We start from the raw sequence: 56,092 nt of genomic DNA on the forward strand, positions 1-56,092 counted from the left end.
TTTTCAGGCTGACGGCGAGCATTATACACCTTCTTCACAGGAAAAGTTAAGCCTCTCCGGTAAGTATCCGGAGATGTAAAATTACTGACACAAATAGTCAGCTATAAAAGGTGGCAGACAATGGCGTTCGGATCCTTCGACAACCAGATCACCCGTCGCGGCTACGTCACAAAGCAGATGGACCAGATCTGGTCGGAACGATCGACGGTTCAAAGCTGGTTCGATGTTGAGGCTGCCCTGGCGCGAGTCCAGAGCGCCATCGGGATGGTCCCGGCCGGAACCGGTGCCCAGATCACCGGCCAGGCCAAAGCCACCGACACCGTGTCGATGACGACATCCGCCAGTGAGTTCACTACGGAGCCGCCACCCTCGGCATGAGGTTCACCCGCTTAGCAGCCGACCTCGAGCGCTCCCGCGACGGCCTCACCGAGAAGGAATGCCATCCCCCGCATCCTGGCAGCCGTCGACAGAGCAGGACCGAACCTGCGATCTGCTATAGGAATATTCGGCCACATACCGGAACACATCACGGAATAATAAAAACCCCGAGTTCGTCAAACAGCCCCTGCATCGTCTCAACCCGGAAACGCTCGACCTCGTGATCCGCCGGGGCTAAAGCAGCCACCAATGATTCCAACAAGATGAGGTAGCAGGCCCTCGACCGAAACGCCGTCGAAGACTCCGAAGACACCAACAAGACGTGGTCAGCGTACCTGCGCATCGGAGTGGAAGAACGGTTCGTCAAAAGCACCGTCGTCATGTTGCGCTGGTGGAAGAGCCGCAAGACCGACTCAACCATCCGGGAATGCCGGTCAAACACAGATGCCAACAAGATAGCGTTGTCGGGAAGGTCAATGAGCTGATGGGCCATCCGATCAGTCGAATCCAACAAGATGACGTCACGCCGGTAATAGCGCACCAATAACCGGAAATAGTCAAGCAGAGCATGCCCAGTAGCAGCAGCGACAAGGCAGAGCGGACGGGAATCGTCGCGCAGCAACTCAACAACTCGGTCGAATGTTTCGCCATCCAAAGAGTTCAGACCAATATCAATGCTGCGTCGGGCAGCTTCCATCTTGGAACGCCACATGGCTCCCGGTTCATCAGTCATGGGGTCATTGGTTGTGCGATCACTAGGAAGGTCAAAGTTGGCGGCGACTTCCTCACGAAGGCTCCGCGAGAAGTCACGGAAGCTGGCATAGCCCAGCTTACGCACAAAGCGCGTCACCGACGCCGTTGAGGTCCCCGTCGCAGCACTGATCTCGTCCAAGTTCTCCAAGGCCACATGAGGAAAAGAATCTTCACAGTACTGAGCAATGATTGCATCGGTCGGCGTCATCGCTTGTAGCTCTCCCAACCGGGTATATAAGCTGCCAGGTGCCGAGCCCTTGGACTCAGCCATCTTCGCCTCCTCCATGGTAAAAACTCACAGCAACCACTGTGGCAGCCGTAGATATTACCCGGGCCTCACATGAGGATCAGGCTCGAGGTCATCATGACGATGAATCCGACAAGCATTGGAGGCGCGGTTAGCCTGACGACGGCAACCGGCAAGACACCCGCGGCTCCAGCCGCCGGACTAACCCCCGCCGCAGTGATGATGACCCCTTCGTCAACCCATCGTCATCGTGAAACGTAACTTGTGAAAATTAATATACGTCCTCGACATTGTCAGAAAAAATACTAACATTGCTCCAGTTGACAACGGTGCCCCTTGTGGCACTGACGTCCCCATGAACTCCATCCCCATGGGAGCCAATGGCAAGGAGCACTGATGCACTCAGCAACCGGGCTGCGACGATCCCGACCGGTAATACACGTCCTCATCTGTCTGTTGCTCATCCTGGCAGGAGCGGTTGGAGCAAGCCTCATCCAAACCGGAGGCGGCCACATCGCCGTCCAAGGGCTCAAAATCCCTGGCAAAGACGGAGCTGTAGCTAGTGCCGACCTCTTCCGACCCGACACGGCAACAGCAACGCACAAAGCCCCTCTCATCGTCGTGACACCAGGATTCCAGCGCACCAAGGAGACCCAGATCTCCTACTCCCTGGAACTCGCTCGCCGTGGATACGTCACCCTCGTCGTCGATCCGTACAACCAAGGCGAATCGACCTCTCAGCCTCCCCACAGCGACGACCCCAGCATCCAGCCAGCCATCGATTACGTGTCGCGTACCAACGCTCTCAACTATGTCGATAAGACCAAGATCGGCATCACCGGCCACTCCGCAGGTGGATCCCAAGTGCGCCACATAGCCGCAGAATACGGCACTAAGGAGGCCAAAGCCCTTAAGAAAGCTAAGGCTCCCGACTCCCCCGGAGGCACAACGGTTACGAAGGAGGAACGCGAAAAAGCCGAACAACTCAACCCCATCCGCTCTGTCTTCATCTCGGGCTGGTTACAGCAGCTAAACGCCAAGAAGCTCAAAAACATCCGATCCAATATCGGCATCGGCTACGCCCTCTACGACGAAGGCGGCTACCGCAATAAAACCCACAATGGCGATCTGCGTCACGCCCCAGAGGCCATTGCCGTCATCAACTCTGGCCTGCCAAAGTCACAGCACGTCAATCATGTGGTCGTCGGAAAAGGTTACGGGTCAGCTGCCGATCGAACCTACCGCGTGGCTTATAACGACCGGACGATTCACCCGTTCCAGCCGCTCACACCCAGCGCCATCGGGTCGATGATTCAGTTCTTCGACGACACCATCGGCGCCCCGCACCAGATGAGTACCTCCAACCAAACGTGGTGGCTTAAAGAACTCTTCAACGGCCTATCCCTCGTCGCAGCGCTGGTCATGCTCGTGCCCCTGACGAAACTGCTTCTGACAATTCCATGGTTCGCAGCGGCTCGTACCGACATCTCCCCCGCCCCACCGAAACCCAAAGGCAAAAGCGCGGTAATATTCTGGACTATCTTCGTCATCTCAGCAGCCGTTGCCTGCGTAACCTTCATCCCCTTATCGGTAGCTAGCCAGCACATCTTTTCGGCCGCAGCCAACAAACAAAACGGCTGGTTCTTTCCCGGACGAATGGTTAACGGGGTCGTGCTGTGGTCGCTCGTTAACGGCCTATTCGGTCTCGTCCTGCTGTGGATCAGCCACGCCATATCGAAGAAACACGGCGACGACGAGGCCAAAGACTGGGGAGTTCGGATGAACTGGGTCCAGACCGGGCGGACCCTCGCCCTAGCCCTGCTCGTCATCGTCATCTTCTACACAATCCTGGCAGCCATCTACGGCTTCTTCCACGTCGACTACCGACTTTTCGTGGTAGCTGCCCGCCCGCTAACAAAGCGCTGGTTCCTCATTGCACTGGCCTATGTGCCGGCCCTGTTCCTGTTCTTCTTGTCAAACTCGTTGCGGGTCAATACCTCAATGCGATTCAACAACCAACGTCGCTGGGTCAATTGGCTCATCATTGCCCTGGCCAATTCCATCGGCCTGGCAGCCATTTTCGTCATCCAGTACGTCACACTCTTCTCGACCGGGACGGTGTTCTGGACGACGACCTGGCTGTACGTCAACATGCTGCAATCCCTGCTACCCATGATGGTGGTATTGCCGCTGTTCAACCGTGCCTTCTACCATGTCACCGGGCGGGTGTGGCTCGGCCCGATCGTCACCACTACGATCTTCGCCCTGATGGCACTAGGTGGATCGGTGGCGTATATCCCCATGTTCTGATCGGGGCCACAATGCGCCCCGACGGGTCAGCCTCATGGTCCGAGGCGCACGTCACTCGGAGGGGACGTCCTCCTGTGGCGGTTGCCATGCCAACGGAAGAGGATGAGCCGGGTGAAGCGCCTCATCGTCCTGAGGAACCGACTTTACCCTTCCGATCTCACTTCCCCGGTACTCAAATCGACACGTGACAATGCCGTGACCCGACCCCCACACCCAGCCACGCCCATATTCATCGTGAATGAGGTCAACCCCAGGAGGCCAATTTCGCCCGTCAAAAGATCGACGTCGACCAAAGGGTCCCGGCTGGATGGGGGTGATCTCCTCGGTCACCTCGGGTTCGTCGAGCAGCCTCCCCTCATCATCAACGACGAAAAGTTCCTCCTGGGCCGACGTGGCGAAATTCGATACCCCGACGCCCAGCAGTCGCACTCCCTCGCGCAGATCAAGGGAATCCAGCATCCGCACCGCCAGCTGGGAGATCCTCTCAGGCGAGTCGGTGGCTCCAGTCAGAGTCACCGACCGCGACCAGACGGTGAAGTCGGCCATCTTCGCCTTAAGAGTGACAGTGCGAGCGAACTGCCCAGACTTCTTCAACCGGCCACACACCAAACCCGCATGACGCTCCACGATCTGACGGCACTCCTCGCGATGAGTGAGGTCATGCTCGAAGGTATCCTCCACTGAGATCGACTTAGCGATTCGGCTAGCCACTACCGGTCGGTCATCCCGTGCCCGTGACAAGGCGACGAGGCTCGCCCCGGAAGCATGGCCCAACTCATGGACCAACTCGGACTCCCGCGCAGCCCGGACGTCAGCGATAGTGCGAAGCCCCAATTTCTCCAACCGTTCCGCCGTAACCGGCCCGACTCCGGGGATAGCTCGAGCAGACAAAGGCGCGATGGTGTCAGCCTCGGTACCGGGAGCGATGAGGGCGATCTGATCAGTATGGCCACGTTGCGGCTTGGCCATCTCAGAGGCAACCTTGGCCATGAACTTGCTCGACCCGATACCCACCGAGCAACTCAATCCCTCGGTGCGCTCTGCTACCCGGGCACGCAATTCAACGGCAACTTGCTGCAAAGCGTCAAGGTTCTCGACGTCGACGTCACCGGCTTCTAGATCAACGAAGGCTTCGTCAAGACTCAGCGGCTCAACAAGCGGCGAGAGCTCCCGCAGCGTCGCCATGACAACCTTCGAGGACTCCCGGTAGGCCTCAAATCGTCCGGACAAAAAAGCGGCATTCGGGGCCAATCGACGCGCCTGAGACCCGGCCATCGCCGAGTGCACCCCAAATTTGCGGGCCTCATAAGAGGCCGTCGCGACCACTCCCCTGCCACCGACCCCACCAACAATGACAGCCTTACCAACGAGGGAGGGCTTATCCCGTTGCTCCACCGAGGCGAAGAAGGCGTCCATGTCCAGGTGGAGGATCGACGCCGTCGATCTCATGACCGGCGTCGGTACCCGACGAAATCGAAGCCGTCACGAGACTCACGACGAACCTCCACCCACACCTCAGGGTCAATGGCGGGGAAACGCGCCGCACCATTCGGATTCTGGTGGACTTCGGTGATGTCGAGCTCGTCGCACAACTCGAAAGTGTCGGCGTAGATCTGTCCACCTCCGGCAACAAAACAGATCTCCTCGCCTGCCTCACGCGCCATCTCGACGGCCTGACGCGGGCTGGTTGCGACGTCCACCCCCTCATGGGACCAGTGCGGGTCGCGGGTGCAGATGATGTGACGACGCCCAGGAAGCTTGCCGATCTGTTCAAAGGTACGACGCCCAAAGATCAATGTGTGACCCATCGTCACAGTCTTAAAACGACGGAAATCCTCACTAATGTGCCAGAGCATATCCTGCCCCGACCCGATGACGCCGTTATCAGCAACGGCGGCGATAGCGACGACCTTCATCAATCCTCCTGCGGCCTGGTGGAAACTTGATCCCGGCACCCGATCAGACCGCAATCGGAGCAGGCAGCGCCGGATACGGGTCATAACCAGTCAGGGTGATATCGGACAGCTCAAACCCGTCAATGTCACGGATACCCGGGTTGACGGTGAGCGTTGGCCGGTGCCGCGGCTTACGTTTCAACTGCTCATGAACCTGGTCGAGGTGATTGAGGTACACATGGGCATCACCCAAGGTGTGGACGAACCGCAACGGCTTGAGCCCGGTCACCGAGGCCACCAGATGGGTGAGCAGGGCATATGACGCGATATTGAACGGCACTCCGAGGAAGGTGTCACCGGAGCGCTGGTACAGCTGGCAGCTCAACCACGTCGGGGTTCCCCGATCATCCGGCGTGACGTAAAACTGGAACAAAGTGTGGCACGGCGGCAGGGCCATCTCCTTGATCTCGGCCACATTCCATGCCGAGACGATGTGACGACGCGACCACGGATTGGTGCGAATCTGCTCAACCACGTTGGCGATCTGATCAATTGTGCCATCGTCGTCGGGCCAAGAACGCCACTGATGCCCGTAGACCGGCCCTAAATCACCGTTCTCGTCGGCCCACTCGTCCCAAATGTGGATGTTATTATCATGCAGCCAGCCGACATTCGTATCCCCGCGCAGAAACCACAGCAACTCCCCGAACACGCTGCGGGTGTAAATCTTCTTCGTCGTTACCAGCGGGAATCCCTCGCGCAGATCAAAGACCATCTGGTGACCGAAGACGCTGACCGTCCCCGTTCCGGTACGGTCCTCGCGGCGCACGCCCTCGTCAAGGATCCGCCGCAACAAGTCGAGGTAGATCTGCATTCAGCGCCCCTCCAAATGGGCGACGACCGCCGGAACAATCGCGCGAACAGCTTGTCCTCGGTGGCTGATGGCGTCCTTGACCTCAGGAGTCATCTCAGCACTGGTGAGGTCACCGGGCTGGGCATCGGGAACAAACATCGGGTCATAACCAAACCCGTTTTTCCCGCGGGCCTCCGAGATGATCCGCCCCTCCATCGTCGCCACCTTGGTGATCTCGGTGCCGTCCGGGTCGACGAAAGCCATCGCACATACGAACCTACCGTGACGTCGCTCGTCCGGAAGGTCAAAAGTCTGATCAAGCAGCAGCTGAAGGTTGCGCTCATCATGAGCGTGAGGCCCCGACCAGCGTGCTGAACGGATACCGGGCATCCGGTTGAGGGCGTCAACCTCGAGTCCGGAGTCGTCAGCCAAAGCAGGCAAACCGGTTTCGTGGGCCGCAGCACGAGCCTTGATGAGGGCATTCTCCACAAAGGTTCTACCGGTCTCCTCCGGTGCCGGGGCATCGCTGACCTCCGACAAACCGACGATTTCGACCTCGGTGTCTGCTCCCTCGAAAGTGCGACGCAGCTCGACCAGCTTCTTAGCATTATTGGATGCCAGCACAATCCGGCTCATAACGTCACCCCCAAAGCCTCGGACTGGGCCTGCTTGAGGGTTGCGCAGCCGCCGGCGGCTAGATCGAGCAACTCATTGAGCAAGTTGCGGTTAAAGGGGGTGCCCTCGGCCGTTCCCTGGATCTCGACGAAATCTCCATTGCCGCTCATGACGACGTTCATGTCGGTATCGGCGCGCGAATCCTCCTCATAAGCGAGGTCGAGCATCGGGATGCCGTCGACCACACCAACCGAGATAGCCTGCACTGATCCGATGATGGGCTCGCTAACCAGTCCGCCACGCCCCCGCAGCCAGTTGACGGCGTCAATAAGGGCAACATAAGCGCCGGTAATGGAAGCGGTGCGGGTACCACCGTCGGCCTGCAGCACGTCGCAGTCGAGGATAATGGTGTTTTCTCCCAGCGCCTTGTCGTCAACGACGGCACGCAGGGAACGGCCTACCAGGCGGGAAATCTCATGAGTACGGCCTCCCACCTTGCCCTTGCGCGACTCGCGTCCAGACCGCTCATTGGTGGCACGCGGAAGCATCTCATACTCGGCGGTGACCCATCCCAGCCCGGATCCCTTACGCCAACGCGGTACACCCTCAGTGACCGAGGCATTACACAGCACAGTGGTGCGACCAAAGCTCACCAACACCGAACCCTCAGCCTGAGACAACCAGCCGCGTTCAATCCTGACGTCTCGCAACTGGTCCAGGCGGCGTCCGTCAATTCGAGAAGTCTCACTCACCTTGCCAAGGATAGTGGACCACACCGACACACAGCAGCTGTGACAACACCGTCGCGCAGGAGTTCAGTCTCGTACAACCGCGCGATCACCGAGGGAGTGCGCATCAGCATGCACCGACTGCACATCGTGGACGAATCCCTCCATCAGCCGTCGTCCCAGTTTCTCGAAACGCTCAGCATTCCCCGTAGTAAGGAAATAGCGGCTCGACTCGCGAGGATGGGAATGCAATAGCCCAGATTCGACCATCAAAGAGTACGACGCGCGGGCACACTGATGAGAGGAAGAAATGAGGGTGACGCCATCACCCAAGACATACGAAATGAGCCCAGCCAACAACGGATAGTGAGTGCACCCCAAGATGAGAGTGTCGCAACCAGCCTCCTGGATAGGCGCCAGATACTCCCGGGCAATAGCCTCAAGCTCCGGTCCGCTGGTGATCCCCTCCTCAACAAACGGGACGAATTTCGGGCAAGCCTGAGTCGTCAGAGTGATACCGGGCACCGCAGCCAATGCATCCTCATAGGACAGAGAGCGAGCTGTCGCCTCAGTACAAATAACGCCAATTCGCCCGTTACGGGTAGCAGCACTGGCCCGACGAGCAGCCGGCATGATGACATCAATAACCGGCACACCGTAACGCTCCCGGGCATCTCTTAACACCGCCGAGGATGCGGTATTACAGGCGATAAGCAGGGCTTTGACGCCGTGGGCGACAAGTCGGTCGAGGCATTGCAACGCATATCGTCGTACGTCAGCCATGGTCTTCTCACCGTAGGGAGCGCGGTCCGTGTCGCCCAGATAGACGATGTCTTCGTTCGGCATAAGGTCGACGACCGATCGAGCCACCGTCAGCCCTCCGAATCCGGAGTCGAAGATGCCGATCGGCGAGTCGACAACGTCGAAATCAGGTTCGGTCACAGCTCGACAGACTACCGCGCGATTTCCCCGAGCGACCACTCACGGGAAGTCACAGCACCCCTGCCTGGATGGTACACTCCCATAGGGTCATTAAGGTAAGGCTTTGCTATCATCTAACGATGCGCCGGGTCCCAACGGCAGCATGAAATCACTTCATTGGGGGGAGACAACATGACGAGGCATATGAATCGCAGCACCGCAGACAGCCAATGCGTCGTGCCACTCAGTTCACTGGCGGCAGGGCAGAACGCGACCATTGAAGACATCACCATCGAGTGTGCCGATTACGTCCGTCGCCGCCTTCACATGCTCGGTTTCGGCCACGGCCGCGCCGTCACCAAGATTCGTCAAGCGCCCTTCGGTGGCCCCATGGTGTTCCACGTCTGCGACGTCCAGATGTGCCTTCGCCGCGCCCAGGCAGACATGATCATGGTCCGCCCGGCACCCCAGACCGCGCCACAGCCGGTCGTCGAGTCGTGTGCCACCACTGCTCTCGCCTGATCAACCACCCTTCATCCTGCCCAATTCACGTAGAACCCACACCCATTCCGAGGTTTATTGATGCCCATACCCACCGCAGCACCCTGTCACACCGTTCCTACGACGGAACCGAGGACGGGTTCACCCAAACTGGCCCTGGTGGGCTCCCCCAACGGCGGCAAGACGTCGATCTTCAATCAACTCACTGGCCTGCATGCCAAGACCGGAAACTATCCCGGCGTTACCGTCTCCCGCAGTACCGGCGTCTGCCGGATCGGTAAAAATGAATACGGCATCGAGGACCTTCCCGGTACCTACTCCCTGACCCCCATCTCCCCCGATGAGGAAGTCGTCGTCCACGCCCTCGAAGGCACAATGAAGGGCATCCCTGCCCCCGACGGCGTTCTCGTCGTCGCCGACTCGACGGCACTGCGTCGATCCCTCCTGCTGCTCGCCGAAACCCTGGCACTCGGCCTGCCCACAGCCGTCATCGTCACCATGACCGACGAGTTACGCCGCCGAGGCGGCAGCCTCGACACCACCGCACTGTCCCAGGCCCTGGGCGTACCCGTGGTCTCGGTAGTCGCAAACCGCGGCATCGGCATCGGCGAACTGCGTCACCTCATCGCGGACTGGCAAACCTGGGACCGCCCCCCGGTACCGCCGCCCACTGCCACCGAAGAACTTGCCGGGTGGGTAGATTCCGTGCTGACCAGCGCTGGTTACCAAGACCCCCACCTCGACTCGCGCACAGAACGAATCGATAAGGTGCTACTCCACCCAGTGTGGGGAACGATCGTCTTCTTCGTCGTGATGTTCCTGTTCTTCCAGGCGCTGTTCACCTGGGCGGCACCGGCACAAGATGCCATCGACAACTTCTTCAGCTGGTTGGGAGGCTGGGTCGACGACAACGTCTCCAACCAGATCCTGGCCGGTCTGCTGGGAGACGGAATCATCGGCGGTGTCGGCTCCGTGCTGACCTTCGTCCCACAGATCCTGTTGATGTACCTGCTGTTGGCCCTGCTAGACGCAGTGGGTTACATGTCACGGGCGGCATTCCTCATGGATAAAGTCATGAGCCGTGCCGGGCTGGAGGGGCGGGCCTTTGTCGCCATGCTCTCGTCCTTCGCCTGCGCCATCCCCGGCGTGATGGCCACCCGCACCATTCCCTCGGCCAAAGACCGCATCGCGACGATGCTCGGCGTTCCGCTGGCCACTTGTTCGGCAAGACTGCCCGTCTACGTATTGCTGGTGGGAATGCTCATCCCCAACACCACGCAGATTGGGCCGTTCTCGGGCCGTGGCGTGGCAATGTTCCTGCTCTACCTGCTTGGTGCCGTCTCGGCAATGGCTGCGGCATGGGTCGTCAAGAAGATCACCGACCGTTCCGGCATCCTGCTGCCCTTCTACATGGAAATGCCGCCGTATCGCATCCCCACCCTGCGTTCGGTGGGCATCGCGATGTGGGAGCCCACCAAGGCCTTCCTTCATAAGGCTGGCACCATCATCATGCTGACGACCATCGTCATCTGGGCGCTGACGACCTTCCCGATGCGTTCCAACGCCGAACTCGCGAAGGCCGGCATCGACCCCAGCAACGACGTAGCCGTGGCGGCCTACACCATGGATCACTCAATCGCCGGAAGCATCGGCAAGGCCGTCGAGCCCGTCTTCGAGCCTCTCGGATTCGACTGGCGGATCGACGTCTCCCTCATCGGCTCCCTGGCCGCCCGTGAGGTCTCGGTGTCGACCTTGGGACAGATGGCCTCGGCTACCGATCCAGAGGATGACGTAGACGTCTCCCATCAACTCGACCATTGGACCTGGACCCATGGACCCAACAAGGGCAACAAGGTCTTCACCCCGGCCACCATCGTGGCACTCATCCTCTTCTTTGCCTACGCCCTGCAATGCATGTCGACCGTAGCGATCATGAAACGGGAGACCGGCGGATGGAAGTGGCCCGCCGTGGCCTTCGGGTATATGTTCGTGCTGGCTTGGGTCATGGCCTTCATCGGACGTCTCGTGACAGGTCTGCTGATGTGATGAAGCTCGCCTGTCATCCCTCCACCGCCGTTCATCCGGAGACGACCACCGACCCTGCCACCCTGCGCTGGGTGGTCTCCGGGATCACGCTGCCCTTCGCCGGGCTCTTGGTAAGCGCCCCCGGCCTCGACGAGTTCCTCAACCAGGTACGCGTCGAGGCGACGGTCGGCGCCGTCATGGCGACTGTTCTCGAGGGCACATGGGAACGCATCGGTGCCGGATTCCGGACTGCCTTAACCACAGCCTTGGAACGCACCGATGAATGGGTGGGCGGCCCTGACAGCAAGCCCCTCAACGAAGTCGAGACACTGCGCCGGTGCGCCGATGAACTCATCGGCGGGCCCGTCGGCGCGGTTGCCGCGATGCACGGAGGGTCAATCGAATTGGTCGACGTGTCGGTCGGTGACGAAGAGCGCAGAGTCGACGTCGCCATGAAGGGAGCATGCCGAGGTTGCCCGGCAGCCATCATGACCCTACATCAGCGCCTGGAACGTCAACTGAGTCTGCGATTGCGCGAGCCGGTCACCGTACGGGAAATCTGACACCTACTCCGACAGCTCCACCTCAACGAGCACCTCCACGACGAGGCCAAGCCACTCGTAGACGCACTCCTCCTCGGCACCCAATTCCTCCCGGGCCGCCCGAGCGACTTCGTCGGCAGTAACCTGGTCGATGATCCCTAGCCGGGCGGCCATCATGCCACGCAGCGCATTGACAGTACGAAGCCAACGTTGCGTCATCTCAGGGTTCATGGAAATACAGCCGGTTCGGTGCAACGTCTCCACATCAGCGCTTAAGGACTGAGCGTCTTCCCAGCGCGCCGCGACATCCTCGGCGTCATGGTCGACATGGAATTGCGCGTCAGCTGAATCGTCGTCGCGATAGGCGCTGGGCAGGATCGATCGACGCACCTCGTCGTCCTCCTGAAGTCCAGAAAACTGGCTCTCCCAAAAAGCGAACGGGCCCCCTCCGTCGTGGAATGGGCAGGAGCGGCACGCAAACGCGACAAGGCCTCCACGTAATATCCCAGGGCAGTCTCGATGCCGATAATTTCGACGTGTTCTAGATACCAGACCCAGCGATTTCGAGTGCCCTCGATCCTCATCCTTGGCCGCCCTTTTCGACCGAGGCCTGCAAACCGTAGCCGTGCATCGCATGCACGGCTACCTCCATCTCTATCTTTACTACCCTCGGCAACCGTCGCTCGACCCTGGTTATGTACCTGGATCATGAGTTGGGTGGCGCGTTCGCGCGGGTAACCGAAATATCTCATAAACACCATCGTCACGTAGTCCATGAGGTTCACCGGATCGTCCCAAACGACCGTCGTCCATGTCGATTCCTGGCCGACAAGGCGGTGTGTCATGGGTTCCGCGGTGGCTACAGACATGTGCTCATTCTGTCACCCAGGTGAGACACTCAAACTTCACCGACGCAAACATCCTCTAGAGCGCACCCCCTCTTAGACTGTGACCCATGTCGACCGCACTGTTCACCGACCACTACGAGCTAACCATGGTCGAAGCCGCCATGGCATCAGGGACTGCCAACCGCCGCTGTGTCTTTGAATTATTCCCCCGACGTCTGCCCGAAGGCCGCCGCTACGGCGTCGTAGCCGGTACCGGACGCGTCCTTGATGCTGTCGAGAACTTCCGATTCACCGACGAGGACGTCTCCTTCCTGGAACGCACCGGGGTAGTCGGCCCGCACATGGCCGAGTGGCTGTCACACTACCGATTTACCGGATCCATCCACGGTTACGCTGAAGGCGATCTCTACTTTCCTGGTTCCCCGCTGCTCACCGTCGAGGGCACTTTCGCCGAAGCCTGCGTGCTCGAGACCGTGCTGCTCAGCATCTACAACCACGACTCAGCTATCGCCTCCGCCGCATCCCGCATGGTCATGATGGGTGAAGGCCGCTCGATCATCGAAATGGGCTCGCGACGCACCCACGAAGAGTCCGCCGTCGCTGCCGCCCGTGCCGCGTGGATCGCCGGCTTCGGACCGACCTCTAACTTAGCCGCCGGGATCCGCTATGGCGTCCCCACCTCTGGTACCGCTGCCCACGCCTTTACCCTCCTCCATGACACCGAGGAAGAGGCTTTTCGCGCCCAGCTAGCCGCCTACGGTGAAAAGACAACCCTTCTCGTCGACACCTATGACATTGACAATGCGGTACGCACGGCCATCCGCCTCACCGAGGGACGCCTCGGCGCGGTCCGTATCGACTCCGGCGACCTGTCCATCGTCGCTCGTCAAGTCCGCAACTTGCTCGACGACCTCGGCGCCCCGAACACTCGCGTCATCGTCACTAGCGACCTTGACGAATGGCAAATCGCCGCCCTGCGCGGTGCCCCCGTCGATGGATTCGGCGTCGGAACCTCCCTGGTAACCGGTTCGGGAGCTCCAACCTGCTCCTTCGTCTATAAGCTAGTCGCCCGCGCCACCTCAGACAGCCCCGACGCCGAGTTGCTGCCGGTGGCCAAGAAGTCGTCCCACAAAAACACTGTGGGCGGGCGAAAGTATGCGGTGCGCCGCATTGGCTCAGGTGGGATCGCCACCGCAGAGGTCGTCGGGGTGGGCCAACCGCCAGCCGCCGACGCTGACGACCGTAACCTCATCGTCCCGCTCATCGTCAACGGGGAAGTTGTGGGCCGTGAACCGCTGGAGACGGCGCGTAAACGTCACCAGGCTGCCATCGCTGAACTGCCAATTTCCGGACGACGCATCTCGCGTGGCGACCAGGCCATCCCCACAGTCATGGTGAAGCAAGGCAACGACGGCGCTGACACCGTTCTTGGAGCATCCCTCTCCTGAGCACAACCCCAGGGGCACGGCCCAGAGCACGCCAGAAATACGACACGCGAGGTACCTCAGGGCCCGAAATCTGTCCAAAAGCCCCTTATGACGCGGTTTTGGGCTTGACTGAGAACCGACAACCGCTAATGTCAACTATGAGAGAACCGGCAACAAGCCCGAAATCGAACACAGTCCATTTGAGGAGACCCCATGACCAAGTCCGAGCTCATCAAGACCGTCGCCAAGCAGGCCTCGCTCACTGAGGCCCAGACCAACGAGGCCGTTAAGGCTCTTACCGACGTCATCACCGCCGCTCTAGCCAAGGGTGAGAAGGTGCAGCTTCCCGGTCTATTCACCGCTGAAACCGTTGAGCGTCCCGCTCGCAATGGCCGCAACCCTCGCACCGGCGAGTCCATGACCATCCCGGCTCACAAGGCCGTCAAGATCTCGGCCTCCAGCACTCTCAAGAAGGCCGTCGCTGACTGAGCGACCGCTCAGAGTTGTTGGATCTCAACATGTGGGGTCCGGTGCTTCACGGCACCGGACCCCAATTTTTCGTTATTACGCTCGCACCAGCTCACGCATGACGGTCACTTCTCGTTCATGACGTGAGACAGTCGCGCAGCCCGCTCGTCAGTAAATACCTCCTCCAGCCACATCGGGGAACCATCCGGATGGCTGAGAGGGACCCGCCAGTTTGGATATTCATTCGTGGTACCCGGCAAGTTTTGGGTGCGACGATCTCCCACTGCGTCAGTCAGGGTGGCATTGAGCACCTTTGACGGAGTGCGGGTAAGCATGCGATGCATCGCTAACACGATGTCCTCTTCGGAGGGGTCATCCCCCACCAACACGCCACGCTCACGCAGGATGGCGATCCAGGTGGCAGTCTGACGAGCCACCTCAGCGCGCTCGTGCTCGAGAGATTCCGTGAGTAGTCCCAGCTCATGACGCACCTCAACGTGATCACCAGCCAGATACCCAGTAGTGGGAGGTAGATCATGGGTAGCGACCGAACTCATGGCGTACTCGCGCCACTGCTCAGGAGGCAGCGGATTGCCATTCTCACCGTTCTCGAACCACAGGACCGAGGTGCCCATGATGCCGCGCTCACGCAGGTAGGCGCGCACCCACGGCTCTACCGTTCCCAGGTCCTCGCCCACGACAAGGGCGCCAGCCCGGTGCGCCTCCAGCGCCAAAATACCAACCATGGCTTCGTGGTCGTACCGTATGTAAGTACCCATACGCGGGCCGAGACCGACGGGAACCCACCACAGCCGGAACAGGCCGAGAATATGGTCGATGCGAATACCACCAGCGTGACGCAAAGCGGCGCGCACCATGTCGCGGAAAGGCCGATATGCCAGATCGGCGAGGATGTCGGGACGCATCGGAGGCTGTCCCCATTCCTGCCCAGCCTGATTAAAAGCATCAGGCGGTGACCCGACGCAAACGCCGTCAGCAAAGAGCTTCCCGAGCATCCACGCATCAGCTCCGGCACCGGAAACACCCACCGCCATATCGCACATGAGTCCCAGCGACATCCCGGCATCACGTCCGGCAGATTGAGCCGCCGAAAGCTGTTGGTCAGCAATCCACTGCAGCCACATGAAAAAGTCGACGCGTTCCTCGTGGGCTCGCACGAACTCTGAGACGGCACGGTTGCTGGGGCGTTGATACTCCTCGGGCCAGGTGCGCCAATCGTTGCCGTATACCTCCGTCAATGCACACCACGTCGCGAGATCTCCTAGACGAGTACCGCGCAGCCGGCGGAATGCCTGGTAGGACAATTCCCTCGATCCCTCCAGGCCAAGGGCATGGACGGCTTCTAGCACTGGCAGCTTAGCGTTCCAGGAACGATCTCGATCGATCGCCTCAACATCGGCCGCTGCTTGGGCCCGGGCCGAGCGTGCCTGGGAACGCTCATAGACGTCGAGGTCGGCATACTCCGGGATGATCTCGGGGCGCACATACAGCGGGTTCAGGAAGAGGCGGCTGCAAGGCAAATACGGCGACGGCTCGATAGGGGAAACAACCTGGCTGGCATGCAGCGGATTCACGAGCACGTAGTCAGCACCCTGAGTGGCCGCCCAGGTGGACAGGTCCGCCAGGTCGGAAAAATCGCCCATTCCCCAGGAGGCGCGGGAGCGAGTCGAATACAACTGCACGGCATGGCCCCAGACCCGAGACGAACCCATCGAACGAGGAAGGCCGAGCCAGTTCGGGGAGACAACAAGCGTAGAAGTCGCGCGATGGTCCGCAGTCGTCGCGACGATCGTGTGGTAGCCCAACGGTAGATCGCCAGGGATACCGAAGGTGGCCTCACCAATCCAACGATCGTCCACATGGCGATCGGGGTTCCAATTATCAACCTGCCAACACTCGCGGTGTTGCCCGTCCTCGCAAACGACGTGAACCTCCACCCACTCCCCTGCGTTAACGTGGACGTCAACCCGCCCCTCTTGGCCCTCACGTAGGACCACGATTCCGGGCAACACTCGACGCCACTTCCGGTTAGTCACCTCGTGGCACGCGCGTTCGGCACGTTCCGGAGTCGACGCGTCAATTCCCAAACCGTCAAGGACAGCAATAACAGTCGCCTCCCCGACCTCGGTGTACTGGCCCTTCCAGTCGTAATAATCACGAGCGATGCCGAAATGATCGGCCAGGGTCGTCAGGTGGGGATCTGTCAAGGACATGACGGCCTTTCGGCGCCCCAATCGTCGGGGCGAAAGTCAGGATCGGGCAGATTGTGCCAGGACGACGAATCGCCCCTACAACGACGAAATTTACTCGACGCCAGACTGGTGGGGCGGGCGAACCACCTGAGTGCCTGCCACTGCGTCATGAATGGTTTGACGGGAACGCTGCCACAATGGCATGAGGTAACTAAAAGGTGTCAACAGGACGATGGCTTGATTACCGATCTCGACGCAGGCCCACACGGTGGCCCTTATCAGAGCACGCCACCACACCAGACGACGATGTTCCTTGCCCTTATTCAGGGTGACGACTCGCAGCCCGCATATCAGCTGACCGACCGAACCCGCACAAGCTGCCAACATGATGAATTGGTAAATCGCCTGCGAAATGATCACCGCACCGACGAGGTTCGACAGGTCGCTGACGAATCCGGCCTTCATCAGGGATTGCATCGTGACGACGTCAGAGGGGCTAGCCCCAGCGTTGACTGCACGCATCGAGGTGGCGAGGAACGTCTGGTAACCGTCGACGATGCTCGCCACTGTCTCATGCATCGTCAGTCCGACGACGATCCACACCAGAACGGCGTCGATGATGGTCGACAACACTCGCCACCACCAGCCGGCTAGGGGGACTCCGTCAGCAGTCGATCCCCACCGACTCTGCGCCGGACTCTGTGACCTATCGGCATTCCCGCGACGCGAAACGGCTGCGTTAGGTCGTGGCGATGACGGAACCCGCGACACCGGAGCGAGCGTCTCGGGCACATGGCCGACACCAGGGTGCGGTTGAGGATCCGGCGGATTGCGCAGATTCCGGGTCCAACGCTCGCCGTCCCAATACCGCTCCTGTTCGCTTCCGGCAGGGTCGGGGTACCAGCCCATCGGGGGTGGAGTCGCATTCGTCATTAGTTCATTCTCCCACGAGGAAGCGGTCATGCCAGTTTCCGCCGTCGGCAAGGTCGTCGAGTGCCGCTATCAGCCCAGTCGGAGCTCAGCACCGTTCCACCATCCTTGCCCACTGATCCTCCAGTTTGGCCCAATTACGAGTCGCTATCCAGTCGGCAAGGGCCGTCGATTCCGTGCTCAAAGCGACTTTTGGAGCCTCTCGAAGGAGATGTGAGCCCGGGCACATCCCGGCCTGCACTGCTCGGGGCACAGCACCTGCCAGCAATCACATATCCCGTGACGAGGGACGCGACTACACGGTGTATGCGTGCCAAGATCCGTCTGTCGCACGACTGCGGGCGGCCACGTACACTGGTTGACCATGAGCACACAGGTGGCACCAAGTTCCAGCACCGCGGTCGAGGAAAAGACTCGTCCATCCTTCGATGACGGTGACGCCGAACGCTTCTCACACTATGTCCCCAAAGCGAAACTCACCGACGCGATGGTCAACGGGACCCCCGTCGTCGCCCTGTGCGGCAAGGTATGGGTACCCTCCCGCAACCCCGAGAAATTCCCTGTCTGCCCGGAGTGCAAGGAGATCTTCGAGTCGATGAACCGGTAAACACACCGATGAGGAACACAGACCTCAATCAGTGGCCAGCCAGGACAACGCCAGCTCATACCCCTTCAATCCCAGCCCGGCGATCGTCCCGGTGACATGCGCCGACACCACACTGTGGTGACGGAACTCCTCCCGGGCTGCGATGTTAGAGATATGGACCTCAATACAAGGCGCCACCAACTGGACGAGGGCATCGGCAATAGCGATGTTGTAGTGGCTCCAAGCCGCCGGATTAATGACGACCGGGGTCCGGTCATCAGCGGCCTGATGAATCCACCCCATCATCCGTTCCTCAGAATCGGTCTGACGCACCTCAACGTCCAGCCCCAGTTCGCGACCGTATTCGATCAGCCGGGCCGCTAAATCGTCATGGGTGGTCGTCCCATAAATCTGTGGCTCCCGTCGACCAAGCCGACCTAAATTCGGGCCGTTGAGAACCAAAATCTGCTTGCTCATGACTGATCCTCCGGTCTTTCCTCCCCGTCTTTAATGCGCTTATCCCCATAACGGATATCGGGCTCAAGGAATAGCGGACCAACCAACGGCTCAGCGGCGCGGACCGACGCCTCGGCGTTATCGATAATGCGCGCGACCTCGAAGGCGGAATCCGTCGGATCAACCGCGATCTTGGCGGCCAACAAGATCGTCTCAGGACCCAGGTGAACCGTCTTCATATAGATTACCGAGTCAACTCCGTCAGAATGTATCAAGGCGTCATAGACGGCCTTACGTGACTCCGGGGCAGCTGATTCCCCCTCCAACAGAGATTTCATCTCGCGCGAAAGCACCCCTGCGACAACGACCAGCAAAATACCGATACAAGCCGAGCCAATGCCGTCGAAAATCGGGTTATGGGTGAGCAGGGTGAGGCCAACACCCAAGAAAGCAAAAATCAAACCAAGAACGGCAGCAGAGTCCTCCAACATGACGACCGGAAGCTCCGGGGCCTTAGCCTTCCGGATGTACTGCAAAATCGTCATGCCTTCGCGGTCCTGGCTACTCTCCTTGAGAGCGGTACGCAGACTAGCTCCCTCTGCGCAAAGAGAAATCATGACGACTGCCAGCGGCACCCACCACCACTGGGAATCGAGGAGCTCATCGGGATGACCACCAAGAGTCGCGCCGATCTTGTGATAGGCCTCATACAGGGCAAACAGACCACCAAGGGTGAAGATGACGATAGCGACAATGAAACCAGACAAGTACCGCGCCGTCTCATAGCCGAAGGGGTGGTCCTCGTCAGCTTCCTTGTGGGACTCCTTGCCACCCATCATGAGAACGACCTGGTTGGCGGTATCAGCCACCGAATGGATAGCCTCGGCGAGCATCGACGAGGCCCCAGTAAGTGCCCATGCAATGGCCTTCGTTACCGCGATCGCAAGGTTGGCGGAGGCAGCTGCGATGATCGCTTTGCGGCCTCCCTGCGTCGGGTTGGCTGGCTCCTTGGCCCCGTTCGGCCGCTGGGCAGCGTGCGCTTGGCTCATGTCATCTCTTTCAGACGATCCAGCCCGAGAGCCACGTAGACAGCGGCGAAACTTCCCTGGAGTAGCAAGGCGACATAGCGGCTCATCGGCGAGGACTGCTCATCAATGCCGAGCGGCAAGGTGACGCTGCGCACCGTCACATCATGGGCGGCGCACAGCTGCTCAAGGTCGCGGCGGGCAGCGGCGTGCTCAGTCTCGGCGTCATCCATGACGACAAGGACAGGGCGACGCGTCTCACCGTCAAGGTCAGGATCAGCGAAGGGATCCCTCCTAGGAGCAGAATCAATGACAGGACGCAGCGCTGCGGAGTCGGCGGACAAGGCGATACGACCCGTGGCTCGCCTCATCCATTGTGCGAGGCGTCGCGATGCCCGCGCCGCAAGGACAGAACCACCCCACAAGAGGGGCTCTGCATCGGCTAACGCACACGCGAGATCCTTAGCCTCGTTGACGGCGAGGTCATGGTGGGGCGAAGCCGACTCGGCAACCATATCCGCAACCCGAGCAACCTGCCCGGGATCGACAACTGGTCCAAGACCCAGGTCGCTCAGCACCGACAGAGCCGCGACAGCGGCCGACATAGCATCCTCGGAGGCCATCTGAATACGGGCAGTGCCGTGGCTACCGGCAGCTTGCCAAGCCTCGGTCTCGCCACTGGACGCCAAGATGATGGCACTACCTCGACGTCGGGCCTCAGCTACCTGGGCCGCACACCGTCCATCGCTATCGAGGGCGACGACAAGATCAAGGGGGCCAACCCACGCTGGCAGCCGCAGGAAAGGCCACGCGACTAGCGGGACGGGACATATCGGCTCAAGGACAGACCGCACTAAACGAGCCTCGGGGCCGACAACGAGTACCCCCCGGGGCTGTCCCCACTCACCGACCGTTCGACGTACCTCGCCGAGATCCGCAGAGTCACGACGAATGCGCGCTCCCGTGCTAGCCAACTGACGCAGCACCCGCTCGGCGAGTGCGTCAAGAGGCGCGTCGAGACGCGAATCGTCGAAAGTCACTGCGGCCTCATCTCATGACGATGAGTGGGCTCAAAAGCTTCGGTGTCCTCGGCAGTGACCCCCTGACCAGTTTCTCGCTTACGCGCCGCGTCAAGGCGAAGGTCGGGAACGCCGTCGCGCACGAGAAAGGCTAGCCCACACGACGGAGAGGAACACACCAATTCCCCACTGTCGAAATCCAGGGCAAACCGGGAATGGCACGCCGGGCAAGCTGCCACTTCAAGGAATGCCGGAGAGAGGTCGAGTGCCTCAGGGGCCAGCGGTAAATCAGGCATACCGTCATCCTAGTGGCCTGTGACGTCACGGCTGGCGTCCGTGATGACGGATAGATGGCCACGCCGACCTAAAACGTGCACCGAAGCGGGGTCCGGCTCAGGCAGCACCTCGTCCTCGAGCATTCCCACCTCCCGCACCGCTGCCGCCAGCGCCATCAGATCATCGGCTGGTGGGTCTGGGGCTGGATTGTCGATACCGGGCAAGCGGATGACTTCCCACCCCACCGGCGCCGAGAGCGCTTCGGCGTGTTCGGCACACATGTCGTAGGCACCGGGTTCATGGCTAGGCCCCAAAGGCCCGACAACTGCAGTGCGCTCGGCATAGACGTAGGTCAGCGTCGCGACCGCTGGTCGGGAACATCCGGGGCGAATGCACTCTCTCACCCAGGGCACGGTACGCCACACACTGATAGTCACACAGTTGCCACGCGGACACCGCAGAGACCATCGGTGCCCCGGTACACCACACACCCGCTCTTCGTCGCACTACGTGCCCAACCGCAATACAGTGGCGGCATGTCCAAGCGTCGCAACCGTCATAGTCGTGGCCAGCGCGGGCCCGTCGTCTTGTCTCGCTCCTACGGCGGACGCATCGACCGCGTTGATCCCACCCACGCCGAGTTTTTCACGGCCTGTCTGACGCAGGCCGTTCAGCAAGTACACATGTCGTGCCCGGGGATCCTTGACAACGTTGTCGTCGGGGCTGAGGATGTCCCGACCATGCCAGACTGGACGGAGGGGCGGGTACCGCTGTCCTCTGCCGTCGACGGTAGCGAGCACTCCCCCGCCAAAATTGTCATCTATCGACGACCCCTCGAGTTAAGGACGGCCAGTAGGCGCGGATTAGCCATCCTCGTTCATCGCACTCTCGTCGAACAGCTCTCAGCGCTGACTGGCACCCCAGTAGAGACAATCGATCCCAGCATCGACGATTGAGGCCGTCAGCGCAGCTGAGGATCAACGTCAACACTGCGACCGTTCGTCATGGCCGCCACAGCCTCCAAGGGAAGAACGGCCAAACCGCTGGCAGATATGACCCCACCAATGAGCGGAGCCGACCCCACAATGTGCAAGTGGCCAGCTGCTGGAACCTTCCCCGACCAGGTGGACCCAGCCGGAACCGTGCCCTCGATCGCCGTCTTCTCCCCGTGAGTGCCTGTCAGTTCGCCTGAAAAGGTGACGGCCTCCCGACCCGGGTTCGATAGTTCAAGGGTCCCCGCTGTCCCTACAGTTTGCTCCAGGACCTTGCTCGACCCTCCCGGACTGACCAAGGCATTATCGGTGGTGCCAGGCTTACCCTGAACGAATAACCGAGCAATAACCGGATCATCAGCGGATAAACGTAGCCCGACACCTTCCCCTGCTAAAGCCTTAGACAGGTCTACTTGGACAGTGGATCGGGGGTCAATATCGATCTCGTCGGCACCGTCAGGGGTGAAGGGGCCACGCCCAGCCAGCGCTGTCACCGACACACTCAACCGTCTCGTGCCGGGATTCGAAATGATAAGGGTTGCAGTCGACACCTTGGCAGGGACAGCTGGCAAAAACAGCGTCTTGGCTGCCTGAGTCATCGCGCTCGTATCGTGGCCCTGACCTGCCCACATACGAGCACCAACGACGACTCGTCCCTCTCGGGCGTTAACAAGAGCGGTCACCGGGGTGGCGCCGTTATCCCACACCGACATCGGCAACACCTTGGTCTGTCCCGGAGAAACACGAATCCCTCGCATCCCGGCGGTAACAATTTCTCCCTTCGGCCCCAACATAGTGACGTCGACGGTGGCTGCCCGGATGTCCGAGTTGACCACCACAAGGTCCGAAGTGGAAGGGTTCGTGACACTGACCGCTCCTCCCGTGGCTGCGCCAATACACGGCACCCACGTCGTCATGCCACCTTCTGAAGATAGAGCCGAGCCAGAGGGCCGACGCTGCCCGGCCGTAGACCGGATATAACCTGCTGAAGTATCCACGTTGGTCATTACAGGAACCGACGCTTCAGACAGCTTCTCGACCGAAGTGCCGACTTGTAGGCTTCCACCCGAGGACCCGGCAGCGAGGCTGGCCTTCCCCTGGGAAGGAGGGCACACCAGGGTACGTCCTGAAGAGATGGGCTGAACCTTAGCGGCAGAACGCTGCATAGGCGGAATCACTGAAGTGGCCAACGACATTGCGATCGCCACGATGGCCAAGGTCACTGCCCACACCGGCCCCTTCCAGTAGCGTCCGGCCTTCTTATCGGGTTCCGTCAGCTCATCGCAGCTATCTTCGCCGGATGCCGGCACCTGAGCCATAGCGCGGGCAGCATGAGGCGTCGGCTGGTCGCTGACATTTTCAGAACCGGCCGCGCGACGCGCTGGGATCGCGCCCTCCTCCACGAATCGAACCTCAGGAATCTCCTCGGGCTCCTCGTCATCCGCGAGGGCGCGACGGGGACGATCGCTCATGACTCCTCCTGACGACGGCGTGGCTTACGCGACAGGGATCGGCGGGGGGCGGCGATGCGGTTGCGCTGAGCAGCCTGAGGCCCAGCAACCACCAACAAGATGAGAAGGGCAACCAGCTCGATGGCACCGGCCCACCTCTGGGTCGGCATCGACCAGGTCAGATCACCACGGGCCGAGCCAACCTGGTACGACTCTCCGATTCCGTGCCGCACCGCCGGACTCAGCCGCGTGCCCCCTACCTCGACCCTCCACCGATGATCACGGGGCTCGAGTATTGTCACGGTTCCTGATTCGGTTACCTTCCCGGCGACAGGAACTTGGCCGCTGCCACGACTACTAAGCAAGGCCCGTGAAGGATGCCCATCGACGGTCCAGACCGTCGTCGTGGGATCCGTATTCGCGGCAGCCAAACCTGAGGCATTACCCACCTGGGACACGACATCGGCCCCTGCACCACGAAGCCAGAGATGACCGATTCCCAGGTCAGACAGACGATCAGCCAGGTCGTCTGGGACAGCTCCGGTCGCCACCGCACGGGCAAGATCAGCAGCCGAGTCAGCAATGCGGCTGTCCGAAGAAATAGTCGGACGCTCACCGCTGCCCCAGCTCGGATTATTGGAGTCGACGAGGTTCCAGTGGGCGCTGCCGCTATGCACATTCACCATAAGAGTACGGGTGTGACGAGCCGAATCCTCGACTGCTGTGACATAGGCCGGGCGCGTGGCAGCAGTGGTGGACATCGGGCCGCGAGCGCCCCCCACAAGCCACCAGACGCCACTGGCGGCCACAGATATCGTCAACACCCACGGCAACCATCGGTTACCGATGCCAACAAGCAGCTGGCCAAGGGTCGGGGATTCGTCGGCGGGAAGATGATCCGCTTCGGCACGCTGCAACATGGCCGGCTGGCGGGCAGCTGCCACAAGTATGAGGAGCACCCCGGCGCCTACCAACTGCCACGGTTCGATAGCCGGATGCACCTGCACATTCCAGACGGTGACCAAGGTGCGCGACGCCACACCCGTGAGGACAAGGCACACCAGATAGACGATGGTGAGGGCCAGCACTCGACCGCGGGGATGACCGGTCAGGGATCCGATGGATGCCGAGCGATCGATGACTAGACGCCAGACCGCCCACAGCGCAGCAATCCACAACGGAGCCATCGCGATCACGGTAAACACGGTAGGAGCAGTACCGGGGACAATCGCGCGGCCTACTAGCAGCCATAGCCCGGCACGCGTCTCTACAGCCGGACTAAGCACAGGCTCAGCCCCGGTCGCCATGCGCCCAGGCTCGGTTATCAGCCGAGGAATCCACGGCGAAATGACCAGTAGCGGCCCTAATACAACTATGCTGCCGAGCAGCAGACGTCGAGGTCGGGTCATGAGGATGCCGACGGCCACCGCGACCGGGTATACCCACAATGCAGGAACAAGGCTGATAGCTAGGGCTGACCACAGAGCCAGGCCGCCTGCCGAGGAAACGCCCCCCACCTGGTGACTGCCAGTATCAGCACCGCGCAGCTCAACGACGTCAACAGTCTCGGGATTGACCAACCGCCACGTATGCAGGGCCATGTGGGGGAGAATCACCCCCAACGCCAATGCTGTCACCGAGCCTCGGGCTAGGCCGCCGGTGAGGACAGGAAGCATGCCCCAGAAGCTCGCGAGCAGCACCGTCGTCGTGCCAAGGCCAACCACCCGGCGGAACAATCGATGTGCCGACATCGCCGTGAGCAGCGGGGTTACGACGAGCAGGATACGGACCAGAACTTCCGGCTCCCCAATTGTCAACACCGAGCCGAAAGCTGGCCACGCCAACCAGGGGGCGTTCCCTCCAGACAATCCAGGAACAGCGGTCAACCAGCGATGCCACGCTCCAGCCAGACCACATGGCGCCGGCGCGAGCCAGGTCGACGTCGCTCTACCAGAGCCGTAGAGACCACGGCAGGCAACGATCCCGATTACCACCATAAGGCTGACCATGACGGTGTACGGATTGACGACAGAACGGTGGTCGCGGACGGTGAAGTCGTCGCCAGTGAGATCGTCGATCGTCGTTCCATCCTCATTGCGCCACGGGTGGATCCGATCAGACAGATCCCCGGCGTAACGGTCAACTGCCCGAGCCCAGACACTGCGTCGGCTGGGTAGGAGACGGTTGGTGTTCTCAAGGTCGTCAGGATCGCACTGCGCATGGAAGTCCTGCAGGCGCTGCGTCATCTCGCGGGTAACCGAGCGTGACCGCCACAACTGCAGGCCGGACCGCCACTCGTCGACCGCACGCGAGGGGGCCTTACCCACCATAAGGACGAGAAAACGCCACACGCTAGCCACCAGGAGAGCCAGACTCGTGCGGGTGGGATGACCGGTCCGGGCTGCAACCATTCGCATCCCCGCGAGACGGTCGGTGACATCCGGGCGGGGAGCCAAATGCGACTCTCGCTGCCACCCTCGGCCCGCCTGACGGTGATGAATAGTACAACTCGGCGCAGTGCGAACCACCATGCCCGCTTCATTGGCACGCCAGCCAAAATCCACGCCGTCACGGAAAAGGGGAAGCGCCGGGTCGAAACCACCCAGGCGCCGCCACACGTCCACCCGAACGAACATGCCAGCCGTCGAGCCACCCAAGATCGGACCCGGATCAGCCTGCTTCTGGTCAATATCTCCGCGATCGACGACCGGCAGAACACGAGCACCGCCGGTACTGACGCTCTGTCCTTGCTCATCAATAAACTCCGGGTAGTTATGCCGGGCCGGTTTAAGCAATGTGGGATACAAGACGTCAGGGTGAGGCTTGCGCGAAGCCTCCCGCAGCATGCACGTCAATGAGTCACGACGCACCTCAACGTCGTCGTGCAGGATCCAGATATGGGTGACACCGTCAGAAAGTCGATCGATCGCTAGGTTAATGCCCTCACCAGGGGTGGTGTCCGCGCTAGCCGTCACGCACTCGTCCAACAATCCTTCGTCCACAGCAGCCACGAGCAAGTCGGAAGAACCATCCGTAGAGCCGAGGTCGACGGCAATCTGCACTGCCGCGCGCTCTCCACTACGCCGCAATGCGTTGAGGGCTCGCGGCAACCAGCCGGCCGCCTGGTGAACGAGGAGAATCGCTGCGACCTGGTCGACTGTGATGTCGGGGTCTACCGGTTTGCGTTGCTCGTGTGCCCACGCCCAATCCTCCGGATCAATGCGCGTCGACGGGATGACAGGGATAGTCCAGTCGGTCAACCCCTCCGCAGTGCGGGGAGCATCACTGCGGTCACACTGGTGACTCTCGCCGGGTCCGGTCTCCGCAGAGTACTTCTCGTCACTCACCTAGCAGGCCACCTGTTCGTCGACGTCATGGAGCACGGGATGCACACCACGTCTGCGATCATCGCATATGCCGCATCGTGCAGACAGCCATCCCGGGCAGACAGGGCATTTTACCGGGCCGTGTCAATAACCGCGCTCCGACGTCAGGTCACGCCCGCTTGCGCAGCCGACGCCTCTCCATCTCGGACAATCCGCCCCAGATTCCGAACCTCTCGTCATTCGCAAGGGCGTACTCCAAGCACTCCTGGCGGACCTCACAGGACTCACAGATGCGCTTGGCCTCACGGGTGGATCCACCCTTTTCAGGGAAGAATGCCTCCGGATCAGTCTGGGCACATAATGCCTTGTCATGCCACTCTGGCTCGTCGTCACCGCCTCCGGCAAGCAAGGTTAAAATCTCGTCCATGGGGGAAGCTCCTCGAGATCAGACGCGGCGAGTTCCGCGCCGATACACAAACTACACGCGTGAGATTCACTGCGCGACTTTGTCGCGCGGAAAACCCGCAATAACCGGCGTGTCGCGCCAGCAAACGTGGTCGATTCGTGGCCTCAGCACAGACCGCACTCAGACAAGCTCCATGACTACGCCTGGCCGTCCGGCTCGTCGCGTGAAGGGCCCGACGCCTCCGTCGTCCAGCCGCCGCCTGCATCATTCTGATCCCACGATGATGCCCCCGCGCCACTCGCAGCATCCCCGGCCCTAGTCCACACTGCGCCGACCCCGGCTGGCCAACTAACTTCATCGCCGTGAGCCGGGCCCTCGGCTTCATCGGCGACGACGGAGCGGTCAGCAGACCCATCCTGGACGGCCTCAGGTTCTGCGGGGTCCTCATTGTCCTGGACTGAAGCTGCCTCGGGCCGCGTCAACACCAATAAGACCCAAGCAGCGAGGGCTTTAATGGCGATCGCCAAAAGATCACCAAATAGTCCCAAGGCAGCCCCAAAGGCCCCGCCGGGGCCGTGAATTGGTGACAATAGGGCGAGAACGAGGTCACATCCCGCTGCGACGGCAACAACACAGGCAGATACCTTGCCAAGCAATTCAGCATGCGGCGTCGCCGGATGGATAAACCGGCACACCAAAACTGCCGCCAGCAGCAACAAAATCATGCCAATTCCCAGCGAGCTTCCAGACAGGCTGCGAGCCATACCGAAGAGCCCACTGCGATCGTGAGTTAGCATCTTGACCACACGCACAACAAAAGCGACAAGGAAACCAACGCTGACAACGATGACTGTCCACGCAAGTGGCTCACGAATTTCTCGGGCGTTGCTCACGCGTATCGCGCTCCCACCCGGGCAGCAACCTCGGCCACCACAGCCTTAACCTGCTGCGATTGAGACATCGGCACCACCAGGGTGGCGCGATCAGTGCTCACGACGGCCATGTCATGCAAGCCTGCGACGGCTAAGACAGCGTCAGGACGGTCATTGATCAACAAGTTTCCGGCTGAGTCAACCGATACCGTCAAACCGCTCACGTTGTTGCCCATCCCATCACTAGGTAAGTGGGGGGCCAGCGCCTCGTAAGAGCCGACGTCGTACCACTGGATCTCCAACGGAATAGCTGCAACATGAACACCACATCCGCCGTGAGATGCCGGTTCCATGACCGCGATGTCGACCGAGACTTTCTCCATGCACGGGTAAACCTCAGCTAGTCGGGACGGATCCGCGACCAACTCGTCGACGTGATGACGGGTCTGGGGCTTGAGTTGAGATAAGCAGTCCAATAGGGTCGCAGCCCGCCACACAAACATGCCGGAATTCCACCAGTACTCACCGGAATCCAGATACTGACGAGCCACCTCAGCGCTGGGCTTCTCAACGAATTCCAGTACCTGGTGAGCACGCGAACCAGGCCTTAGCCGGCCACCCCGATGCAGGTATCCGAATCCGGTATTGGGCTCGGTGGGGACAACACCGAAAGTCACTAAAGCGGTGGGGTCAGTATTGGCGAGATCAAAACCGTGCTGGAGGGCGGCCCGAAAATCATCGACAGGACGAATAATGTGGTCAGCTGTGACGACAGCCATGACGCCATCGGGGTCGCGGTCGGCGATAATTCCCGCCGGCCATGCCACGGCGCTGAGGGAGTCACGCCCCACCGGCTCGCCCAGAATATTCTCGGCGGGAACTTCTGGCAACAGCTTGGCGACGGTATCGGCATACGAGGAACCCGTGCACACCAAAATGTTGGCGTCGGGCACCAGCCCAGCGACTCGTTCGTAGGCCATCCGAAGCAAACTGACCCCGTCAATAAGTTCCAATAATTGCTTGGGCTCTCCCTGGTGAGACAACGGCCACAGGCGAGTACCGGATCCTCCGGCCAGGATGAGGATGTGCTGCATGTCTACAGAGTATCCGGCCGCGACAACGCAACCGCGTTAGACGCACCACAGCGTCTTATCCTTCACAATGGGTGCCATGGTTTCCCTTACTCGGCCAACTCCAACCCGAAGCTCTGACCCCCTGACTGCCCTATGCCAGCGCAGTCAGAACGCAGGAGCATTGCCCCTACTGACGTGGTACCACGGCGCCGACCGCGGTGAGCTGTCAGCACGCACCTTGTTGACGTGGGTTACGAAGTCGGTTTACCTGCTCGATAGCGAGGGAGTCGAGCCCGGTGGTGTCTCCCGTCTTTCAGTATGCGGTGTGCGTCCCGGCCATTGGACAAGTTGCGTGTGGTTGCTGGCCTCGTGGTGGGCTGGACTACGAGTCGATCTGACTGGGCAAGAGGAAGCAGCACTAGAAGTCATTGGCCCGGACGTCGCCCCCGTCAACTCCCCCGATGTCCTCATCCAGTGCAGTCTTGCGCCCCTTGCTACTGCGTGCGAGACCCTGGTACCAGGGGCCATTGATAATGCCGATGTTCTTGCCGCCCCTGACGACCTTGTTGCAGCACGGCCTGCCGCCACCAATGCTGTGTAGCTCACAGGGCGCCAGGAATGGACCGGAGAACAACTTTTCAGCCTAGTGCCGCTAAGCCAACCAGTTTTGCTCTCTCCCGATCGGATTCGTCTCGGTGGCAGCGAACTCGTAGCCACCACCCTTACTAGTTGCCTCCTGGGTGGCGGGTCGTTAGTCCTCGTCGAGTCCACCGATGACCTGGCCACCATCGCAGCCCAGGAGGGTGCCGTCGACGTATGAGATCAGTCGTTTGCGCGATCACCTAAACCGACGAGAAATCCAGCTCCCCAGCTCATGTGCATAATCGCCAAGACGAGAGGCAGACGGGCTCGAACCCCGGGATCCAAGTCACGTTTCATGGCGGCCGACCCAACCCCGATGATGCTGGCATAGCCCAGCGGCGCCGCCCAGCCGATAAGCGGCCAGCGCTTCAGCGATGTGCCCTTAGCAGCATGAACGACCCCGATGAGACCGAGGATAGTTCCCGCCGTAATCCCCGTGACCGCGATAGGGGCAGCCACATATCGCAGACTCACCGAATCGCGATGGCGGCGCATGACCTCGCGACGCCACTGGCCAGTACGGAAAAACTGCTTCGCCAAGGCCTTGACGGTAGAGCGAGGCCGGTACGTCACTCGAAGATTGGGGCTGAACCACACCTCTCGTCCAGACTGACGCAATCGGTAGTTAAGCTCCCAGTCCTGAGCCCGGTCAAACTCCGGGCAGAAACCACCGACGGCTTCGAGATCAGCCTTGCGGAAAACGCCAAGAAAGACCGTTTCAGCCGGGCCCTCTGGCGCATCGCCCTGATGGAAAGCGCTGTTACCCAAACCCAACTTGGAGGTATAAGCCACCGCCACAGCCTGCTCGAAGGGAGTACGTCCCTTCGCGTCCATAATCCCACCGACATTGGCCGCGCCAATACGCTCCAACAATTCGACGGCGGTTGCGATGTATTCCGGGCCCAGCTCACCGTGAGCGTCGACGCGCACGATGATGTCGTACTGGGATACGGCCACACCAAGGTTCAGGGCCTTGGGAGTGGTCCCGTCGGGGTTGTCAATCACCCGAATGCGATCGTCTCGAACAGCCAGATCCTGAGCTATCTCAGCCGTGCGATCAGTGCTCGGGGCGATAGCGAGGATGATTTCCATCGGACCCGGGTAGCCCTGATTAAGGACTCCGGCAACCGACTCCTCGAGATATCTCTCCTCGTTCCTGACCGGTATGACAACACTGACCGGAGGCGCGAGGTATGACGACATGCAGGCTATTGTGCCAGGTCTGAATAGCCTTTTAATCCTTCGGCACACAGGACTCGCCCGATCAAGCCCGCGGATCTGAATGGACTTGCGACTACGGTGGAGTTCATGTCTTATCGAGGCACTGGGCGCAGGCCCCGCGACGAGCAATCTCGTCAGTCTGACCTGGACTGGCTATACGGGGTTGACGAAAACGACGCCACTCGTATCGATCCAGTGAACCCGCCGCGCGGCACGTCCGATAGGACGGGTCGTCCACGGACAGACCGGCGCCCCCAGCCCCGTCAAGGTGCACGTCGCTCCTCCTCCCAGCAATCCCCACAACCGCGACCCTCTCGGCGTCCTCCTGCTGAGCTGTACGGATCCGATGGCCAACGACGCCCACCGCGTCAGGCCCGACAGCGGCGGCAGGCCGCGAGTCACCCAGCGCCACGCGCACGTCGACGTCGGCATCCCTTCAAGGTCGTCATAGTGCTGTTGTTGGCATGGGTGGTGTGGCTCGTCGCGGTGCCGTCATATGCCCTAGGCCATACTGGAACGGTGGACGCCACTCCAGACGGACCACGAGGCGCAGATCACCCGGGCACCCTCGTACTGCTGGTCGGCACCGATGAGCGGCAGAATCTCACGCCCAGGCAACAGAAGCAATTGGGCACCGGCACCGAAGCCGGTCTGCGCACCGACACCATGCTGCTGCTCTACATGCCACCAGAAGGCAAGGATGTCCTCATCTCCCTGCCGCGAGATACGTTCCTGCGCATTCCCGGGCATCATCACAACAAGCTCAATGCTGCCTACTCGATGGGCGGAGCGAAGTTGCTCGTTCAGACAATTGAAAAGGCCACTAACCTGCGCATCAGCGGTTACGTCGAGATTGGATTCGGTGGGTTCGTCCAAATGGTCGACGCGGTCGGCGGGGTTCATGTAACCCTCAACAAGCCAATGGTCGACAAGGACTCTCACACGAACCTTCCTGCCGGCCCCCAGAACCTCGATGGGGTCCAGGCCCTCGGGTACGTGCGGATGCGTAAGGCCGACGCGGAAGGAGACCTAGGCCGCGTCAAAAGGCAGCAGCAGGTGGCCGCCCAGGTGGCCAAGAAGACCCTTAGCCCGTGGACCTTCATCAACCCGGTACGCTATTGGAAAGTGAATATGGCCGCGTCGAAAGCGGTAAAGCTCGGCACCGACACCTCAATCTTGACGGCCTTCAAGACGGCCCGAGGGCTTATGAAGGTCTCCGGAAACGACGGAATCAAGATGACCGTCCCCGTCTCGACCGCCTCGGCCTACACCTCAGCCGGATCGTCGGTGTTGTGGAACGACAACAAGGCCGCCCAATTGTGGGACGACCTGCGCAGCGGCGACACCTCAAAGGTAACCGAACTATCCTGATTCCCACCTCTGCGTAACCCTCCGGTTGGACAGCTCACAGCAGCCTCGCCGCACCCCAAGGCGATCGGATCGTCGTCATACGCCACGTGAGGCCACCCTGATGGCTAGCCCGAGAGTCACCGTCACATCGAGAACCTCCCCTAGGCGGGCACTACCGATAGTCACCCTTTTGAGAGCGTGATGCACACGTTTTCATCATGACTCTCTAAGGTTGGTGCCATGGTTGTCAATGCCGACACCGCACACAGGCTCGACGATGCTCTGACGAACCTTATTCCCTGGCACGGTCCGGTAGCTCCCCGAGCTCACCTGCATACCGACGCCCCCACCCTCGATTTGTCTGGAACCTGGCGGTTTCAGCTAGTCGACTCACCCCACGATGCACCGGCTGGCTTCCCCGATCCTCAGTTCGACGACACCGATTTCGTCGACCTCGCCGTGCCGTCCTCCTGGCACATGGTCGACCCAGCCGGAAACGCGCCCTTTGGCCGTCCGGCTTACCTCAACACCAACTACCCCATCCCGGTTCCCGCCTCAGACGAGGACATCGTCGTTCCCAATGAGAACCCCACCGGGTGCTACCGTCACACTTTCGAGGTCGGAAAAGAATTCACCGACGCCAAGCGAGTGCTGCTGCGCTTCGAGGGCGTCGATTCCTTTGCCCGTGTTTGGTTCAACGGGGTCGAACTAGGATGGACCAAGGGTTCGCGTCTCACCAGCGAGTTCGACGTCACGTCGCAGCTGCGTTCTGGCCGCAATGTGCTCGCTGTGGCCGTCAGCCAGTGGTCTGACGGTACATTCCTCGAAGACCAAGACATGTGGAGAATGTCAGGAATCTTCCGCGAGGTCACCTTGCTGGCTCGGCCTCATGGCGGCATTGACGACCTTTTCGTCCATGCCTCTTGGGACGGTGACGCCAAGCTCCTCATCGACGGGCCGGAGGGCGCAACCGTGGCCATCCCCGAGCTTGAGCTCGCCACCACCTGCAACACCGAAGTGGCGATCCCCGACGCGCAACCGTGGACCGCCGAAACCCCCAAGCTCTACGACGCCACGGTCTCCACCGATACCGAAACCGTCACTATAAGGATCGGATTCCGGAGTGTCGCCATTGCCGGAGATATCATCACCGTCAACGGAGAAAAAATCGTATTCCGTGGGGTTAACCGCCACGAATGGCATCCACGCACCGGGCGAACCCTCGATGAGCAGACGATGCGCGCTGACCTCGAGCTCATGAAGCGCCACGGCGTCAATGCCATTCGCACCTCGCACTACCCGCCGAATGTTCGTTTCCTCGATCTGTGCGATGAATATGGCGTCTGGGTCCTCCTTGAGTGTGACCTCGAGACCCATGGCTTCGAGAGGGGTGGCTGGGACGGCAACCCGACCAATGACGACCGCTGGTATGACTGCCTACTTAACCGCATTCAACGCACCGTCGAACGCGACAAGAATCATCCCGCCATCATCGGGTGGTCGATGGGCAACGAATCCCACTGTGGCGAAGGCATTCGTCTTATGAACGACTGGGTTAAGAATCGTGACCCATCCCGTTTCACCCACTACGAGGGGGACGACGCCCACGCCATCTGCGATGTATGGACGGTCATGTATCCGTCCATGGAGTGGGTCGAGGCCGTGCGGGACCGCACCGTCATGCCCGGGGCCGAGCCTGCTCCGCAGACGGGACGCGAGCTCGGGCTGCCCTTCTTCATGTGCGAGTTCGCCCATGCGATGGGTAATGGCCCCGGAGAACTCGACGCCTACGAGGAGCGCTGCTTCGACCCGCACTTCCACCGTGACCGCATGCATGGTGGATTCATCTGGGAGTGGATCGATCACGGCATCGACACTGGACGTGGCTATGCCTACGGGGGCGACTTCGGTGAGGTCCTGCACGATTCAAACTTCGTTTGTGATGGGCTCGTCCTGCCCGATCGCACTCCTTCCCCAGGCCTGCTGGAGTTTACGGCGACGATGGGGGCGGTGCGCATCGAGGTCGACAGCGAGCAACTGCGCGATGGCAACGGCATCACCGTGATCAACCGACGTGATTTCTCAGACCTATCCGACCTCACATTCGTGTGGCAGCTCATTGACGACGACGAGTACGTCCAGACAGGAGTTCTCGAGGTCGGCGCCCTGGCCGCCCACCAAATCTGGACTGGGACCGTGCCACTTCCTGACGAGATCTCCGATCGGATGGTTGTCGTCGTGGAAGCGAAGCTGGTGAGGGACACCATCTGGGCACCGGCCGGTCACGTTGTAGCCCGGACATCAGCTCTGCTGGTTCCCAAGCCGGGCCCCCGCCTCTATCTTCCGGCATCGTCACAGCCGCATCGTGACGGTACTGGCTGGAGTCTCGGACCAGCACACTTTGACCGTCGTGGTCGCCTCGTGACATGGGGTAACGCGAACCTCGTCGCTCCTGTTCTTGACCTCTTCCGTGCCCCCATTGACAACGATCGGGCAAGTTCACTGGCCCGCAACGCTATTGGTGACGCAGCACTCGCAGCTGGTCTCGACCGACTCGTCCACACCACGACGTCGGTGCGCGACGAGGGCGATGAGTTGGTCGTCGTTACTCGCAGCGCTGCTGCCGCCGCACGCAATTCCATGACGACAACGTGGAGTTGGCGCGCCATCCAGACCAATGATGGTTCCGAAGGGGTGCACCTTGACCTCCACGTCGATCCGCACGGATACTGGCCGACCATGCTCGGTCGCATTGGCGTGACAATCGGCCTGCCCGCAGAATGGACCACCGTTTCATGGTTTGGCCTCGGGCCGACCGAGAACTATCCCGATTCTCAGCACGCCGCCATCTGGGGACGCTGGAATGGAGAGGTGGATGACCTGCAAACCCCCTATGTCATGCCCCAGGAGAACGGCCTTCGCCAGGGAGTCCACGAACTGACGATCAGCGGTTCGAACGGCGGCCTGCGGATCACTGCAGACGGTAGCTGGCCGGCATTCGCGGCCCGGCCGTGGACTTCACAGGCCTTGCTGACTGCCGCCCATACCTGGGACCTGAAGCCCGACGGGCACACCTGGCTTACCTTGGACGCCGTGTCAGCCCCGCTTGGATCGACGTCCTGCGGCCCGATGCCGATCATGTCTCACCGACTGTATGCCCAACCGGTTGACCTGTCACTAACCCTGTCGCTGATCTAATGGCCGGGTCGTAGCTGGCCCAATCCCGGGCCAGCTCAGCAATGAACTCTCGGTAGTCGCTCAGGGACAGGAGTGACGACGCACTTTCTCGCCCTTGCCCGCAGCCACATCGTGCAAATCGGACTGGTACTTGACCATGGCCTCGCACAGCTCAGGGGTCGACGCGGCAAGAATCCGTACCGCTAGCAGGCCGGCGTTCTTGGCATTACCGACGCCGACCGTCGCCACCGGCACACCACCTGGCATCTGAACGATCGATAGCAAGGAATCCATACCGTCGAGGTGGGCTAGCGGCACGGGAACCCCGATAACCGGCAGCGGGGTCAGCGCGGCGACCATGCCCGGCAGATGGGCGGCACCGCCAGCACCGGCGATGATCACCTTGATACCGCGCTTGTGCGCGCCTCGACCGAACTCGATCATGTCCTCAGGCATGCGGTGGGCCGACACGACGTCAGCCTCAAATCCCACATTGAAGTCGGTAAGCACCTGAGCCGCAGGCTCCATCGTCGGCCAGTCAGAGTCCGAGCCCATGATGATCGACACTTGAGGGCCATTGGCGTCACACGCCAGCCGGCGTGCTCCCCCGGTGGTTGTTTTGACCTTCTCACCTCGGCGCGGCTTACGGCTAGCAGTGGTGGTCTCAGGCATCGTGTTCTCCCATAAGGTAGGCGGCGGCATGGCGGGCCCGACGATGAGTCGTCTCAATGTCGTTACCAAGGCAGGTGACGTGACCGACCTTGCGACCGGGCCGCACGGACTTGCCGTACAGCTCGACGCGAAGTTCTGGGTCACGAGCGAAGCAATGTTGCAAAGCCCCGGTCAAATCCTCCTCGGACCCACCGAGGACGTTGGCCATGACAACTACGGGAGCGATCAGGGCCGGTGAACCGAGGGGTAGGTTAAGCACGGCTCGCATGTGGTTTCCAAACTGACTCGTCTCAGCTCCGTCGACCGTCCAATGGGCAGTGTTGTGAGGACGGGTCGCCAGCTCATTGACGACGACGGATCCGTCCTCACGCTCCATCAGCTCGACTGCCAGCACCCCGATGACGTCGAGGCGTCCAGCAATGTCGAGCGCCATGGTTTGCAGCTCAACTTGACGGTCCGACGAGAGGTCAGGGGCCGGGCTGATAGTCTCCGCACATACCCCGTGACGCTGAATAGTTTCGGTAACCGGGTACGCGGCTCCCTGACCCGACGGGGAGCGCACGACGACCGCGGAAAGTTCGCGTCGGAAATCGACGAACTCTTCCGCGAGAATACGAATCGGCTGCTTGCCGTCGGCCAGATCCCCGGCCGCGTCAAAGGGCTCACCAGCACCATCGGGGCCGTCGATCTTGAACACTCCTTTGCCGTCATAACCGCCACGGGAGGTTTTCGCAATGACAGGCCAGCCACGGTCATGACCAAAAGAGACGAGGTCTTCGGGAGTGTCGCAAACCTGCCACGCAGGATTCGGGAAACCCTCGCGCTCCATAAACTCACGCATGACGACCTTGTCTTGCGCGTGAACCATGGCGGCCGCCCCTGGGCGGACCGCGTACCCGGCCTCTTCCATCTCCTCAACGAGGACCGTCGGTACGTGTTCGTGGTCGAAGGTGACGACATCGCACCCGGCGGCGAAATTCATAACAGCGTCGTGGTCGAGGTGGGAGCCAACGACGACGTCAGACATCACCTGGGCCGCAGACTCTTCAGGATCAGAGGCCAGCAGGCGGGTGCGCACCCCCAATCCGATCGCAGCCTGATGCATCATGCGGGCTAACTGCCCGCCGCCAATGATTCCGATGGTGTAAGACGTCACGACGTTCATCGTAACGACCACCGGACATAAAACGCCCACCGTGACGGGCGTAGGACTCAGACTCACCTCCGGCAGCCGCAATCACCTCGCAGCGCGAATCGTCCATACTGGAAACATGGTGCGAGTTGGACAGCCACTGAGGCATAACCGTAACGAGACGGTACTCGTGCACACCCGTCGTCACGCCAAAGCCCTCTTCTGGCCCGTCGTCATGGGGTTTGTTGGGGTTGTCGGAGCGGCCGCTCTGCTTGGAATCATGCCTTCCGACATGCGAGCACAGTATTGGCCGATCGTTGTCACTATCGCAGTCGCACTCATTATCGTCGGCACCCTCTCCCCCTGGCTGACATGGTTCACGACAACGATGACGATCACCGATCGCCGCGTCATGTTACGCCATGGCGTTGTCGTTCGACGCGGCCACGATGTCATGATTGACAGCCTCATTGATGTGTCATGGCAGGCCACGTTGTTTGACCGGATGATGGGCTGCGGAACACTCATCCTCACTACCCCGTCCGACCAGATGGTGCTTAACGATGTCCCCGGGGCACGTCGGGTCGTCGACCTCTTCACGGACCTGACGGACAACGGATACGGCGAGTACCTGAACGACTACTGCGAGGAATCGGTCACAGCACGGTGACGTCGAGTTCCTCGCGCAGAACTCCCGACGATGTCGGCTCATCAGAGGCAGAGAACCTTGATACCTCGGCCCTTTCATGCTCAGCGACCGCCCCAGCGAACATTCCGTCGACAAAATGCACCGCCGCCCCATCGTCGACCGCGTATCCGCCAGGAAGCACCCCGTTGGCGACCGCTTGGGCGTAGATAGGCGCTCGCTCGGACTCACCGTCGAAGTGAGGACAGAAAGAACCGTCCAACAGACCCATACCGCCACGCCAAGCTCGCAGATCCCCGAAAGCGTCGGTTAGACACCCGGAGAACCAGCACGCTGCACCAGCAGAGACACCGGCGAGGACGACGTCGCTGTCAGCTGCGATCATGCGCCGAATCACGTGGTCGACCCCGTGCATCTTCCACAGCGCCATAAGGTTGGCGGCTGATCCACCACCAGAGACAACGATGGCCGCTTGAGAGAGACGCTCCACCGACTCCGCTGCTCCCTGCCACAGTGTCAACACCATGTTGCGCACCCCGAGGGCCGAATAGGCGGCCAGAAAACGGTTGACGTAGACCGGATCGTCAGCAGCTGCGGTGGGGGCGAAGCACACCAGGGGGGAAGACTTTCCAGACAGGTCAAGGATGTGACGGTCGAGAGCGGTAGGCTCACCGCGGTTCGACATCGAAAAACCGCCACCACCAAGGGCCAAGATGTGGGTCGTCATAGTCAGCAGTCTAGATGGTGGGAACGCTCAGGACGCCGTAGCGGAACTCACCTGGTTCGCAAATGATGAACGTCAGCAGCGTTGAAACTGCGACGCCCGTCAGAAGTTTCCACCACGATAGCGCCATCAACGTCAACGTCGACACCGATGCCCTCAATGGCCCCCTCACCACCACCCACGATTTCTGGGTCGAAGGTCAGACGGACCGGAGTACCAATGGTGTCACAGCGGGCCACATACTGATCCCGCACCGTTCCGGTCTCCAACCACACTGTTAATAGCTCGTCAAGGTGGATGAGAAGGCTGGCCAGCAACTCATTCTTGTCGTGGTTCAACCCACACAGAGCCAGAGAGGTCGCCGTCGGCAGGGGCAATTCGTCACGCCCCATCGAAACGTTGATGCCGATTCCGATGACGGCGTGCGGACCGGCTGGACCGTCAACGCGTTCTGAGAGAATTCCGCACACTTTGCCGCCCTGGTCAGTGTCCAGATCCACGAGCACATCATTGGGCCACTTCAGCGTCACTCGGGAACGGTCAGCCCCACCGACCTCCTTGATGACCTTGACAACAGCGAGCCCCGCAACCATCGACAGCCAGCCCCAGTCCTGCGACGGACGATCATTGGGCACCAACGCTGAGATCGCCAAACTCGTACCGGGGACATCCTGCCAACTGCGCGTGAACCGTCCACGCCCGCCCTCTTGGTGGTCAGCAACGAGTAGGCAGAAAGACGTTCCCCCTGCTCGCACGAAAGCAGCCATGTCGGCGTTAGTGGAACCGGTGGAGTCAATGCAGGTAACTCCTCCCCCACGAGGCCCCGTAAAAAGGGTGTCCCCGGCAAGCTCAAGAACGCGATCAGCAATAGGCGAAGGTGTGGACGGCACCTGCTCAGACTACCCAAAAGTACCCACGCGCGACGGCCGGACCAACGCCGGGTTCCCTATTGTTATCCTAAATAGATATGTTATCGCTGAAAGAGACGACAGATCACCGCGGCAATAAATACGGAGACACCATGCAAACGCTCTACGAGCACTCCCGTCGCATCCTCGCCGTGTTCCTCATCGCAGCACTGTTGTGCCTGGCGATTATCGGCCCTCTACCCGATACGCAGTCGAGCGCCACTCTCACCTGTACCACGACCGGCATCGCCGCAATCTTCCTCGTTGTCGTCGCATCTCATGCCGATCCACACTTCGGCCTCGACAGCCTGGCCTTCATCGTCACCTTCCTGGCCTCAGCAGTGTGCCGAAGAGCGGCGACGAATCCGGTCTCCCACAGCCTCTACCTGCCAGTCATCATCACCGCGGTTGCCCTGGCTGCTGTGGCGGTGGTGCTGCGCGCTAGTGCATCTGTGAGTCGGCAGGAGACGACTGCCTCCCAGTGATCCCGCGGCACCATTAAATCGTCCCGGGGATAAGTCGTCCCGGGGAGCGGCCCGGCACCACATTTGTCGCCTCTGACGGATAGTCTCAGCATATGGAGATCGACATCCACACCACGGCCGGGAAGATCGCCGACCTCGGTCGGAGGATCGACGAGGCCGTCAATGCCGCATCCCCCTCGGCCATCGAAAAGCAACATGCCACCGGAAAGATGACCGCCCGGGAGCGCATCTTACGGCTACTCGATGAAGATTCCTTTACTGAGCTTGACGAGTTCGCCCGTCACCGCTCAACGAACTTCGGCATGGACCGCAAACGTCCGTACACCGACGGGGTCATCACCGGTGTCGGCGCGATCCATGGTCGCCCGGTTTGTGTATTCAGCCAGGACGTCACTATCTTCGGCGGATCCCTCGGCGAAGTCTACGGCGAGAAAATCTGCAAAATCATTGACTTCGCCGTCAAGACTGGTTGTCCCCTTATCGGCATCAATGAGGGCGGCGGCGCACGCATCCAAGAGGGAGTGGCCTCCCTGGCCCGCTTCGGTGATATTTTCCGCCGCAACACCAGGGCCTCCGGTGTTATCCCCCAGATCTCCATCATCATGGGTGCGGCGGCCGGAGGCCACGTCTACTCTCCTGCCCTCACTGACTTCATTGTTATGGTCGACCAGACCTCCCAGATGTTCATCACCGGCCCGGCTGTCGTCAAGCAAGTCACCGGTGAGGACGTCTCTCTCGAAGAGCTGGGCGGCGCACGCACCCACTCCGTCAAGTCAGGCAATTCCCACTACCTGGCCAATGACGAGGACGATGCTCTCGAGTTCGTCCGCGACCTCATTAGCTATCTTCCGCAGAACAACCTTGAGGATCCGCCGTTCTACGACGATGGCGAGGCCGACCTGACGATCACCGATCACGACCGCAAGCTCGACGTTCTCATCCCGGACTCTTCACATCAGCCCTATGACATGCACGAGGTCATTACGACCGTGCTGGACGAAGACACCTTCCTGGAGATCCACGAACTTTTCGCCCCCAACGTCATCTGCGGATTCGGACGCATTGAAGGTCGTGCGATCGGCATCGTCGCCAACCAACCGATGATCAATGCCGGCACCCTCGACATCGACGCATCTGAGAAGGCCGCCCGGTTCGTACGCACCTGCGACTCTTTTAACATTCCGGTGCTCACCTTCGTCGACACCCCTGGTTTCCTGCCCGGCGTCGAGCAAGAGCACGACGGCATTATCCGCCGCGGCGCCAAACTCATTTATGCCTACGCTGAGGCCACCGTGCCGCTGCTGACCGTCGTCACCCGCAAGGCCTACGGCGGCGCCTACATCGTGATGGGGTCCAAGACCCTCGGCGCCGACGTCAATCTGGCCTGGCCTACCGCGCAGATTGCCGTCATGGGGGCCGAGGGGGCCGTCAGCATCCTGCATCGACGCACTCTTGCCATGGATCCTGATCCACAGGCCAAGCGCAAAGAGCTCATTGACGAATACGAGACGACGCTATCGAACCCGTACCAGGCTGCCGAGCGCGGTTGGATCGACCAGGTTATCCATCCGCACGAGACTCGCGCCTCGGTCATCCGCACCCTTCGTCTGCTGCGTACCAAGCGTGAGACCCTGCCTCCCAAGAAGCACGGAAACATCCCGCTGTGAGTGAGGGCGCCATGAACGATGCAATTACGGTGACGAAGGGGAATCTCACCGACGAGGAGCTCGGCGCGCTGGTGACGGTGTTGGCCGAGCTCACTCGCCCCAGCCCGAACGCCTACGTGCCTGATGACCGGCCGATCGCCTTTGGCTGGAAATCGTATTGGCGTACCATCCGTGAACCTTTTATGCCCGGCCAGGCAGCCTGGCGTGGATCTTTGCGACGCTACTGATATGACGACCTGTTTCGTTCTTGCCTCGAAGTCCCCAGCCCGGCTACGTATGTTGCGTTCCGCCGGTATCGAGCCCGTCGTCATCGCATCAGGGGCCGATGAGAGTCATCTGCGCGGGGAGGACGCGGTTGCCATGACGGCGAGGTTGTCCCGCCTCAAGGCCCACTCAGTCATCGAGTCCGGAGCTCTTGAGGAGTACCCCGCTGACCGGATGATCGTGGTGGCCTGCGATTCCGTTCTCAACCTTGACGGACGCATTCTCGGCAAACCTCACACTGCCGAGCGCGCCCGGCAGTGGTGGCGTCGGATGCGCGGTCACCAGGGCGTGTTGGTGAGCGGCCATCACGTCGCGGTCATTGTGAACGGGCAGTTACGCGAGCAGACCCGCATCGGCCAAACCGTCGTCACATTTGCCGACCTCACCGACGCCGAAATCGACGCCTACGTGGACAGTGGGGAACCCGCCGCGGTGGCGGGGGCGTTCACTATCGACGGTTTGGGCGGCGCCTTTATTACTCGTATCAACGGTGATCCCCACAATGTCACCGGCATCTCTCTACCACTGCTGCGCCAGATGCTCATGGACCTCGACGTCGAATGGTCCTCACTGTGGAACGGTCCGAAGGGTGGCCATCTGAGCTGACGGTGGGAAGATCGTCCCGGGGCGGTTTAAGGTTCCGTCGCAGATTACGGGCATCGATGTGTCTCGTCAGCACCGCTTGAGCGCTCGATTGCATGCCACCTGACGTTTAACCAACGATGACCAGGAGAGCCCGAGCGCATCTCCTTGGGTGATACCCCCAGTATTGTTCACATCGTCCCCATGGTCGGGTTTGACCAGAACAGAAAGAACGGTTCACCCTTGCGACCCTTCAACATGTAACAGATGTTGCGTCAGGGTAATCAGCATTACCGCCAGAGAGCCAACCGGACTTCTCATGCTAGCCGCAGCAATATCTTTTAAAGCATCCTTCCGAACAGGATTATCCCACGGCGAGATACTCACCTCAGATTTTCTTCTACGCAATCTGAACGATTGTTTCCCTATCACTGGGTGGATGCTTGACATCATCACAGTACACCCCAAAAAGGAAATACTCGACTATCCTCAGAATAGGAGGTGACAGCAATTACTACACCGATGGTTCCGAGTCACACGAGACGAACTGTATGGATTATTAATATGTGTCATGTCCCGCCCTGTACCTTCCACAGCTTCAACCGTGACGCAAAGTCAGCCCCGCCGCCTCGTCGGAACTGGTGAAGCCTCCACTCCACCCCTTGGTGTCGCCGCGATTCGAGATGAAAGTCAAGGATCCGTTGGCGTTTCCCGTCACTGTAAAACCCGATGCCGACAGATTATCGGCCAGAAAATCGTGTACTTTACCCGACGTATCCGGCCCAGTAAGCAGGGTGATGTTGTTGACGTGATCAACCCGTAACGTGACGGCCAGTCCCTTGGGCAGCCGGAAATTCCGGGGGCCATATTTAAACCCCAGATTCGCCAGCGTCTCCGCACCGGCAGGAGCCGGGGTAGCGGATGCAGCAGAAGGGCTCGGCACGGCTCCCCCGTGTGAAGGAGCACACCCTGCCACGACGAGCAGAACCGTCACCGCGACCGCTGCCCTGGCATTCATGCCGACGATGCTATCGCTGATCGTCCCTTACACCTGGTCATGCAGTATCAGGCACGACACACAGCATGGATCGCACTGTCAGGGGCGCGGGCGGGACGCTTGAGGTTGTTGGCAACCCGCAGATACATCGCGCCGGCGTCTACGTCGGCCATGGTGTACGCGGTATCGCTCCTGGTAGGACGAGTACGGTGGCGTTATGAAAGCGCCCACGACGTCAGAAATTTCACACAACAGCCATGGCGCTAAGAGTGTCCTCGTGACCGGGGCCACCCGCGGCATCGGGCGGGCCATCGCCGACGAGCTAGGGCGCGACCACCACATCATCGTGGGAGGACGCCACCAAGAAGCCGTCGACAACGTGGTATCAGAACTACCCAACGCCTCCCCCTTCGTCGTCGATCTGACCGACGAGGAGGCCACCGCTGCAGCCGTCTCCCACCTGGACCACCTTGACGTCCTTATTAACAGTGCAGGAGTGAGCGCGGCGTCACCTGGCGATATTGCCTCCCAACCCCGAGACGAATGGCGCCGCGTGCTAGAAATCAACGTCGTCGCCGTCGCCGACCTCACTCGCCTAGTACTTCCCCTACTGCGCGCCAGCCACGGCGATGTCATCATGATCAATTCCGGATCAGGATTCCTGCGAACCCCCGCCAGCGGTGGCGTATACGCAGCATCAAAGTACGCACTGCGAGCACTCACCCACGCCCTACGCGAAGAAGAACGCGGCGTAGTCCGGGTAACCTCCATTCACCCCGGCCGCGTCGACACCGACATGCAAGTGGAGCTCCAAGCCCAGGCCGGGCGCCCCTACAACGCCGCCGACCATCTGCGTCCACAGTCGGTTGCCGTCACCGTGCGCGCAGCTTTGGAAGCCAGCCCGGACGCCATGATCGAAGAACTCTCAGTGCGCCCAGTCTTCCGCGGCTGATCCACCCCGCAGCACGACCCGGGCCATCAGAGGGCGCAGGGGGCAAGTTGGCCCCAGCATCATCACATGCCAGGGCCAACATCATGTGAACCTTGTGATGGTTTCAGGCTCGGTAATTACCCTGGTAAACGCAGTCGAACGGGGCGTTGCCGTGCATCCGGTTTTCGATCGCCGAAACGACAACCTGCTTAGCAGTGCGGACAGCATCGAGGGCGCTGGCCCCCTTGGCAATCTCCGCGGTGATCGCGGCAGCCAAGGTGCATCCAGCACCAGAGACGCGCTCCTGGCCGACGGCAGGAACTTCAAGGACCTCGCAATCATGGCCGTCGTAGTAGACGTCCAGAGCGGTGCCAGTGTCCAGCAGGGTGCCGGCCTTGGCGATGACGACCGGAACTCCCTGGTCACCGATCCGCTTGGCAGCATCTTTAAGGGCTTCCACGGAGGTGATCTCGTCCACCCCGGCCAAGGTCTGAGTCTCGAAGAGGTTCGGAGTCACGACGTCAGCTCGTGGCAGGAGCTTCTCGCGCAAAGCATTGTCGGTGTCGAGGGCGGCACCGGGCTCCTGACCCTTACAGATGAGCACCGGATCAAGGATGACCTTAGGGAACTGATAGCTCTCAAGAGCCTCAGCGACGACGCCAATCGTCGTCGGGGTGCCGAGCATACCGATCTTCACGGCGTCGACCCGACCATGGACGGCAACGGCCGCCTCAATCTGATCATGGATGACTTGCGGGTCCACCGGCACAAACCGGTGCCCCCAGTCATTGTGAGGGTCAAACGAGACGATGCACGTCAAGGACGTGCATCCGAACACCCCGAGCTGGTGAAAAGTCTTGAGGTCGGTCTGGGCTCCAGCGCCACCGGACGCCTCGGACCCGGCAATAGCAAGTGCAATCTTCGTCACGCTGTCAAGTCTAGAAGGCCTTCCCAGTAACGTCGGGAATTGCCGAGGAGTAACCACAACGTGGCCCAGAATTGGTGGGATAGCCGATGGCAACGTCACCACGGCTCATCCTTTCCCCCTCAGCCGAGCACGAGCGAGCACAAGAAACTCACGACAAGCGCTGCGCCGACACAGACAGGCAGGCCGACGGCGAACTCACGGTGGAACATGTCGTCCCTCTCGTCCTTGTCGGTGAATCCCAGAACCATGGCTCCGCCGGCCGAGAATGGCGAGATACCGGTGGCCAGACCACCGATCGTCGTGCTCGTGTACAGGAGCACCGGGCTCATGCCGGTCGCCCTCGCGAGGGTCGCCACGACTGGGAACAGAGCCGGGGCGACAACCCCGACGAAACTGCCGCCGAACATGTTCAAAACTGCCGCCAGGAAGCACAGAACAACGGGGATGAGCAGTCTCGGGGTGTGTCCAACCCACCCAGCAAGCAACGAGATCGTGCCCGCCTTGACAGCTATCGAGACGAGCATGCCCATCCCACCGATCATGATGAGGGTCGACCACGGTACGTGTAAGAGCGACTCTTTCTCCTCACCGACCCTCATAAGCGCACAGACAACGGCGAAGAGGATAGCGAAGAGCGAGACATCGACCCGCGAGTTCACCCAGGTCACGGCCGAGTTGTGCGGCATACAAAGATGGAGGATCGGCGGCACGAGAAGAATGACGACGAAAACCCCGATGAGCCACACATTCGTGCGCTGACGTCGGTCCAGTGGTATGGGTTCGGCAAAGGTCACTTTTTGAGCCATCATTCCGTCGCGTTTGCGTTGATGCGAGGAGATGAAGAGCATCGTCAGGATAATGAAGAAAGTCATGACGAGGTAGACGACGAAGATCGTCGTCGAGACCACGAAAGCCTCGTTTGAGCTAAACTTCTCGCCAGTGATGAGGTTACGGAAAATCACCCCGTTGAGGCCGACCATAAAGTTCGACCCCACCTGCCCCCGCAGTCGGCGCACAACGCACCAACGAGCGGGTTGATCCCGATCTTGCGACACACGAGGAGAGCAATGGGCGCCATAAGCACCATGACGGCGTAGTACCCGGCACCCAAGGCCGAAATGAGCACGGACACGAGGAAGATCATGACCGGGAGCATGACTGGAGCCGCACGGAATCTATAGAGCAACCCGTTGGCGATCTCCGCGAGCGTGCCGTTGGCCATCGCAAATCCGAAGAACAACGAGATCGCGAGGATGGCAAAGAAGATGTGGCTCGGCCACAGGTCGATGACGTCGGACGGCTTTATATGCATGAAAAACGCGCCGATGATGTAGGCGAACGGAATCGCGACGAGACCGATGTTGATCTTCCGAACGCGGCCGATGGCTATCGATACGGCAAGTGCTAGTCCAATGGTGAGACTAATCATCTGCGCTCCTCTCCCTTGAAGGCGGGTGTCACAAGCCCCGTCCGGACCCGAGTCAGAAGTCCCCGATGACGTCACAAGTTCGCGAACCGGGTGGACACGAACTCCTCGTCATCGTGAATTCGTGCAACACTCACCCTGAGACTTGCACCTTTGCCCCACATAATTCCACAGAATCCGTCTCATAGCGCAGATATTCAGACTTTCCGTCCTCGTGACCGGAGCCACCCGCGGCATCAAAGTACGCACTGCGAGCACTCACCCACGCCCTACGCGAAAAGGAACGCGGCGTAGTCCAGGTGACCTCCATTCACCCCAGCCGCGTCGACGCGGCGCCTCAATCAACGCATAGCAACCCAGCGGCCCTCTTCGGCCTCAAATCTCACTTGATGGCATATACAAGACTCATTCAGCTCATCTATTGTCATGCCGCCGACGCCCCAGAGGTACGGTCGTACGACCCCAGGCACCTTCAACCAAATCATCACGGGGACAATATCGCGACCAATGCGATCAACTCGCCGCACGTACGACCGGAAGTCTTGCCACGAGAACGCATAACACAAATTACCCAGTTGACACCGTATATAATTTTGATATGATTACGCGCTGATTTGACGATTTCGAAGGAAAAGGAGAAAAGAAAAGAAAGCCCTCAACCAATCGTTTCACATAATTTTTCGTTTCACATAATTTTTCCAATGCAACCAAAACAAAAGGATCATCTAACCACATGAAACAAAGGTTTAAATCCCCCACGACCGCAGTATTGACCGGAGTGCTCATTGCCGGGTCTGCGCTTTTACTGCCCCCGCTCCCCGCGAAGGCTGACGCAGTAAATGAAATTCATGCGAAGGCTGGAGATCAAGCCTCGGTGTCACTGACCGCATACGCAGATTCCCCCTTCTACAAGAAACTCCCAAGTTACGTCAGCGACTCACTGAGGGACGGCTTCTTCTATTACACGGGATATTATCTCGAAGATGGAGCAGTTGCGGGGCTTGCTAATCTAACGGCGCTCCACCCGACGGACACACAAGATAACTCTCATACACTAGATGGCGATCCAGTACTGGCGTACTGCATTGAGAAGAATTCGCTTCAGGAGCGGTACCATCAGGACACTGGTACTCTCACCAAGTGGAGTGAACTGAAACCACATTACAACGATAATCTCACCAACGCGCTCCCCAAGATTGGGTGGATTGCGAAAAACGGCTACCCTAGCAAAGCTCTTGACGAGTTAGAGAAGCAAGCTAACGCCGCCAATGGGAACGATGATGCAACAGGATCCGATCACAGGGATGCCGTAACCGCCACCCAGGCGGCAATATGGCACTTCAGTGACGATTTCACCCTGAAAAGCGATGACATCACCGAATATGAAAATGGTAGGCTGATATCCGTTCCCGACAGTGCAAAGAAGCACATATCGAGTCTTTATAATTATTTGATCAAAAAGGCTGTTCCTGTCTCAGATCCGTTGGACTCAACGTCCGACGCACGGGGGACCTCAGATTTCGCCGGTGCAGCCCTGAGCCTTGAGGCAGGGCAGCGGGGACATCAAGATCGCATCATTGTTCCCATTCAGCCAATAAGCCCGGCCCCAACCCCGACGCCGACACCAACCCCGACGCCAACACCAACCCCGACGGTTGATGTGAAAGTGACCACCACCGCCGACCAGACCGCCGAGGTGGGCAAGCCCTTCGGCGATACCGCCCACATCACCGGCACGGTCCCCGAAGGCGCCCACATCACGTTCAAGCTGTCCCACAAGGGGCTACTACCGAACATGTGCGGCGACTCGGTTATCACGACCAAGCCCGTCGCGGTTCCGGCCGGCAACCACATCCAGCCCATCGACATCGCCTCTCCCAAGGTGACCGTCGGGCAGGCTGGCACCTACTACTGGGTGGAGACCCTCACCGATAGCAACGGCAAGGTGCTCGCCCAGGGCAAGTGCGGTGAACACGCCGAAACCACCACGGTCACCGCACCAGTGGTTCCGACACCAACCCCGACCATGATTCCGGTCGGCCCCAGCCACCCAGGGCTAATGCCTCACACGGGTGTGTGATCCCACGGTGATGGCCCCATAACGGCCATCACCCCGTAACACGGCGGGGGCGCCCACCATCACAGGTGGACGCCCCCGCCGTTTCGCACCTCGTTCATCCACGATCCTCGACACGAGCGTGCACCGGCCGCGTCAGTTCGTCACCCTTCCATGGCGCACGTCCCGCCCCCCGCAAGCACGCACAATCACCCGCCCGCTGCTTATATCCAGTCCTCCCTACGGAACACCAAATACAGGAGGACACTCGACGCAACGACCAGCACCGCAGAGATCCATAGCCCCAAGGGTCGTCCATCACCCAAAAAGGGCACATTCTGACCAAACCACCCGGTAACAAAGGTCGGTACCGCAATGATGGCCGCCCAACCCGCCAGCTTCTTCATGACGATGTTGAGCTTGGCATCCTGGATGGAAAGATTCGTCTCGAAAATCGTCGCCACCAGGTCCCGCAGGGAGTCGGACCACTCTGACACCCGCATGGAGTGATCGTAAAGATCATTGAAATAAGGCTCAAGGACACGCGGAACAGCAACAGCTTCCCTACTCGGACGACAAATCGTCGAGATGATCTCGCGCATCGGAAGCACGATCCGACGAAACTGCACCAGCTCCTTGCGCAGCCGGTAAACCCGAAGTTGCACCTGCTGGGTATCGATGGAGTCGTCGAAGAGCTGGTCCTCTACGTCTTCAACCACGTCGTCGAAATGCTGAACGGTATCGAAATGGCCGTCAACAAGGACATCGAGAATAGCGTGGACGATACCCATCGGCCCATTCGAGACGAGGTCCGGGTTCGCGTCGAGGCGGTTGAGTACCTCCGCGATCTCTGGCAGATCGTTGCGATGAACGCTAACGACGCCGTGCCCGAACACCCACACCGAAACCCGCGAGACGATCAAACGACTGTTGGGATCATCGGTCTCACCAATGGTCGCGGCGTAGGTCGTGAGGAAGAGATGGTCAGGATAGCGAGTAACCTTCGGGCGCTCACCGGGAGCCTCGGCATCCTCAACAGTGTGAAAGTCCAGATTAAGCTCATCGGCCAAGATGTCGATGTCCTCACGGTCAGGAGCGGTGAGATCGTACCAGCTAAGCGTCCTGGTATCGGAGAGTTCCTCGTTTAGGGTCTCCAAAGGCACCGACTCTGCGATGACCTTGCCGTACTGCCACACTCGGGAGGAGAGTTGGGAAAGGCTCATCGGACCTCCTGGATGTCTGGGCTCACCATGTCCGAACTCATGATGACGGTATCGGCAGGATTGAGCGCGGCCTCGATGCGCCGACGGTGACGCGGCACCATCGGGGGCAGCTGGTCGATGCTGAAGAACCCGGTATGGCTGGACTCGTCGTCACCGACCATGGGCTCACCGCTCACCCACCGACACAAGAAGTCGTGGTCGAGGAACTGGCACTGATCGCCATTGGGATAGGTGACGGGGGGCAGCCACGTTAACCCGAACTAGTCGGACGACCTCTGCTACTACCCCTGTCTCTTCGTGGATCTCGCGAAGGATGGCCTCATCGGGCCTCTCCCCCGGCTCTATAATTCCGCAGACCGGAGTCCATTGCCCGTCATCGGCCCGCTGCACCAACAGCACCTGAGGCCTCCGAAGGCCATCACGCACCACGACCGCACTACTGCCGGCCAACCATAATGGCGCATGACCAATATGACGTCTCAGGTCCAGGATGAACTGTGGTGTCGCCATGACGATCAGGCTAGCGGCCTCGCGCGTCGTCTCCGATTACCCACAACGACTACCCCACCTATTTATGGCAAAGCTAGTCAGCAAGATCCCCACTGCCATCCATGCAACCAGAACGAGATTTTCCAGGGCTCCCACATCAACGTCGCTACACGGTGGCGAGGGGAAGAAGAGATGGACAATGACCATGCGACGTACGTCAACCCCTTAGACTCGCTGTGAGGGCGTCCCGTCCCCAAAAGCCGATCGGAGGAACTGTGGATAGGACCATCAAGCGGGTACTCGTCGCGAACCGCGGTGAGATCGCGGTACGCATCATCCGTGCCGCCAAGGACGTCGGCATCACCAGCGTGGCCGTCTACGCAGACTCCGACTCTGAGGGGCTGTTCGTCAAACTCGCCGATGAGGCCTTCGCTCTCAACGGCGTCACCCCTGCCCAAACTTACCTCGACGTCGACAAGACCCTCGACGTCGCCCGCCGCGCTGAGGTCGACGCTATTCACCCTGGTTACGGATTCCTCTCCGAAAACGCCGACTTCGCCCAGGCCGTCATCGACGCTGGATTCCTATGGATCGGCCCACCGCCACATGCCATCCGCGTCCTGGGCGACAAGGTACAGGCCCGCCACATCGCCCAAAAAGTTGGTGCGCCACTCGTCCCGGGCACCGCTGATCCAGTCGATGACCCCGAGGAGGTCGTCCAATTCGCGAAAGAACACGGCCTGCCGCTTGCTATTAAAGCGGCCTTCGGCGGCGGTGGACGCGGCCTCAAAGTCGCCCACTCGATGGACGACATCACCCCACTCTACGAATCAGCTGTTCGTGAAGCCGTCACCGCGTTCGGACGTGGGGAATGTTTCGTCGAGCGCTACCTGGACAAGCCGCGTCACGTCGAGACCCAGTGCATCGCCGACCACTACGGTACCGTGCAGATTATCTCTACCCGCGACTGCTCCCTGCAACGTCGTCACCAGAAGCTCGTCGAGGAGGCCCCGGCACCTTTCCTCAGTGACGAGCAACGGACCCGTCTCTATGAGTCCTCCCGCGCCATCCTCATGGAGGCCGGATATGTCGGCGCCGCAACCTGCGAGTTCCTCGTCGGTCGAGACGGAACAATCAGCTTCCTTGAGGTCAATACCCGGCTGCAGGTAGAGCACCCTGTTTCTGAAGAAGTGGCCGGAGTCGACCTGGTGCAGATGATGTTCCATGTTGCCCAAGGCGGTCACCTGAAGCCCGAGGACCCGCAGCTGCACGGTCACTCCTTCGAATTCCGCATCAACGCTGAGGACCCCGGGATGGGGTTCATGCCAGCTCCCGGAACCCTTACCTCCTGGCAGCCACCGTACGGCCCTGGCGTCCGCATGGACGAGGGATACCATTCCGGCATGACGGTGCCGGGTGCCTTCGACTCCCTCATCGGCAAGCTCATCATCACTGGTGATAGCCGTGAGCAAGCCCTGGCTCGAGCTGCTCGCGCCCTCGACGAAATCGTCATCGACGGCATGCCGACGGTCATTCCCTTTCACCGGGCGGTGGTTCACGACCCGGCTTTCACTGCCGCCGACGGCCACTTCGGCGTCTTTACCGACTGGATCGAAACCGAGTTCGACAACAAGATCGAGCCATACACCGGGTCCCTGGGCGAGTCTGCCGATTCCGAGCCTCCTCGTGAGGTCGTCGTCGAGGTCAACGGTAAACGAGTTGAGGTGCGTATCCCCGCCTCCTTGCACGGCGCTCGTCAGGTCCCCAGCACCAAATCTCACCGGCCCACCCGTCGCAATCGCGCCGGGCGACGCGCCGCGGCAACCGGCAACTCGGTGGCCTGCCCGATGCAGGGAACGATCATCAAGGTTAATGTCGTAGAGGGAGAAGAGGTCAACGAGGGCGACCAGATCGTCGTCATGGAGGCCATGAAGATGGAGCAGCCCATCGCCGCCCATCGCCACGGCATTATTCGCAACCTCAACGCCACGGTCGGCTCGGCGGTCTCTTCGGGTGAGATCATGTGTGAAATTGTTGATGAGTGAGGGTCAGAACATGGTTTCGCTTGTGAGTGTCGCTTCGAGGCGGCATTCTGGTCATCATGTCCGGTAACCTCCTGCTGCTGTTCCTCCTCTTCTTTGTGGGGCTCGTGGCGACGACAACATCACTTATGCGTGCCCAGCGTCAGTCCCGCGAGTTGGAGGCTCAGCGGGCGAAAGCCATTCAGGCCAAGGTCTCCCAGATGCGGCAGGAAACAGAAGAGGACGTCACCACCTTCGGCGAGGTCTTACGAGACCTCGACATGGAAATGGTTGGCAAGGATATATCGGCTGACGGTCGCAAGGACTGGAATATGGCCCTTGATTGCTATGACCGCGCCAAGACACTGATGGCCCAGGACAAGAGCACCCGCTCGATCCCGCTCGTAACTGAAACCCTCGAGGAGGGGCGGCACGCCATCGCCTGCGTGCAAGCTCGCGCTAACGGTGAGCCGATCCCCGAGGTGCGTCCACCGTGTTTCTTTGATCCGGCACATGGCCCGTCGACGACTGACGTCATGTATTCGCCCGACGGCGGGGTGGCGCGCAAGGTTCCCGCATGCGCCGCCGATGCCCAGCGCGTTCAACAGGGTCGTTCCCCATGGATTCGTACCGTCGACGTCAATGGCGCCCAACTGCCTTACTGGCAGGCGGGCCCCGACTATGCCCCGTGGGTACAGGGATACTACCGCCGCTACGAATCTGACCCCGTCATCAGCGGCCTCGCTGTTGGCGGTCTTGGCCTAGTCGGGCTGGGTCTATTCTCTGCTCTCTTTGACGATTTCTGATCCGCCCGGATACTCGCGCCCCGGGGCTACGGGCGAATTCACGCGACGAAGGTCTGCAACCGGCGTGCCGCCTCCGAAACCGATCCCGATAGGGATGGATAGACGGTGAAGTCATGCTGAAAAGCGTCGACGGGTATGCGTTCGGCTACTGCTACCGAAATGGGATGGATGAGCTCGCTAGCCCGCGGTGAGACGACCACTCCGCCAATGATGTTGCCAGTCGCTGGACGGCAGAAAAGCTTGACGAAACCGTCGTGAAGCCCCTGCATTTTGGCACGCGGGTTCGTCGACAAGTCCAGCCGAGTCGACCTTGCCTGCACCTTCCCGGAGTCGACGTCAGTTTGCGTCACACCAACTGTGGCAATCTCGGGAGAGGTAAAAACGTTGGAACACACCAAGGACAAGTCCAGCGGTTGGAGTGCCTGGCCCAGGGCGTGCCACACTGCAATGCGTCCCTGCATCGCTGCCACAGACGCCAGGGCGAAGACGCCGGTGCAGTCTCCGGCAGCATAGATACCGGGAACGTTGGTGCGCGAAACTTTGTCGACGGTGATGTGGCCGCGCGGACCAACAGCTACACCGACCTCTTCCAAACCGAGATCAGCGCTGTTGGGGGTCGACCCGACTGCCATAAGGACGTGAGATCCACGAACGGTCCGACCGTCCTCCAGCCCGACCACGACTGCGTCCCCGTCGCGGATCGCGGAAACTGCGCGGGAATGCGACAAAATCTCCATGCCGCGAGACTCGAAAACCTGCTGCAACACCTGGGCCGCGTCGGGGTCTTCGCCGGGGAGAACCTGATCGCGTGACGACACCAGCGTTACTGGGCATCCCAACGAATCGTAGGCCGACGCGAACTCCGCACCAGTGACGCCAGATCCCACCACGATGAGGTGTTCAGGTACCTCCCGCATCGAGTACACCTGTTTCCAGGTAAGGATGCGCTCCCCGTCACAGCGGGCCGCGGGCAGCTCGCGCGGAGTGGTCCCGGTGGCTAGCAGCACAATGTTGGCGTCGATTGTCTCATCGTCGTTGATAACAACCCGATGCAGGTGACCAGGAGCACCTGTCGCCAATCGCGCCCGTCCGCTGATCAGCCGCACTCCTTTGCGCTCCAGTCCGCGGCTAATGTCGTCAGACTGGGCTTGGGCAAGCTGACGCACCCGAGAGTTAACGGCGTCGAGGTCAACCTCGAACGTCTCGGTGTGACGTAATCCGAGCTCAGCTGCGCGGCGCAAGGTCGATGTGACCTCCGCGGTGGCGATGAGGGTTTTCGACGGGACGCAGTCGGTGAGGACAGCAGCTCCTCCGATACCAGTTTCCTCAACGACAGTGACATCAACGCCACCAGCTGCCGCAACGCTGGCGGCCTCGTATCCTCCAGGCCCTGCCCCAATGATCACCATAGACGTCATGGCGGCATTCTTTCAGTCACGACGGCTCATCTGTCGACATCGAGAGAAATCTCCGGCGTGAGGAAACCCTCGATTCATCACGCATTTCGACACTGAACACCCCAAACGGCTATCCCAGCTGACGAAAATCGCAGCACATGGCCGGGGCTGGCACTCCCAAACAGCGAAAACCTCTAGGGTTAACCCCATGACGTCACCGGAGTTCACCGACCCCCAGGCCATCGCCCGCAATGCTGCCGATGCCATCCGTTCCCGCCTATCTCTGACCAGCGTCGACATGGGCCTCGTCCTTGGTTCAGGATGGTCTGCTGGAGTTGATCGCCTGGGCAAGACTCTTGGGAGGATCCCGCTGAGTGAACTGCCCGGATTCTTTGCACCTGTTGTTGCCGGACATGGCGGCGACCTCGTAGCCGTGGCCCTGCCCAGCGGAAAGACCGCCGTTGTCCTCACTGGCCGCACTCATTTTTATGAAGGCCGCGGGGTCGAGTCGGTGGTCCACGGAGTGCGCACTGTCGCCGCGCTAGGTGCCACCACGATGATCCTCACGAACGGTTGCGGCGGATTAGACCCGTCGTGGGGCCCGGGAACCATCGTCGCTATTCGTGACCACATCAACCTCACCGGTGCCACCCCACTGCGCGGCGCCACTTTCATTGATATGTCGACGGCGTGGACTCCACACCTGCTGGAGGTCACCGAGAGGGTTGCTCCTGGCACTCCAACCGGTGTTTACGCTCAGTTCCGCGGCCCCCAGTACGAGACCCCAGCTGAGGTTCGCATGGCTCGCACCATCGGCGCCGACCTTGTCGGAATGTCAACCGCCCTTGAGGCCATTGCCGCCCGCGAAGCCGGTCTCGACCTACTCGGGCTGTCCCTGGTCACCAACCATGCAGCCGGGGTCACTGATGCCCCACTTGACCATGCCGAAGTTATCGCTGCTGGCAAGCAGGCCGCCCCTCGACTAGCTAGCCTTCTCGCCGATATCACGGCTGCCATCTGATCCATCCCACAGCCCATCGAGGAACCATGACCACCACCCGCCCTGAAAGGCTTAGCCCCGAACTCGTCGCAGAAGTTCAGTCCTGGCTCGACCAAGACCCCGACGAGGCCACGCGCACCGAACTGTCCGATGTGCTCGTCCGCGCCCAGTCTGGTGAAGCTGAAGCCATCGCAGCGGTGGAGTCGGCCTTC

Annotated in this window: 56 protein-coding genes and 6 pseudogenes (1 of these 62 cut by a window edge); 27 read left to right on the plus strand and 35 right to left on the minus strand. The window is 60.5% G+C overall.

The features are described 5' to 3' along the window. Positions 1 to 120: 120 nt before the first annotated feature. Positions 121 to 378, plus strand: coding sequence for a hypothetical protein (locus LRP59_RS08610; protein ID WP_002514665.1), 258 nt, complete (start codon positions 121 to 123; stop codon positions 376 to 378). Between the two features lie 148 nt (positions 379 to 526). On the opposite strand, the gene LRP59_RS08615 is transcribed toward LRP59_RS08610, so the two are convergent. Beyond that, positions 527 to 1,417 carry a MurR/RpiR family transcriptional regulator gene (locus LRP59_RS08615; RefSeq protein WP_002530072.1) on the minus strand — a complete coding sequence of 297 codons (891 nt, stop codon included), beginning with the start codon at positions 1,415 to 1,417 and terminating at the stop codon, positions 527 to 529. A 50-nt stretch (positions 1,418 to 1,467) separates the two neighbouring features. After that, entirely contained in the window at positions 1,468 to 1,599 is a 132-nt protein-coding gene (locus LRP59_RS12140; RefSeq protein ID WP_073885340.1) for a hypothetical protein, read from the minus strand. Positions 1,600 to 1,774: 175 nt separating this feature from the next. Here LRP59_RS12140 and LRP59_RS08625 point away from each other — a divergent pair, with 175 nt between their 5' ends. Next, positions 1,775 to 3,688: an alpha/beta hydrolase gene (locus LRP59_RS08625; protein WP_002514668.1), complete on the plus strand. Its 1,914-nt coding sequence runs from the start codon at positions 1,775 to 1,777 to the stop codon at positions 3,686 to 3,688. A 51-nt stretch (positions 3,689 to 3,739) separates the two neighbouring features. On the opposite strand, the gene LRP59_RS08630 is transcribed toward LRP59_RS08625, so the two are convergent. From LRP59_RS08630 to murI, 6 genes are read right to left on the minus strand one after another with little or no spacing between them, the layout of a single operon-like run. Continuing rightward, positions 3,740 to 5,137, minus strand: coding sequence for a DNA polymerase IV (locus LRP59_RS08630; RefSeq protein WP_002514669.1), 1,398 nt, complete (start codon positions 5,135 to 5,137; stop codon positions 3,740 to 3,742). Further along, entirely contained in the window at positions 5,134 to 5,604 is a 471-nt protein-coding gene (locus LRP59_RS08635) for a dihydrofolate reductase (protein ID WP_002514670.1), read from the minus strand. The genes LRP59_RS08630 and LRP59_RS08635 overlap by 4 nt, the downstream gene beginning before the upstream one ends. A gap of 43 nt (positions 5,605 to 5,647) precedes the next feature. Beyond that, entirely contained in the window at positions 5,648 to 6,457 is an 810-nt protein-coding gene (locus LRP59_RS08640) for a thymidylate synthase (protein WP_002514671.1), read from the minus strand. Beyond that, the gene (rdgB, locus tag LRP59_RS08645) at positions 6,458 to 7,072 is read right to left on the minus strand and encodes an RdgB/HAM1 family non-canonical purine NTP pyrophosphatase (RefSeq protein WP_002514672.1); all 615 of its coding nucleotides are present in this window, start codon (positions 7,070 to 7,072) and stop codon (positions 6,458 to 6,460) included. Then, a complete protein-coding gene (gene rph / locus LRP59_RS08650; RefSeq protein WP_002514673.1) occupies positions 7,069 to 7,833 on the minus strand; it encodes a ribonuclease PH in 765 nt (254 codons plus the stop codon). Before rph ends, rdgB begins: the two co-directional genes overlap by 4 nt. Positions 7,834 to 7,866: 33 nt before the next feature. Beyond that, a complete protein-coding gene (gene murI, locus LRP59_RS08655; RefSeq protein ID WP_002514674.1) occupies positions 7,867 to 8,721 on the minus strand; it encodes a glutamate racemase in 855 nt (284 codons plus the stop codon). Between the two features lie 183 nt (positions 8,722 to 8,904). Between murI and LRP59_RS08660 the strand changes: the two genes are divergently transcribed. The 3 genes from LRP59_RS08660 to LRP59_RS08670 all read left to right on the plus strand — a co-directional run bounded on the left by LRP59_RS08660 (position 8,905) and on the right by LRP59_RS08670 (position 11,789). After that, complete coding sequence (locus tag LRP59_RS08660) at positions 8,905 to 9,222, plus strand: FeoA family protein (protein ID WP_252236860.1); 318 nt, start codon at positions 8,905 to 8,907, stop codon at positions 9,220 to 9,222. Between the two features lie 138 nt (positions 9,223 to 9,360). Next, a complete protein-coding gene (locus tag LRP59_RS08665; RefSeq protein ID WP_002514676.1) occupies positions 9,361 to 11,247 on the plus strand; it encodes a ferrous iron transporter B in 1,887 nt (628 codons plus the stop codon). Beyond that, positions 11,247 to 11,789 carry a NifU family protein gene (locus tag LRP59_RS08670; protein ID WP_002514677.1) on the plus strand — a complete coding sequence of 181 codons (543 nt, stop codon included), beginning with the start codon at positions 11,247 to 11,249 and terminating at the stop codon, positions 11,787 to 11,789. The genes LRP59_RS08665 and LRP59_RS08670 overlap by 1 nt, the downstream gene beginning before the upstream one ends. 3 nt (positions 11,790 to 11,792) lie before the next feature. On the opposite strand, the pseudogene LRP59_RS08675 reads toward LRP59_RS08670, so the two are convergent. After that, positions 11,793 to 12,352: pseudogene (locus LRP59_RS08675) on the minus strand (DUF2017 family protein). Further along, a pseudogene (gene clpS, locus LRP59_RS08680) lies at positions 12,349 to 12,637 on the minus strand (ATP-dependent Clp protease adapter ClpS). The pseudogenes LRP59_RS08675 and clpS overlap by 4 nt, the downstream one beginning before the upstream one ends. An 86-nt stretch (positions 12,638 to 12,723) precedes the next feature. Between clpS and LRP59_RS08685 the strand changes: the two are divergent. Continuing rightward, complete coding sequence (locus LRP59_RS08685) at positions 12,724 to 14,064, plus strand: nicotinate phosphoribosyltransferase (protein ID WP_002514680.1); 1,341 nt, start codon at positions 12,724 to 12,726, stop codon at positions 14,062 to 14,064. Positions 14,065 to 14,256: 192 nt separating this feature from the next. Continuing rightward, complete coding sequence (locus LRP59_RS08690; RefSeq protein WP_002514681.1) at positions 14,257 to 14,532, plus strand: HU family DNA-binding protein; 276 nt, start codon at positions 14,257 to 14,259, stop codon at positions 14,530 to 14,532. Between the two features lie 104 nt (positions 14,533 to 14,636). On the opposite strand, the gene malQ is transcribed toward LRP59_RS08690, so the two are convergent. Then, entirely contained in the window at positions 14,637 to 16,745 is a 2,109-nt protein-coding gene (gene malQ, locus LRP59_RS08695; RefSeq protein WP_002514682.1) for a 4-alpha-glucanotransferase, read from the minus strand. Positions 16,746 to 16,835: 90 nt separating this feature from the next. Next, on the minus strand, positions 16,836 to 17,657 hold the full coding sequence (locus LRP59_RS08700) for an RDD family protein (RefSeq protein WP_009640122.1): 822 nt from the start codon (positions 17,655 to 17,657) through the stop codon (positions 16,836 to 16,838). Positions 17,658 to 17,685: 28 nt separating this feature from the next. On the opposite strand from LRP59_RS08700, the gene LRP59_RS12145 reads away from it, so the two are divergent. Together LRP59_RS12145 and LRP59_RS08705 are read left to right on the plus strand one after the other, a co-directional pair. After that, on the plus strand, positions 17,686 to 17,871 hold the full coding sequence (locus LRP59_RS12145; protein WP_002525672.1) for a hypothetical protein: 186 nt from the start codon (positions 17,686 to 17,688) through the stop codon (positions 17,869 to 17,871). A 147-nt stretch (positions 17,872 to 18,018) separates the two neighbouring features. Beyond that, positions 18,019 to 18,261 carry a DUF3039 domain-containing protein gene (locus LRP59_RS08705; RefSeq protein ID WP_002522157.1) on the plus strand — a complete coding sequence of 81 codons (243 nt, stop codon included), beginning with the start codon at positions 18,019 to 18,021 and terminating at the stop codon, positions 18,259 to 18,261. Positions 18,262 to 18,285: 24 nt separating this feature from the next. Here the strand turns inward: LRP59_RS08705 and aroQ are convergent, their stop codons facing one another. Genes aroQ through LRP59_RS08730 form a run of 5 tightly spaced genes read right to left on the minus strand, consistent with a single transcriptional unit; the run spans position 18,286 to position 21,429 of the window. Then, positions 18,286 to 18,717, minus strand: a complete 432-nt coding sequence (aroQ, locus tag LRP59_RS08710; protein WP_002514685.1) for a type II 3-dehydroquinate dehydratase — start codon at positions 18,715 to 18,717, stop codon at positions 18,286 to 18,288. Continuing rightward, entirely contained in the window at positions 18,714 to 19,745 is a 1,032-nt protein-coding gene (locus LRP59_RS08715; protein WP_002514686.1) for a cation diffusion facilitator family transporter, read from the minus strand. The genes aroQ and LRP59_RS08715 overlap by 4 nt, the downstream gene beginning before the upstream one ends. Next, positions 19,742 to 20,761, minus strand: coding sequence for an SIS domain-containing protein (locus tag LRP59_RS08720; RefSeq protein ID WP_002514687.1), 1,020 nt, complete (start codon positions 20,759 to 20,761; stop codon positions 19,742 to 19,744). The genes LRP59_RS08715 and LRP59_RS08720 overlap by 4 nt, the downstream gene beginning before the upstream one ends. After that, positions 20,758 to 21,036, minus strand: a complete 279-nt coding sequence (locus LRP59_RS08725; protein WP_002514688.1) for a Trm112 family protein — start codon at positions 21,034 to 21,036, stop codon at positions 20,758 to 20,760. Before LRP59_RS08725 ends, LRP59_RS08720 begins: the two co-directional genes overlap by 4 nt. Before the next feature lie 9 nt (positions 21,037 to 21,045). After that, complete coding sequence (locus tag LRP59_RS08730; protein WP_009640107.1) at positions 21,046 to 21,429, minus strand: DUF3499 domain-containing protein; 384 nt, start codon at positions 21,427 to 21,429, stop codon at positions 21,046 to 21,048. Positions 21,430 to 21,552: 123 nt separating this feature from the next. Between LRP59_RS08730 and LRP59_RS08735 the strand changes: the two genes are divergently transcribed. Further along, entirely contained in the window at positions 21,553 to 21,972 is a 420-nt protein-coding gene (locus LRP59_RS08735) for a metallopeptidase family protein (RefSeq protein WP_002514690.1), read from the plus strand. 5 nt (positions 21,973 to 21,977) lie between these two features. Here the strand turns inward: LRP59_RS08735 and LRP59_RS08740 are convergent, their stop codons facing one another. The 5 genes from LRP59_RS08740 to LRP59_RS08760 form a co-directional block, all read right to left on the minus strand. After that, entirely contained in the window at positions 21,978 to 23,480 is a 1,503-nt protein-coding gene (locus tag LRP59_RS08740) for a DUF5719 family protein (RefSeq protein WP_002514691.1), read from the minus strand. Then, positions 23,477 to 26,806 carry a glycosyltransferase family 2 protein gene (locus tag LRP59_RS08745; protein WP_002514692.1) on the minus strand — a complete coding sequence of 1,110 codons (3,330 nt, stop codon included), beginning with the start codon at positions 26,804 to 26,806 and terminating at the stop codon, positions 23,477 to 23,479. Before LRP59_RS08745 ends, LRP59_RS08740 begins: the two co-directional genes overlap by 4 nt. A gap of 148 nt (positions 26,807 to 26,954) precedes the next feature. Continuing rightward, positions 26,955 to 27,212 carry a WhiB family transcriptional regulator gene (locus LRP59_RS08750; protein WP_002514693.1) on the minus strand — a complete coding sequence of 86 codons (258 nt, stop codon included), beginning with the start codon at positions 27,210 to 27,212 and terminating at the stop codon, positions 26,955 to 26,957. Positions 27,213 to 27,388: 176 nt separating this feature from the next. Next, entirely contained in the window at positions 27,389 to 28,084 is a 696-nt protein-coding gene (locus LRP59_RS08755) for a hypothetical protein (RefSeq protein ID WP_002514694.1), read from the minus strand. Further along, a complete protein-coding gene (locus tag LRP59_RS08760; protein WP_002514695.1) occupies positions 28,081 to 29,157 on the minus strand; it encodes a mannose-1-phosphate guanylyltransferase in 1,077 nt (358 codons plus the stop codon). The genes LRP59_RS08755 and LRP59_RS08760 overlap by 4 nt, the downstream gene beginning before the upstream one ends. Positions 29,158 to 29,224: 67 nt before the next feature. Between LRP59_RS08760 and LRP59_RS08765 the strand changes: the two are divergent. Further along, positions 29,225 to 29,956: pseudogene (locus LRP59_RS08765) on the plus strand (TIGR03089 family protein). Positions 29,957 to 29,958: 2 nt separating this feature from the next. On the opposite strand, the gene LRP59_RS08775 reads toward LRP59_RS08765, so the two are convergent. Both LRP59_RS08775 and LRP59_RS08780 read right to left on the minus strand, forming a co-directional pair. After that, positions 29,959 to 30,981: a glycosyltransferase family 2 protein gene (locus tag LRP59_RS08775; protein ID WP_148378553.1), complete on the minus strand. Its 1,023-nt coding sequence runs from the start codon at positions 30,979 to 30,981 to the stop codon at positions 29,959 to 29,961. Positions 30,982 to 31,084: 103 nt separating this feature from the next. After that, entirely contained in the window at positions 31,085 to 31,417 is a 333-nt protein-coding gene (locus tag LRP59_RS08780) for a hypothetical protein (RefSeq protein WP_002524865.1), read from the minus strand. 32 nt (positions 31,418 to 31,449) lie between these two features. Between LRP59_RS08780 and LRP59_RS08785 the strand changes: the two genes are divergently transcribed. Beyond that, positions 31,450 to 32,370, plus strand: coding sequence for an LCP family protein (locus tag LRP59_RS08785; RefSeq protein WP_002522151.1), 921 nt, complete (start codon positions 31,450 to 31,452; stop codon positions 32,368 to 32,370). A 219-nt stretch (positions 32,371 to 32,589) separates the two neighbouring features. Beyond that, positions 32,590 to 35,547, plus strand: a complete 2,958-nt coding sequence (locus LRP59_RS08790) for a glycoside hydrolase family 2 TIM barrel-domain containing protein (protein ID WP_148378555.1) — start codon at positions 32,590 to 32,592, stop codon at positions 35,545 to 35,547. 60 nt (positions 35,548 to 35,607) lie between these two features. On the opposite strand, the gene purE is transcribed toward LRP59_RS08790, so the two are convergent. Next, entirely contained in the window at positions 35,608 to 36,198 is a 591-nt protein-coding gene (gene purE, locus LRP59_RS08795) for a 5-(carboxyamino)imidazole ribonucleotide mutase (RefSeq protein ID WP_002514701.1), read from the minus strand. Next, positions 36,191 to 37,363: a 5-(carboxyamino)imidazole ribonucleotide synthase gene (locus LRP59_RS08800; protein ID WP_002514702.1), complete on the minus strand. Its 1,173-nt coding sequence runs from the start codon at positions 37,361 to 37,363 to the stop codon at positions 36,191 to 36,193. Before LRP59_RS08800 ends, purE begins: the two co-directional genes overlap by 8 nt. 106 nt (positions 37,364 to 37,469) lie before the next feature. On the opposite strand from LRP59_RS08800, the gene LRP59_RS08805 reads away from it, so the two are divergent. Further along, positions 37,470 to 38,000 carry a PH domain-containing protein gene (locus LRP59_RS08805; RefSeq protein WP_002523560.1) on the plus strand — a complete coding sequence of 177 codons (531 nt, stop codon included), beginning with the start codon at positions 37,470 to 37,472 and terminating at the stop codon, positions 37,998 to 38,000. Here the strand turns inward: LRP59_RS08805 and LRP59_RS08810 are convergent. Both LRP59_RS08810 and LRP59_RS08815 read right to left on the minus strand, forming a co-directional pair. Then, on the minus strand, positions 37,987 to 38,703 hold the full coding sequence (locus LRP59_RS08810; RefSeq protein ID WP_002514704.1) for a peptidase E: 717 nt from the start codon (positions 38,701 to 38,703) through the stop codon (positions 37,987 to 37,989). The two genes, LRP59_RS08805 and LRP59_RS08810, sit on opposite strands and share 14 nt — an antisense overlap. A gap of 47 nt (positions 38,704 to 38,750) precedes the next feature. After that, the gene (locus tag LRP59_RS08815; RefSeq protein ID WP_254935033.1) at positions 38,751 to 39,497 is read right to left on the minus strand and encodes a biotin--[acetyl-CoA-carboxylase] ligase; all 747 of its coding nucleotides are present in this window, start codon (positions 39,495 to 39,497) and stop codon (positions 38,751 to 38,753) included. Positions 39,498 to 39,667: 170 nt separating this feature from the next. Here LRP59_RS08815 and LRP59_RS08820 point away from each other — a divergent pair, with 170 nt between their 5' ends. The 5 genes and pseudogenes from LRP59_RS08820 to LRP59_RS12150 all read left to right on the plus strand — a co-directional run bounded on the left by LRP59_RS08820 (position 39,668) and on the right by LRP59_RS12150 (position 42,870). Continuing rightward, positions 39,668 to 40,093 (plus strand): hypothetical protein, encoded by a 426-nt coding sequence (locus tag LRP59_RS08820; protein WP_002523558.1) that lies wholly within the window; start codon positions 39,668 to 39,670, stop codon positions 40,091 to 40,093. 92 nt (positions 40,094 to 40,185) lie between these two features. Beyond that, the gene (locus LRP59_RS08825; protein WP_002514707.1) at positions 40,186 to 41,760 is read left to right on the plus strand and encodes an acyl-CoA carboxylase subunit beta; all 1,575 of its coding nucleotides are present in this window, start codon (positions 40,186 to 40,188) and stop codon (positions 41,758 to 41,760) included. An 11-nt stretch (positions 41,761 to 41,771) separates the two neighbouring features. After that, positions 41,772 to 41,987, plus strand: a complete 216-nt coding sequence (locus LRP59_RS08830; protein ID WP_002514708.1) for an acyl-CoA carboxylase subunit epsilon — start codon at positions 41,772 to 41,774, stop codon at positions 41,985 to 41,987. Position 41,988: 1 nt separating this feature from the next. Beyond that, complete coding sequence (locus LRP59_RS08835) at positions 41,989 to 42,630, plus strand: nucleoside triphosphate pyrophosphatase (protein ID WP_014167039.1); 642 nt, start codon at positions 41,989 to 41,991, stop codon at positions 42,628 to 42,630. A 10-nt stretch (positions 42,631 to 42,640) separates the two neighbouring features. Continuing rightward, a pseudogene (locus tag LRP59_RS12150) lies at positions 42,641 to 42,870 on the plus strand (hypothetical protein). 334 nt (positions 42,871 to 43,204) lie between these two features. On the opposite strand, the gene LRP59_RS08845 reads toward LRP59_RS12150, so the two are convergent. Further along, a complete protein-coding gene (locus LRP59_RS08845) occupies positions 43,205 to 43,624 on the minus strand; it encodes a hypothetical protein (protein ID WP_002514710.1) in 420 nt (139 codons plus the stop codon). Between the two features lie 196 nt (positions 43,625 to 43,820). Between LRP59_RS08845 and LRP59_RS08850 the strand changes: the two genes are divergently transcribed. Next, positions 43,821 to 44,555, plus strand: a complete 735-nt coding sequence (locus LRP59_RS08850) for an SDR family oxidoreductase (RefSeq protein WP_002522145.1) — start codon at positions 43,821 to 43,823, stop codon at positions 44,553 to 44,555. Positions 44,556 to 44,658: 103 nt separating this feature from the next. On the opposite strand, the gene LRP59_RS08855 is transcribed toward LRP59_RS08850, so the two are convergent. The 3 genes from LRP59_RS08855 to LRP59_RS08865 form a co-directional block, all read right to left on the minus strand. Next, positions 44,659 to 45,462 carry a hydroxymethylpyrimidine/phosphomethylpyrimidine kinase gene (locus LRP59_RS08855; protein ID WP_002514713.1) on the minus strand — a complete coding sequence of 268 codons (804 nt, stop codon included), beginning with the start codon at positions 45,460 to 45,462 and terminating at the stop codon, positions 44,659 to 44,661. A 119-nt stretch (positions 45,463 to 45,581) separates the two neighbouring features. Next, on the minus strand, positions 45,582 to 46,442 hold the full coding sequence (locus LRP59_RS08860) for an SLC13 family permease (RefSeq protein WP_002514714.1): 861 nt from the start codon (positions 46,440 to 46,442) through the stop codon (positions 45,582 to 45,584). Next, complete coding sequence (locus LRP59_RS08865) at positions 46,421 to 46,891, minus strand: Na+/H+ antiporter NhaC family protein (protein WP_002514715.1); 471 nt, start codon at positions 46,889 to 46,891, stop codon at positions 46,421 to 46,423. The genes LRP59_RS08860 and LRP59_RS08865 overlap by 22 nt, the downstream gene beginning before the upstream one ends. 227 nt (positions 46,892 to 47,118) lie before the next feature. Here LRP59_RS08865 and LRP59_RS08870 point away from each other — a divergent pair. Next, positions 47,119 to 47,229 (plus strand): annotated as a pseudogene (locus tag LRP59_RS08870) (short chain dehydrogenase); the annotation flags it as partial. 392 nt (positions 47,230 to 47,621) lie between these two features. Continuing rightward, the gene (locus tag LRP59_RS08875) at positions 47,622 to 48,968 is read left to right on the plus strand and encodes a thioester domain-containing protein (RefSeq protein ID WP_252236850.1); all 1,347 of its coding nucleotides are present in this window, start codon (positions 47,622 to 47,624) and stop codon (positions 48,966 to 48,968) included. Between the two features lie 200 nt (positions 48,969 to 49,168). Here LRP59_RS08875 and LRP59_RS08880 read toward each other — a convergent pair whose 3' ends face one another. After that, on the minus strand, positions 49,169 to 50,167 hold the full coding sequence (locus LRP59_RS08880; RefSeq protein ID WP_002514717.1) for a magnesium transporter CorA family protein: 999 nt from the start codon (positions 50,165 to 50,167) through the stop codon (positions 49,169 to 49,171). Beyond that, positions 50,164 to 50,677: pseudogene (locus LRP59_RS08885) on the minus strand (NUDIX hydrolase). The gene LRP59_RS08880 and the pseudogene LRP59_RS08885 overlap by 4 nt, the downstream one beginning before the upstream one ends. On the opposite strand from LRP59_RS08885, the gene LRP59_RS08890 reads away from it, so the two are divergent. The 3 genes from LRP59_RS08890 to LRP59_RS08900 are packed head-to-tail and all read left to right on the plus strand — an operon-like array spanning position 50,639 to position 53,483. Further along, the gene (locus LRP59_RS08890; RefSeq protein ID WP_002533401.1) at positions 50,639 to 50,896 is read left to right on the plus strand and encodes a hypothetical protein; all 258 of its coding nucleotides are present in this window, start codon (positions 50,639 to 50,641) and stop codon (positions 50,894 to 50,896) included. The pseudogene LRP59_RS08885 and the gene LRP59_RS08890 overlap by 39 nt on opposite strands. 35 nt (positions 50,897 to 50,931) lie before the next feature. Further along, on the plus strand, positions 50,932 to 52,701 hold the full coding sequence (locus tag LRP59_RS08895; RefSeq protein ID WP_002514720.1) for a biotin carboxylase N-terminal domain-containing protein: 1,770 nt from the start codon (positions 50,932 to 50,934) through the stop codon (positions 52,699 to 52,701). A 56-nt stretch (positions 52,702 to 52,757) separates the two neighbouring features. After that, positions 52,758 to 53,483, plus strand: coding sequence for a hypothetical protein (locus LRP59_RS08900; protein WP_002533400.1), 726 nt, complete (start codon positions 52,758 to 52,760; stop codon positions 53,481 to 53,483). 38 nt (positions 53,484 to 53,521) lie between these two features. Here the strand turns inward: LRP59_RS08900 and LRP59_RS08905 are convergent, their stop codons facing one another. Next, a complete protein-coding gene (locus LRP59_RS08905; RefSeq protein WP_002514722.1) occupies positions 53,522 to 54,901 on the minus strand; it encodes an NAD(P)H-quinone dehydrogenase in 1,380 nt (459 codons plus the stop codon). A gap of 187 nt (positions 54,902 to 55,088) precedes the next feature. On the opposite strand from LRP59_RS08905, the gene LRP59_RS08910 reads away from it, so the two are divergent. Both LRP59_RS08910 and LRP59_RS08915 read left to right on the plus strand, forming a co-directional pair. Then, complete coding sequence (locus tag LRP59_RS08910; protein WP_002514723.1) at positions 55,089 to 55,901, plus strand: purine-nucleoside phosphorylase; 813 nt, start codon at positions 55,089 to 55,091, stop codon at positions 55,899 to 55,901. A 26-nt stretch (positions 55,902 to 55,927) separates the two neighbouring features. Next, positions 55,928 to 56,092, plus strand: the 5' portion of a protein-coding gene (locus LRP59_RS08915; RefSeq protein ID WP_002514724.1) for a phospho-sugar mutase. The gene runs 1,512 nt beyond the window's last position; the window shows 165 of its 1,677 coding nt (coding positions 1-165); it begins with the start codon at positions 55,928 to 55,930; its stop codon lies beyond the right edge, outside the window.

Origin of the sequence: Cutibacterium sp. 37298, assembly GCF_023838685.1 — a bacterium.
In the GTDB taxonomy this organism is placed as follows: domain Bacteria; phylum Actinomycetota; class Actinomycetes; order Propionibacteriales; family Propionibacteriaceae; genus Cutibacterium; species Cutibacterium acnes.

What these genes read in the sequence shown, in the direction of transcription:
- LRP59_RS08610 (WP_002514665.1), top strand. Translation starts at nt 121, where the DNA reads ATGGCGTTCGGATCCTTCGACAACCAGATCACCCGTCGCGGCTACGTC.
- LRP59_RS08615 (WP_002530072.1), bottom strand. Translation starts at nt 1,417, where the DNA reads ATGGAGGAGGCGAAGATGGCTGAGTCCAAGGGCTCGGCACCTGGCAGC.
- LRP59_RS08625 (WP_002514668.1), top strand. Translation starts at nt 1,775, where the DNA reads ATGCACTCAGCAACCGGGCTGCGACGATCCCGACCGGTAATACACGTC.
- LRP59_RS08630 (WP_002514669.1), bottom strand. Translation starts at nt 5,137, where the DNA reads ATGAGATCGACGGCGTCGATCCTCCACCTGGACATGGACGCCTTCTTC.
- LRP59_RS08635 (WP_002514670.1), bottom strand. Translation starts at nt 5,604, where the DNA reads ATGAAGGTCGTCGCTATCGCCGCCGTTGCTGATAACGGCGTCATCGGG.
- LRP59_RS08640 (WP_002514671.1), bottom strand. Translation starts at nt 6,457, where the DNA reads ATGCAGATCTACCTCGACTTGTTGCGGCGGATCCTTGACGAGGGCGTG.
- rdgB (WP_002514672.1), bottom strand. Translation starts at nt 7,072, where the DNA reads ATGAGCCGGATTGTGCTGGCATCCAATAATGCTAAGAAGCTGGTCGAG.
- LRP59_RS08660 (WP_252236860.1), top strand. Translation starts at nt 8,905, where the DNA reads ATGAATCGCAGCACCGCAGACAGCCAATGCGTCGTGCCACTCAGTTCA.
- LRP59_RS08670 (WP_002514677.1), top strand. Translation starts at nt 11,247, where the DNA reads ATGAAGCTCGCCTGTCATCCCTCCACCGCCGTTCATCCGGAGACGACC.
- LRP59_RS08685 (WP_002514680.1), top strand. Translation starts at nt 12,724, where the DNA reads ATGTCGACCGCACTGTTCACCGACCACTACGAGCTAACCATGGTCGAA.
- LRP59_RS08690 (WP_002514681.1), top strand. Translation starts at nt 14,257, where the DNA reads ATGACCAAGTCCGAGCTCATCAAGACCGTCGCCAAGCAGGCCTCGCTC.
- malQ (WP_002514682.1), bottom strand. Translation starts at nt 16,745, where the DNA reads ATGTCCTTGACAGATCCCCACCTGACGACCCTGGCCGATCATTTCGGC.
- LRP59_RS08700 (WP_009640122.1), bottom strand. Translation starts at nt 17,657, where the DNA reads ATGACGAATGCGACTCCACCCCCGATGGGCTGGTACCCCGACCCTGCC.
- LRP59_RS12145 (WP_002525672.1), top strand. Translation starts at nt 17,686, where the DNA reads ATGCCAGTTTCCGCCGTCGGCAAGGTCGTCGAGTGCCGCTATCAGCCC.
- LRP59_RS08705 (WP_002522157.1), top strand. Translation starts at nt 18,019, where the DNA reads ATGAGCACACAGGTGGCACCAAGTTCCAGCACCGCGGTCGAGGAAAAG.
- aroQ (WP_002514685.1), bottom strand. Translation starts at nt 18,717, where the DNA reads ATGAGCAAGCAGATTTTGGTTCTCAACGGCCCGAATTTAGGTCGGCTT.
- LRP59_RS08715 (WP_002514686.1), bottom strand. Translation starts at nt 19,745, where the DNA reads ATGAGCCAAGCGCACGCTGCCCAGCGGCCGAACGGGGCCAAGGAGCCA.
- LRP59_RS08725 (WP_002514688.1), bottom strand. Translation starts at nt 21,036, where the DNA reads ATGCCTGATTTACCGCTGGCCCCTGAGGCACTCGACCTCTCTCCGGCA.
- LRP59_RS08735 (WP_002514690.1), top strand. Translation starts at nt 21,553, where the DNA reads ATGTCCAAGCGTCGCAACCGTCATAGTCGTGGCCAGCGCGGGCCCGTC.
- LRP59_RS08740 (WP_002514691.1), bottom strand. Translation starts at nt 23,480, where the DNA reads ATGAGCGATCGTCCCCGTCGCGCCCTCGCGGATGACGAGGAGCCCGAG.
- LRP59_RS08750 (WP_002514693.1), bottom strand. Translation starts at nt 27,212, where the DNA reads ATGGACGAGATTTTAACCTTGCTTGCCGGAGGCGGTGACGACGAGCCA.
- LRP59_RS08760 (WP_002514695.1), bottom strand. Translation starts at nt 29,157, where the DNA reads ATGCAGCACATCCTCATCCTGGCCGGAGGATCCGGTACTCGCCTGTGG.
- LRP59_RS08775 (WP_148378553.1), bottom strand. Translation starts at nt 30,981, where the DNA reads ATGTCGTCATACCTCGCGCCTCCGGTCAGTGTTGTCATACCGGTCAGG.
- LRP59_RS08790 (WP_148378555.1), top strand. Translation starts at nt 32,590, where the DNA reads ATGGTTGTCAATGCCGACACCGCACACAGGCTCGACGATGCTCTGACG.
- purE (WP_002514701.1), bottom strand. Translation starts at nt 36,198, where the DNA reads ATGCCTGAGACCACCACTGCTAGCCGTAAGCCGCGCCGAGGTGAGAAG.
- LRP59_RS08800 (WP_002514702.1), bottom strand. Translation starts at nt 37,363, where the DNA reads ATGAACGTCGTGACGTCTTACACCATCGGAATCATTGGCGGCGGGCAG.
- LRP59_RS08805 (WP_002523560.1), top strand. Translation starts at nt 37,470, where the DNA reads ATGGTGCGAGTTGGACAGCCACTGAGGCATAACCGTAACGAGACGGTA.
- LRP59_RS08810 (WP_002514704.1), bottom strand. Translation starts at nt 38,703, where the DNA reads ATGACGACCCACATCTTGGCCCTTGGTGGTGGCGGTTTTTCGATGTCG.
- LRP59_RS08820 (WP_002523558.1), top strand. Translation starts at nt 39,668, where the DNA reads ATGTTATCGCTGAAAGAGACGACAGATCACCGCGGCAATAAATACGGA.
- LRP59_RS08825 (WP_002514707.1), top strand. Translation starts at nt 40,186, where the DNA reads ATGGAGATCGACATCCACACCACGGCCGGGAAGATCGCCGACCTCGGT.
- LRP59_RS08830 (WP_002514708.1), top strand. Translation starts at nt 41,772, where the DNA reads ATGAACGATGCAATTACGGTGACGAAGGGGAATCTCACCGACGAGGAG.
- LRP59_RS08835 (WP_014167039.1), top strand. Translation starts at nt 41,989, where the DNA reads ATGACGACCTGTTTCGTTCTTGCCTCGAAGTCCCCAGCCCGGCTACGT.
- LRP59_RS08845 (WP_002514710.1), bottom strand. Translation starts at nt 43,624, where the DNA reads ATGAATGCCAGGGCAGCGGTCGCGGTGACGGTTCTGCTCGTCGTGGCA.
- LRP59_RS08850 (WP_002522145.1), top strand. Translation starts at nt 43,821, where the DNA reads ATGAAAGCGCCCACGACGTCAGAAATTTCACACAACAGCCATGGCGCT.
- LRP59_RS08860 (WP_002514714.1), bottom strand. Translation starts at nt 46,442, where the DNA reads ATGGTCGGCCTCAACGGGGTGATTTTCCGTAACCTCATCACTGGCGAG.
- LRP59_RS08865 (WP_002514715.1), bottom strand. Translation starts at nt 46,891, where the DNA reads ATGATTAGTCTCACCATTGGACTAGCACTTGCCGTATCGATAGCCATC.
- LRP59_RS08875 (WP_252236850.1), top strand. Translation starts at nt 47,622, where the DNA reads ATGAAACAAAGGTTTAAATCCCCCACGACCGCAGTATTGACCGGAGTG.
- LRP59_RS08880 (WP_002514717.1), bottom strand. Translation starts at nt 50,167, where the DNA reads ATGAGCCTTTCCCAACTCTCCTCCCGAGTGTGGCAGTACGGCAAGGTC.
- LRP59_RS08890 (WP_002533401.1), top strand. Translation starts at nt 50,639, where the DNA reads ATGACGTCTCAGGTCCAGGATGAACTGTGGTGTCGCCATGACGATCAG.
- LRP59_RS08900 (WP_002533400.1), top strand. Translation starts at nt 52,758, where the DNA reads ATGTCCGGTAACCTCCTGCTGCTGTTCCTCCTCTTCTTTGTGGGGCTC.
- LRP59_RS08905 (WP_002514722.1), bottom strand. Translation starts at nt 54,901, where the DNA reads ATGACGTCTATGGTGATCATTGGGGCAGGGCCTGGAGGATACGAGGCC.
- LRP59_RS08910 (WP_002514723.1), top strand. Translation starts at nt 55,089, where the DNA reads ATGACGTCACCGGAGTTCACCGACCCCCAGGCCATCGCCCGCAATGCT.